Raw genomic sequence first — 56372 nt, forward strand, 5'->3', positions numbered from 1 at the left:
TATTGACGAACAGCAGCATCAGGCCGCAGGCGGTGATGAGCAGGACCTCGCCCAGCAGCAACCGGTTCAGCGGGTGTGGTCCGAGCGGGGAGAAGAAGCGATAGGCAAGCATCAGGCCGCAGGGCGCAGTCAGTAACAGTGCCAGGTAAGCCCCGGGCGTTTGCAGTGCATGCCAGTCCGGTAGCCAGGGGCCGGCGAGGTTCAGCAACAGCAGCAGGCTGAGCATCAACAGCCCTTCGCACGCCGCCAGCCAGAGGGCACTACGCGAGCGGGTGTAGGCGTAGCGGATGAGGTTGTGCAGGATCAACATGGCGATGCAGCCGAACAGCAGGCCATAGATCAGCGTCTGGGTCTGGTTGGCAGCCGCGATGATCGCCGATTGCAGGGTGATATAGGGGCGCAACTGGTGATCGGAGGCCAGTCGCAGGTAGACATCGAGGGGGTTGTCGCTTTGCGGCAAGGCCAGCATGAAGTCACTGCTGGGCAATGGTCGCTCGGATTGGGGTTGTTCGTTGCCCGTGCTGGATTGATCGATCAGCCTGTCGCCGTCCAGTACGTACATGTTGAACTGGCGCAGGTCAGGCGCGAACACTCGCAGCAACTGCTCGTGTTTGCCCGGTGCAAGCCTGAATCGCAGCCATAGCGCGCCATCGGGTTCGGCCGCGGTGATGCGGTCGAGTTCGATAGGGCTGAATTGATTGGTGTAGCGTGCGGAGCGGATGTCGCTCAGTTGCAGGTCGCCCTGTTCGTCGAGCAATACTGCCCAGCCACTGCCTTGCGCGGCCTGGGCCGGTAGCATGCAGAGCAAGGTCAGCAAAGTGACGGTCAAGCTTATGGCGATCCTGAGCCAGCGCACGGCGAAATCCCTTCGTTAGGTTGATGCCAGAATATAACGATGCGCGGCGCCGGAATAGCCAGGCAATAAACCGTGTTCATTGCCTGGCGCGGTGTTTACCTTATTCCTGATTTTCGCCACGCTCGCGGGCAATGGCGCGGTAGCCAATGTCCTTGCGGTAGAAACAACCTTCCCAGTCAATGGCTGCCGCCAGCTTGTAGGCCTGCTGCTGCGCCGCGTCGACGCTGGCACCCATGGCTGTGGCGCACAGTACACGACCACCGGCCGTCACGACCTGACCATCCTTGAGCGCAGTGCCGGCGTGGAAGATTTTACCTTCCAGTGCAGCCGCTGCATCCAGGCCATTGATGGCCACGCCTTTGGCGTAGTCACCAGGATAGCCGCCAGCGGCCAGGACGATGCCGACGCTTGGACGTGGATCCCATTGTGCTTCTACTTTATCCAGTGCCTGGGCCAGGGCGGCTTCGACCAGCAGCACCAGGCTCGACTGCAGACGCAGCATGACCGGTTGGGTCTCAGGGTCGCCGAAGCGGCAGTTGAACTCGATGACTTTTGGGTTGCCAGCCTTGTCGATCATCAGGCCGGCGTACAGGAAGCCAGTGTAGACGTTGCCTTCCTCGGCCATGCCGCGCACGGTCGGCCAGATCACCAGGTCCATGACACGTTTGTGCACGTCGGCGGTAACCACTGGCGCCGGGGAGTAAGCACCCATGCCGCCGGTGTTTGGACCGGTGTCGCCGTCGCCGACGCGTTTGTGGTCCTGGCTGGTGGCCATTGGCAGCACGTTCTTGCCGTCGACCATGACGATGAAGCTGGCTTCTTCGCCGTCCAGAAACTCTTCGATGACCACGCGCGAACCCGCGTCGCCAAAGGCATTGCCCGCCAGCATGTCGCGCACGGCGTCTTCGGCTTCGGCCAGGGTCATGGCAACGATCACGCCTTTACCGGCGGCCAGGCCGTCGGCCTTGATCACGATCGGTGCGCCTTTTTCACGCAGGTAAGCCAGGGCCGGCTCGATTTCGGTGAAGTTCTGGTAGTCGGCAGTCGGGATCTTGTGGCGAGCCAGGAAGTCCTTGGTGAAGGCTTTCGAGCCTTCCAGCTGCGCAGCGCCAGCGGTCGGACCGAAGCAATCCAGGCCGCGGCTGCGGAACAGGTCCACAACACCGGCAACCAGCGGCACTTCAGGGCCAACAATGGTCAGGGAAACGTTTTTCTCGGCAAAGTCTGCCAGTTGCTCAAGTGCCAGTACGTCGATGGCGACGTTCTCGCACTTGGCTTCGATGGCGGTACCGGCATTGCCCGGAGCCACGAAAACCTTCTGCACGCGCGGATCCTGAGCCACTTTCCAGGCCAGGGCGTGTTCACGGCCACCGCTGCCAATGATCAAAACATTCATTTCAAAAACCTCGGATGACGCAAATCTGGGAACTGTAGGAGCGAGCTTGCTCGCGATGGTGGTTAACGATAACGCGGGGTGTCTGAAACACTGTGGCGTCTAGTCGTTCTTCGCGAGCAAGCTCGCTCCTACAGGGGGAATGCTGTGCTGTCAGTGACGGAAGTGGCGCATGCCAGTGAACACCATGGCGATGCCGGCTTCATCAGCAGCAGCAATCACTTCGTTGTCACGCATCGAGCCGCCTGGCTGGATCACCGCAGTGATACCGACCTTGGCCGCGTTGTCGATGCCGTCGCGGAACGGGAAGAAAGCGTCGGATGCCATGACTGCACCTTGAACCTGCAAACCGGCATGTTCTGCCTTGATCGCAGCAATGCGCGCGGAGTTCACGCGGCTCATCTGGCCGGCGCCGACACCGATGGTCTGGCGATTCTTGGCGTAGACGATAGCGTTGGACTTCACGTACTTGGCGACTTTCCAGGCGAAGATCAGGTCATGGATTTCCTGTTCGGACGGTGCGCGCTTGGTGACCACTTTCAGGTCGTCGGCACCGATCATGCCGATGTCGCGGCTCTGTACCAGCAGGCCACCGTTGACACGCTTGTAGTCCCAGGCCGCCGCACGGTCAGCCGACCACTCGCCGCAGGCCAGCAGGCGTACGTTGGCTTTGGCGGCGACAATGGCGCGGGCTTCTTCGCTGACCGATGGAGCGATGATCACTTCGACGAACTGACGTTCGACGATGGCCTTGGCGGTCTCGGCGTCCAGCTCGCGGTTGAAGGCGATGATGCCGCCGAAGGCCGATTCGGTGTCGGTGGCGTAGGCCAGGTCGTAGGCCTTGCGGATGCCGCCTTCGGCGTCAGGGCTGACAGCCACGCCGCACGGGTTGGCGTGCTTGACGATCACGCAAGCCGGCTTGACGAAGCTCTTCACGCACTCCAGCGCGGCGTCGGTGTCGGCCACGTTGTTGTACGACAGTTCCTTGCCTTGCAGTTGGGTCGCGGTGGCGATGCCGACTTCGGCAGGCTTGGCTTCAACGTAGAACGCCGCGCTCTGGTGCGGGTTCTCGCCGTAGCGCATTTCCTGGGCCTTGATGAACTGGCTGTTGAAGGTGCGCGGGAATTCGCTGCGACCTTCTGTGCTGAGGGTGTCAGCAGCCTGGTTCACGGTGCCCATGTAGTTGGCGATCATGCCGTCGTAGGCGGCGGTGTGCTCGAAGGCCTTGAGCATCAGGTCGAAACGCTGAGCGTAGGTCAGGCCACCGGCCTTGAGGTTTTCCAGGACGCTGGCGTAGTCGCTGGCGTTGACCACGATGGCCACGTCTTTATGGTTCTTGGCAGCGGAACGGACCATGGTCGGGCCACCGATGTCGATGTTCTCGATGGCGGTCGGCAGATCGCAGCCTGGCTTGTTGATGGTGGCTTCGAACGGGTACAGGTTGACCGCTACCAGGTCGATCGGCTTGATGCCGTGCTCGTTCATGATGCCGTCGTCGATACCGCGACGACCGAGGATCCCGCCGTGGATTTTCGGGTGCAGGGTTTTCACCCGACCGTCCATCATTTCCGCGAAACCGGTGTAATCAGCGACTTCCACTGCGGCAACGCCGTTGTCCTGCAGCAGCTTGAACGTCCCGCCGGTGGAGAGGATCTCGACGCCCAGGGCTTCAAGCTCCTTGGCGAATTCGAGGATCCCGGTCTTGTCGGAAACGCTGATCAAGGCGCGGCGGATCGGCAGGCGGGTAGTCTGGTCGGTCATCTCAATTTCCATCAAAAGCAAAGGAAGTCAGCAAAAAAGGCGACCGGTTTTACGCGGGCGCCTTTCTGGTTTGATTGAATGCTTACAACAAATCGTACTGCTTGAGTTTCTTGCGCAGCGTGCCCCGGTTCAGTCCGAGCATCTCGCTGGCCTTGGTCTGGTTGCCCTTGACGTAGTTCATCACGCACTCGAGCAGGGGAGCCTCGACTTCGGAGAGCACCAGGTTGTACACATCCGTGACGGCAGCGCCCTCAAGGTGGGCGAAATAATTGTGCAGCGCCTTCTCGACACTCCCGCGAAGGGTCTGGCCTTCTTCGCTTGGCGTATTGAGGTGCTGTTTCAAATTTACGTTGTCGCTCACGGGTGTTGTTCCACTCACTAAAGTCTCGGTCATCATCGTCATGCGGCCACCCACTCTCCGTCCCCTGTCAGGCTCTTGTAACGCTCGGCGAAAAATGCCCGAACGTTGGCGCATTGTGTATCCGTACCATCCAAACGATTGAAGTGGGCGCGAAACTCCCTGGCGCCCGGCAGGGTTGCGAGATACCAGCCCACATGCTTTCGAGCAATGCGCACGCCCATGACATCGCCATAGAAGGCGTGCAGGGCAGCCAGATGCTCTAGCAGAATGCGTTCCACCTCGATCAGTTCCAGCGCCGGGAGCTTCTCGCCGGTACGCAGGTAATGGTCGATCTCGCGAAAAATCCATGGCCGCCCCTGGGCAGCCCGGCCAATCAACAATCCATCGGCACCGGTCGCGTCGAGCACGTACCGGGCTTTTTCCGGCGAATCGATATCGCCATTGGCGAAGACCGGGATCGACACCGCCTGCTTGATCGCGGCAATGGTGTCGTACTCGGCTTCACCGGTGTACAGGTCGGCACGGGTGCGGCCATGCACCGCCAGCGCCGTAATGCCTGCCTGCTCGGCGATCTTCGCCACCGTCAGGCCATTCTTGTTGTCCCGGTCCCAACCGGTCCGGATCTTCAGGGTAACCGGCACATCGACCGCAGCCACGACAGCCTGCAGGATCTCGGTTACCAGGGGTTCATCCTTCAACAGTGCGGAACCGGCAGCCTTGTTGCAGACTTTTTTGGCCGGACAGCCCATGTTGATATCAATAATCTGCGCGCCCATTTCAACGTTGGCACGGGCGGCGTCCGCCAGCATCTGCGCGTCCCCACCGGCGATCTGTACCGAGCGTGGCTCGGGATCACCTTCGTGGATCATGCGCATGCGTGACTTGCGGGTGTTCCACAGACTCATGTCGCTGGTGACCATTTCCGAGACTACTAGTCCCGCGCCCAAGCGCTTGCACAGCTGACGAAAGGGCTGGTCGGTGACACCCGCCATGGGGGCGAGGATCAAGCTGTTATGTAATGTGTATGGACCGATGCGTACCGCCGACATAGGACTTCCCTGTTGTGGGGCCGGATCATGAGAGTTCGAAAAAGGGTTGGCATGATACCCGCTCTCGATGACTGGATAAAGGCTGAATTGAACAAAATCTGAACAGTTAATCTGTTATTACCCGTGGTTTGGTTTGCCAAGGGGAGTCAGAAAGCCGACGTCAATCGGGGATCGATGAAGCGTTTCACTCTGGAGAGTGAAAGCTCAGACTGTAGTTCACAGCCTTGGCGCCGGGGTCGAGAATGTCCAGGGCGATGTGGATGGGCGTTTGCGGAGGCATTTCCGCCATGCCTTCGAGATCGCCATTGAGGTATTCACCGGGTTTGAAGCGGCGACTGGCGATCAGATGGCCATTGAGGTCGGCGAAGCGCAGTTCCAGCAGCGGGAAGGGCTGGGAGAAGGGCGCGCGGTTATAGATGATCGCATCGACCACCAGGGCGCCATTGAACTCGGGATGGCTGCGCACCACCAGGTTGCTGCTTTTGATTTTCGCGATGTCGACTTTGGAGGGCACGGTGCAGCCAATTTGTGGGCACAGTTGCTGGAACCACGGGCGATATTGATCCTGTCGCGCCAGTTCGTCGAAATGGTAGGCGATGTATTGGCCGGCGAGAGCGCCAGCGGCAATCAGCACCAACAGCAACCACAGCAGCCGTCGGCCCCAGGGCGAGCGACGTTTTTGCCAGTCCAGTTGCAGGGGGTCGTCGGTCAGGTCTTGCAGCACCTCGGCACGCACGCCCGGGTCGCTGCGTTCGCGCCGCTTGCGCAGTGGTTCGATCGAGGGCAGGTTGCCGTCGATTTCGTTCTCGTCGGTGGCTGACAGACGTTCGTGGTGCAGTGGCGCATCGAGAGGGTCATGCAAGCGCAACTGGGGTGGCTGCGGTTCGTCCTCGAGATCAACCGGTTCCAGAGACAGCGAAGGTTCGGTGCGAGAGGCTTTGCCCGGTTCGGCCGGCGGCTCTGGCGATTCAAGGCTGTCGAGCGGTTCGTCGATTTGCGCGCGATCGGCCGCCGATTCGCTGAACAGGCTGTCGGACCATTGCTCCTCGTCATCCTGCCCGATGCTGTCGCGACGGGCGCTCAGCGAGTCGTCGCGATGGCGACCGAGTTCGGTGGCCGGCTGGATTTCCCGCTGTTCGAGCCGGGCAAGTTCTTCGTCGAGGTCGAGGCTGTCCAGGTCCAACTCGGTCGCGCTCCATTGCTTTTGGCTGATGGCGCGCGGTTCTGTGAGCTCCGGCGTTTCGGCGATGACCGGCGCGACCGGCTCTTTGCCGGCCTGTTCCAACAGCTGTTTGGCGGCATTGAACACCTGCAGGCAGGAGCCGCAACGAACCACTCCGCGAGCCACGCTCAACTGAGCATGGCTGACACGGAAGCTGGTTTGGCAATGCGGGCACTGGGTGACGAAGCTATCGGTCATGCGGCGATCCGGATTATGCAGGCGGCCATTCTAGCGCCGACGGCCAGTGATGCGCACCCAGCCATCGCGATTGGCGATCGGGTCCAGATCGAAGTCCTTGGCATAGGCGGCAGCGACGTCGTCGCCCTGTTCGGCGAGGATGCCCGACAGCGCCAGGCGTCCGCCCGACTTGACCAGGCCGGACAGCTGCGGTGCCAGCGAGACCAGTGGGCCGGCGAGAATGTTGGCGACCAGCACGTCGGCCTGTACCGGCGGCAAATCTTCCGGCAGGTACAGCGGGAACAGGTGTTCGGCTATGTTATTGCGTCCAGCGTTGTCGCGGGAGGCTTCCAGTGCCTGCACGTCGATGTCTGTGCCCACGGCCTCTTTGGCGCCGAGCAACAGCGCGGCAATCGCCAGGATCCCCGAGCCGCAACCGAAGTCCAGCACGTTGCAGTCTTTCAGGTCCTGACCGTCGAGCCATTCCAGGCACAGCGCGGTGGTCGGGTGGGTGCCGGTGCCGAACGCCAGGCCTGGATCAAGCAGCAGGTTCACTGCGTCAGGCTCAGGGGCGGCGTGCCAGCTCGGCACGATCCACAGGCGCTGGCCGAAACGCATCGGCTGGAAACCGTCCATCCAGCTGCGTTCCCAGTCCTGATCTTCAATCACTTCGCTGTGGTGTTCAGGCAGCGGGCTGCCGGTCAGCAGCTCCAGGTGGGCCAGGACCGGGCCAGGCTCGGTGCCACCCTCGAACAGGGCCAGCAGGTGCGTGTGCGACCACAGTGGCGTGGTGTTGAGTTCCGGCTCGAAGATCGGCTGATCTTCGGCGTCCATGAAGGTCACCGACACGGCGCCCACTTCAAGGAAAGCGTCTTCATAGGTTTCGGCTTGTTCTGGGCTGATGGCGAGACGTACTTGCAGCCAAGGCATGGCGGGCACCTTTGAAAAATATTGATTGCAGCCTAGCGGGCTGCGAGAAGCACGCAAGTTTACGCGAGCGCGGGGCAGATGACGACACGCCAGGCGCCATTTCCACGCGCAGGCCTGTGTAGGAGCGAGCTTGCTCGCGAAGAATGCAAGGACGAGGCGTACAGTCTGAACGCACGCATTATCGTTGACCACCATCGCGAGCAAGCTCGCTCCTACAGGGGCTGAGGGAGCCTTCAGATACAACAAAGCCGCCCGAAGGCGGCTTTGTTGATGGGGTCGAAGCTTAGTGCTTTTCGCCAGCCAGCTTGTGCTCGAGGTAGTGAATGTTCACGCCCCCTTTGCAGAAGCCTTCATCGCGGGTCAGGTCGCGGTGCAGCGGGATGTTGGTCTTGATCCCGTCGACAACGATTTCGTCCAGCGCATTGCGCATGCGCGCCATGGCTTCGTCACGGGTTGCGCCGTAAGTGATCAGCTTGCCGATCAACGAATCGTAGTTCGGCGGAACGGCATAACCACTGTACAGGTGCGAATCGACGCGAACGCCGTTGCCGCCTGGGGCGTGGAAGTGCTTGACCGTGCCCGGGCTCGGCATGAAGGTTTTCGGGTCTTCGGCGTTGATCCGGCATTCCAGCGCGTGACCGCGGATGACCACGTCATCCTGGGTGAACGACAGCTTGTTGCCAGCGGCGATGCTGAGCATCTCCTTGACGATGTCGATACCGGTGACCATTTCCGAAACCGGGTGCTCTACCTGGACACGAGTGTTCATCTCGATGAAGTAGAAGCGACCGTTCTCGTACAGGAACTCGAAAGTACCTGCGCCACGGTAACCGATGTCGATGCACGCCTTGACGCAACGAGCCAGAACTTCCTGGCGGGCCTGTTCGTCGATGCCCGGTGCTGGCGCTTCTTCGAGAACCTTCTGGTGGCGACGTTGCAGCGAGCAGTCGCGGTCACCCAGATGGATGGCCTGGCCCTGGCCGTCGGACAGCACCTGGACTTCGACGTGACGCGGGTTGGTCAGGAATTTTTCCAGATAGACCATCGGGTTGCCGAACGCCGCGCCAGCTTCGGTGCGGGTCAGTTTGGCGAAGGAGATCAGGTCTTCTTCCTTGTGCACAACGCGCATGCCGCGACCACCGCCGCCGCCGGCGGCCTTGATGATCACCGGGTAACCGACTTCGCGACCAATGCGCAGAGCGGTTTCTTCGTCTTCCGGCAGCGGGCCGTCAGAACCCGGAACGGTCGGTACGCCGGCAGCGATCATGGCGTGCTTGGCCGATACCTTGTCGCCCATCAGGCGAATGGTTTCGGCTTTCGGGCCAATGAACGCGAAGCCGGATTTCTCGACCTGTTCGGCGAAGTCGGCGTTTTCCGCAAGGAAGCCGTAGCCAGGGTGAATGGCGGTGGCGCCAGTCACTTCGGCCGCGGCAATGATTGCCGGAATGTGCAGGTAGGAGTGGGCAGCCGATGCCGGACCGATGCAGACGGATTCGTCTGCCAGGCCCAGGTGCATCAGTTCCTTGTCAGCCTTGGAGTAAACGGCGACGGTCTTGATGCCCATCTCTTTGCAGGCGCGCAGGATCCGCAGGGCGATCTCACCGCGGTTGGCGATCAGAACTTTTTCCAACTTCGCAGTCATCAAAGGCTCTCCGCGGTTCAAACGATGGTGAACAGCGGTTGGTCGTACTCAACCGGCTGGCCGTCTTCGACGAGGATGGATTCGATCACACCGCTGGTTTCAGCTTCGATGTGGTTCATCATCTTCATGGCTTCAACGATGCACAGGGTGTCGCCTTTCTTCACGGTCTGGCCGACTTCTACGAAGGACGGCGAGGTTGGCGAAGATTTGCGATAGAAGGTACCGACCATCGGCGAACGGGCAACGGTGCCGTTCAGTGCTGGAGCGGCGGCAGCGGCAGGTGCAGCAGCGGCAACCGGAGCGGCGGCAGGCGCGGCAACCGGAGCAGGCATTGGAGCCGGCGCGTAGTACTGCTGAGCCGGGGTCTTGCTGTGACGGCTGATGCGTACGGACTCTTCGCCTTCCTTGATCTCGAGCTCGTCGATGCCGGACTCTTCCAGCAATTCGATCAGTTTCTTAACTTTACGGATATCCATGAATCATCAACTCCCAAGGGTCGGTCAGGGGCGTTTAACGCTTGTAGTTCAAGTCGTTGCCTGTGTTTCAAGCTGTTCTAGCGCGGCCTCCAGGGCCAGTCGGTAACCGCTGGCGCCAAGGCCGCAGATCACTCCCACCGCTACGTCGGAGAAGTAAGAGTGATGGCGGAAAGGTTCGCGTTTGTGCACGTTAGACAAATGCACTTCGATGAATGGGATGCTCACCGCCAGCAGCGCGTCACGTAATGCGACACTTGTATGTGTAAAAGCTGCCGGATTGATCAAAATGAAGTCCACGCCTTCGCTGCGGGCAGCGTGGATACGGTCGATCAATTCGTATTCGGCATTGCTTTGCAGGTACAGCAAATGGTGACCGGCTTCGCGGGCGCGGCGTTCCAGGTCCTGGTTGATCTGCGCCAGCGTCGTGGCGCCATAGGTGCCCGGTTCACGAGTGCCGAGCAGGTTCAGGTTGGGTCCGTGCAGAACGAGTAGCGTCGCCATCGGCGGTTCCTTTGTTATCTGTGTGCAATTGTCAGAACCCGGCGACTATGCCGCAAAGCCTTTGTGACTGTCCAGTTCTCTGCAATAGCCGGCACGATGACCGATGTTTGCGCGAAATATATGACCGCTTGATTAAATTTGGTCATTCGCCTTGGCAACACGTTCGGCGAAGTCTTTGGCGTTGATCTCGCCGATCACCCGCACATCGGCGCGTTCGACGCCGTCTTTGCCGAAAAACATCAGGGCAGGTGGACCGAACAGCTGGTAACGGTCGAGCAAGGCGCGTTGCTCGGCGTTGCTGGCGGTGATGTCGAAACGGATCAGCCGATAGCCCTTCAGGCGTTCGACGACGACCGGGTCGTCCAGTACCTCATGCTCGATGACTTTGCAGCTGATACACCAGTCGGCGTACCAGTCGAGCAGCAGCGCAGTGCCGGACGACCGGGCCTCGGCGAGCACGCGGTCCAGATCGGCGGGTGTGCTGACGGTTTGCCAGGCACTGGCCTTTTGCACAGACGGGTTGCCCTCGACGACGCGCGGCTGGCCAATCGGATTGAAAGGGTCGGTCTGGCCGCTGAACGCGCCGTACCAGCAGGCCAGGGCGTAAAACACCAGGAACATTCCGAGCAACTGCCCGAGTCGCTTGCGCGGCGGCTTGTAGACGAACTCCAGCGCACCCATGAACAAGCCAACGCCACCGGCCAGAAGGCCGATCAACAGCAGGGTGACCTGGCCCGGCAGCACACGGCTGAGCAGGCCTATCGCCAGTCCCAGCAACAGCACGCCAATCGCGTTTTTCACGTAGACCAGCCACGGACCGCTTTTCGGCAGCCAGGCTGCACCACCGGTGGCCACCAGCAACAGCGGTGCACCCATGCCGAGGCCGAGCATGAACAGTTTCAAGCCGCCGCCAAGCGCATCGCCACTGGCGCTGATGTACAGCAACGCACCGGCCAGCGGCGCGGAAACACAGGGTGAAACCAGCAAGCTGGAGACCACGCCCAACACCGCAGCGCCCCACAGGGACCCGCCTTCGGTGCGGCCGGCGATGCGGTCCAGGCGACTGCTGATGGCGTGCGGCAATTTCAGTTCGAAGACGCCGAACATCGCCAGCGCGAACAGTGCGAAAAACATCGCGAAAGGCACCAGCACCCAGGCCGATTGCAGCCGTGCCTGCAGATTCAGTTGGGCACCGAACAGGCCCATCAGCGCACCGAGCAGGGCGAAGCAGGCGGCCATCGGCAGCACATAGGCCAGTGACAGATTGAAACCGCGCCAGCCGCCGACCTGGCCGCGCAGCACCACACCGGAAAGGATCGGCAGCATGGGCAGCACGCAGGGCGTAAAAGTCAGGCCCAGGCCGGCGAGGAAAAACAACGCCAGTTCGCGCCAACTCCATGGATAAGCCGTCGTCGGAGCACCGCTGCCGTCGATGCTCAAACGCTCGGTTTCCGGCGGATAGCACAGGCCTTTGTCGGCGCAACCCTGATAGGTCACGGCCAGGGTGAAGGCGCGTTGGTCGGTGCGCGGCAACTCGACATCGAGAATGCCGTGGTAGACCTCGACATCACCGAAGTATTCATCGTGCTTTTTCTGGCCGTCGGGCAGTTTTGCCGCACCGAGGACAACATCGGCCGGATCGGCGCGAAACTGAAAACGGTGACGGTAGAGGTAATAACCTTCGGTGGCGACAAAGCGCAGCTTGATCGATTGCGGTGTGCTTTCTACCAGGCTCAACCGGAAGGCTTCGCGCACCGGCAGGAAGTCGGCACTGTTGTTGATCGAGCCCAAGGTGGAGCTGGGTCGGTTCTCCAGCAAGCCAGTGGCACTGGCCGGCAGGGCGAACACTAAAAACAGCAGGCAGAGCAAACGGCGCATGACGATCTCGCGTATCGGAATTGGGGGGATGATAGCGGACAGTCGCGGGGTGTGCAGGCACGCTTTTGTGGCGAGGGGGCTTGCCCCCGTTGGACCGCGTAGCGGGCCCAAAGCAAGCGACTTCGTATTACCTTTGTGACTGAGTAGTTTGGCACTGCGGTCGCTGCGCAACCGAACGGGGGCAAGCCCCCTCGCCACAAGAGCGTGTCAGACGCGGAATGCCTGAACGGCCGTATGCAGTCGCCCACCCAGCACCAGCAAATGTTCCCCTTGCTCGCGCCCTTCGCCGATACGCAGCAGGTTATCCCCACCCAACTGATGAATCCGCTCGCTGTGGTCGCGGATTTCACTGACCGCGCCGCTTTGCTGGGCGGTGACATCGGCGATGCGTACCGCCGTGTCGGAAATGGTCTGGATCGCCCCGACGATTTTATCCAGTGCGCCATCGGCGGCTTGGGCCTGGCTGGCCGTGGCTTCGGCGTGTTCGACCTGGGCGCGCATGCCTTCCACCGATTGCCGCGCGGCGGTCTGCAGCCCTGCTATCAGCGTCTGAATTTCTGCCGTGGCCCCGGCGGTACGTTGCGCCAGTGAGCGCACCTCTTCCGCCACCACCGCAAAGCCGCGTCCCATCTCCCCGGCCCTGGCGGCTTCAATGGCTGCGTTCAAGGCCAGCAGGTTGGTCTGGTCGGCAATCGAGCGGATCACCGTCAACACGCCGCCGATGGTCGCGGACTCTTCGGCCAGATGCTCGATCATTTGTGCATTGCTTTGCACTTCGTCCACCAGCGCATGCAGGCCGGTGAGGCTCAGGCCGATGACTTTCTGCCCGTGCTCCACCGCCAGGCCGGCGTGGCGACTGGCGTCGGCGGCCTGGCTGGCATCACCGGCGACTTGTTGAATGGTCGCTTCCAGTTCGCTGAGGGAGTCGCGGATCAGAGCCGTGTCGCCAGCCTGATGTTCGGCGCCGCTGTGCAAGTCGTTGCTCAGGTCGGCCAGGGTGCGGCTGCTGCCGGCCACCTGCTCGGCGTTGCGGCGAATGGTCCCCACCAAGTCCACCAGATACGCGCGCAAGCGGTTGAGCGAGGCTTCAATGTCGTGCAATTCGCGGTTGGTGTTGCCCAGCTGAATGTCGCGGCTGAAGTCGCCTTCGGCCCAGGTCGACAGGGCCGGGGCGAGGTTGGTCAGGGTTCGCGCCAGTTTGCGCTGCAGGGTGTCGATCAGCAGCGCGATCAACAGAATCAGACCGATCATCACGCCTTGCATCAGCCGCACTTCACTCTGGATCTGCCCGTGCTGGGCGCGCACCACCGGTTCCAGCCCGGCAATGGCCTGTTGCACGTCGGCGATTTTCAAGTGAGTCGCGCTGCTGAGGTCGGCGCGTTTCTGGATTTGATCGCGGGTGCGCGAGAGCTCCGCCGGGTAGCGAGTGAGCAGGCTGTTGAGCTCGCGCTTGAGGCCGACGCCGGCATCTTCGGCGACGGTTTTTTCCTTGTTCTCAAGGCCCATCATCGCGGCGAAATCATCGGTGTTCGATTCGCTGCTGGTGGTCACGCCCAGCAAGGGCAGGGCGTCGAGTTTCTCGGCCTGGGTGCGGATGTTTGCCACTTCGCGTTCGACGTCGGCGGCCAGTTCACTGCGGCCGCTGCTGACCAGTTTGTCCCGGGCCAGGGACAACTTGCCCAGGTGCTGCGATGCGATGAGCAGCGGCGTCAGGTAGGCCGCATTACCGCTGGCGTATTGGCTCAGTTGATCGAGACTGGCGCCCAATTCGCGCTCGGCCTGCAGCAGCAAGGCCTGTGGGTCGCCAGCGAGCTTGCCCGCGGCCAACAGGTCGGTTTTGCTGAATTCTTCAAGGGTCGACAGGCTCGGGCGCAAGGTCTCGGCCAGGACCGGTGGCAATTCGCCGAGTTCTTTTTGCAGGCTGGCGATGCTTTGGGTGGCACTGCTCAGGCGCAGTGCATCGCCGCTGCCAAGGTAATCCTCAATGCTGCGGGCGACTTCATTCTGAAATTGCTGCGACAGGCCCAGGTAGCGCTCCATTAATAGATAGGGACGCTCAAGGGCTTTCTGCGACCACCACAGCGTAGCGCCGAGGGCCACGCACACGGCCACCAGAAGAAGGGTATTGAGATTGGTCAGCAGCTTCAGGCGCATTACGGACTACCAATGGCAGAAATGGTAAGTGCCTGAAGTTATTGCGTTTCTGTTACAGGGTTATGACTGTATCGGTCGAATCCGATAAAAAAGTGGCACTTTGCTTTGACGTGCGTGCCGCTTGTACGCGATTGCGTCCGCCGCCCTTGGCGCGATACAGCGCTTCGTCGGCCAGGCTGGCCATCATCAGGCTGTCGGAGCTTTCGCATAACTCCACCACCCCGGCGCTGAAGGTGCACCACAGGTCCTGGGGTTGCGCGGGGTAGTGAATCTCGGCAAAACGCTGACGGATTTCATCGAGCACGTTATGGGCCGCTTCGATATCGGTGTCCGGCATGACGATGGCGAATTCCTCGCCACCGTAGCGACCGATGAAATCGGTTTTGCGCAGGCGCTGCTTGAGAAATAGCGCCAGGCTTTTGATCACCCGGTCGCCCATGGGGTGGCCGTGGCTGTCGTTGACCCGTTTGAAGTGGTCGATGTCGAGCATGGCAAAGCTCAGCGGCTTGTTTTCGCGACGGGCGCGGAACGAGCAGTCTTCGAGCAATTGCAGGATATGCGTGTGGTTGTACAACCCGGTGAGGCTGTCGCGAACCATTCGTGCCTTGAGGTTGCGAGCCCTGGCGGCGCGATTGCGCACGGTAGTGATCAGGTGCCGAGGCTTGATCGGTTTGGTCAGGAAGTCATCGCCGCCTTCGCTCATGGCGTCGAGCTGCTTGTCCAGGTCGTCTTCGGCCGACAGGTAAATGATCGGCACGCTGACATAGCGGTCGTTATGGCGGATTACCTTGGCCAGTTCCGTACCGGTGCAGGCCGGCATGTACATGTCGAGGATGATCAGGTCCGGCTGGAAATCTGCGAGTTCGGCCATGGCCTGGATCGGCTCGATCAACGTGCGGGTGACAATCCCGGCGCTGTTGAGCAGGCGCTCGGTGTGCAGGGCCTGGGCACGGGAGTCGTCGATGATCAGCACTTTATAAGGCTCGTACTGGGCAACGCAGGTCAGGACTTCGATTTTCTCCAGCAGGCTCGACGCTTCGAGGGTGCCGGTGAGGAACTCTTGGCCACCGGCACGCACGGCGGCGAGGCGGGTCGGGGTGTCGGTTTCGTGCAGGCTGAAGAACAGCAGCGGCAGTTGATGGTCGAGGCCTTCCTGGGCTTCGGCGGCCAGTTTCAGGCCGACGCCGGGGCCGCTGAAATCCACGTCCATGACAATCGCCGCCGGTAAACGCTCAACCATCGATGAGCGAAACGCGTCTACGCTGTCCAGGGACTGGGCGCTGAGCCCGAAGAATTCCAGTTGTTTGGCCAGGCGCTCGGCACGGTCGTGATCCTGCAGCACCACATAGATGGGCTTGCGCAGTGGCGGCAGGAAGGTTTGATCGAGTTGGTCGCCATGGCGCAGGCCGGTGCGTGACAGGCGCTGCATCAAACGATTGAGATCGGTGATCAGGCCGCTGCTCAGGCGTCCGCGATTGGCGTCGACCGCCTCCAGGGATTGACCGATGTGGCGCGCCAGTTGCGTGTGTTCCGGTTGTTCGAAACGCTCGGCGAAACGCAGCAGGCGCAGATTGGCCTCGCTCAGTTCCGAAAGGTCGGCTGTGGACCACTCACTGCGTTGCAGGCGCTGCCATATCTCAAGAATCTGACGAGCCTGATGAATTACCCGCTGGGCAAAGTGGTGCTTGAGGCGCTCGCGGCTGGGGTCTTCTGGCTCGGTCATATCCTGACTACTAGTTAGGGTGCACACTGAGGTCGACTGGTGGCTCTATGCTAGCACCACTTTTCAGTTACATGAGTGCTGTAGGTCAATAATCTGCAATGTGACCACATTCAGTTTGTGACCGTGCGGTCCGGTTTGGGCCTTTGAGGTCGCGGTGTGCAGAGGGCGAAGTGCTTTGATCAGGGCGCTTGACGGGTGTGGGGTGGCCATGGGACGTGACTGGCATTGGGCTGCTCCTGAGTTTCCTGTCAGTTGTGATCGGTCCGTTTTTTCAGGTTTCAGAGGGTCAGGGATTCCCTTAGGGCGCGCAATCCAAACCATTAGGTGGTTTTCGAGGGGCGCAGCATCGTCGTATGGGCGGGAACGCTTTTTATCCGCAAGCCCGGTAATTTTCCCCGTCGGTGCGATGGCGGGTGCCGGGCCAAGGCACGTTGTTGTATGGTTGTGGTCGAACCGTTGAACTCAAGAGATTGAAAGGATATCGCCATGCTGGACTGGAAGAACCGCACAGGCAGTGCGCCTGAACGCGCCGCTGAACCGAAGTCGGAGGCCCGCAGTTATCTGGGCGGTCTGTTGTTCAGCCGGGCGCTGGCCACTCTGCTGGGCATCTACCTGTTGGTGGCGAGTGTCCTGGGCTGGTACTGGAGCCAAGAGCCGGCGCTGTTCCCGGTCCAGCAGACCGCGCAACTGGCGGCCGAGAAAGAAGGCAAGCAGATGGTCGTTGGCTACACCACGGTGGAAACCCTCAAGACCGTCGCCGGCACCTTGCTGACCAAGCCGGGTGGCTACATTTCCAACGACCGGTTCCCGCCAGGCCTGTGGATGGACAACATGCCGAGCTGGGAATACGGCGTGCTGGTGCAGGTCCGCGACCTGAGCCGTGCACTGCGTAAAGACTTCGCCCGTTCACAGTCGCAGTCCGCTGAAGACGCTGACCTGGCCAAGGCTGAACCGCGCTTTAACTTCGACAACAAGAGCTGGGTGCTGCCGTCCAGTGAGTCCGAGTACCAGGAAGGCATCAATTCCCTGAGCCGCTATCAGACACGCCTGTCCGATCCGAACCAGAAGAGCGCGCTGTTCTATGCCCGCGCCGACAACCTGAACAACTGGCTGGGTGACGTCGGCACCCGACTGGGTTCGCTGTCGCAACGGCTGTCGGCCAGTGTGGGCCGGGTCAAGCTCAACACTGCGCTGAAGACCGAGGTGGTGACGCCGGGTGTGGCGCCACAGGTCGACGAAGAAATCGTTGAAACCCCATGGCTGCAGATCGACAACGTGTTCTACGAAGCTCGCGGCCAGGCCTGGGCTCTGTCGCATTTACTGCGCGCCATCGAAGTCGATTTCGCCGATGTGCTGGCCAAGAAGAACGCCACGGTCAGCGTGCGCCAGATCATTCGTGAGCTGGAAGCGTCGCAGGAGCCGGTGTGGAGCCCGATGATCCTCAACGGCAGTGGCTTCGGCGTGCTGGCCAACCACTCGCTGGTCATGGCCAACTACATTTCCCGGGCCAACGCTGCGGTGATCGATTTGCGTCAACTGCTCAATCAGGGCTGAGTTCATGGTCGATAACGCCAGGGAGGTCGCGCACCGTGCGGCTTCCGATGCCGAACAGATCGCCTGGGTCGACGAGCAGGACAACCTGCTCGGAGCCTTGGTCCGTTCCGATTTGCGCGAGCGTGGGCTGATCGGGCGCGGCACCTACATTATGTTGTTCAACTCGGCCGGCGAGCTTTGCGTGCATCGGCGCACGCTCAGCAAGGCGATCTATCCCGGTTACTGGGACGTTGCAGCAGGCGGTATGGTGCTCGCCACGGAAACGTATGCCGAATCGGCGGCTCGTGAACTGGAGGAAGAACTGGGTGTGAGTGGAGTGGAACTGACCGCCCATGACCACTTTTTCTTCGAGGACACCGGCAATCGCCTGTGGTGTTCGGCGTTCTCGGCGGTGTGGGATGGCCCGTTGACCCTGCAACCGGAAGAGGTGCTCGAAGCGCGCTTTATCCCCATCGATCAAGTCATGCTGGAAATCGGGCAAAAGCCTTACTGCCCGGACTCTCTGGCCGCGTTGAAGCGCTATTTGCGCGCACGCGGGACCGACGTCGCAAAACAGCTATAAATTGGCGCTGATTGGCTCTTAGCAATCGGCGTTTTTGCCGTTACACTGCGCGACCTTTTCAAACTGAGCCGGTATTGCTGGTTGTTGTAGGAGCGAGCCTGCTCGCGAAAAACGCATGGACGACGCGTGCAGCCTGATGCCGCGCGTTATCGTTGACGTCCATCGCTGGCAAGCCAGCTCCTACAGAAGACGTCATCGTTCGTAAGTCGTAGCGTTTCAGCAATGTTGTACCGTTTCAGTAGCGCTGCCCCTGCCTGAGTGGGGCTTCGCGGTCGATAGCCTTCCCAAGTGCTGCGACCAGTCTTTGTCCTCCGAAGAGGATTGCCGGTGGCCAAAAAAGCCGCATCCTTCGCCGCCCTGGGTGGCCTGGTATTTTCCACCGACGCAGGTCGTCATTGTCCGGAATGCAGTAAACCGGTGGACGCCTGCATCTGCAAACAGACCGTTATCCCTGCCGGCGACGGCATCGCGCGCGTGCGTCGCGAAAGCAAGGGCCGTGGCGGCAAGACGGTGACCACCATCACCGGCGTGCCATTGGCTGAAGACGCGCTCAAGGAACTGGCCACGACGTTGAAGAAACGCTGTGGGACCGGTGGGGCGCTGAAAGACGGTGTCATCGAAATCCAGGGCGATCATGTCGAGCTACTCTTGGCAGAACTGATCAAGCTCGGTTTCAAAGCGAAGAAGTCCGGCGGCTAGCAGCCTCTGTGAAAACCACCCTCGGCTTGATCCGGTCCTGATGGCATTCAGGCCTGGCGTCGTCCACATGGTTTTCACAGAGCCTGTTCATGACCGGTTTCTAAACTCACTGCGGTCGGCGGGGTCTATTGCCTCGTTGACGAACCGTCATTTTCATTCTTTAGACTGCGCCGGCCTGAACCCAGGCGACGCACTATGACTTCTTTATAGGGGACTTCGATGTCCGTACGACGCACACGCAAAGACGATGGCAGCCAATGGACAGTTGCGGACAGCCGCAGTGTTTACGGGATTCGCCATTGGGGGGCCGGGTATTTCGCGATCAATGACGCCGGTCGCGTCGAAGTTCGTCCGAACGGTCCGAGCAGCTCGCCTATCGACCTGTTCGAGCAAGTCGACCAGCTGCGCAAAAGTGGCCTGTCCTTGCCGTTGCTGGTCCGTTTCCCGGACATTCTGCAAGACCGCGTGCGTCAGCTGACCGGCGCATTCGACGCCAACATCGAACGCCTGGAATACCAGAGCAAGTACACCGCGCTGTATCCGATCAAGGTGAACCAGCAGGAAGCGGTGATCGAAAACATCATCGCCACCCAGAACGTCTCCATTGGTCTGGAAGCCGGCTCCAAGCCTGAGCTGCTGGCGGTGCTGGCACTGGCGCCGAAGGGCGGCACCATCGTCTGCAACGGTTACAAGGACCGCGAGTTCATCCGCCTGGCGCTGATGGGCCAGAAGCTCGGCCACAACGTGTTCATCGTGATCGAGAAAGAATCAGAAGTCGGTCTGGTGATCGAAGAAGCCGCCTCGCTCAAGGTCAAGCCTCAGGTCGGCCTGCGCGTGCGCCTGTCGTCCCTGGCCTCGAGCAAGTGGGCTGACACCGGCGGCGAAAAATCCAAGTTCGGCCTGTCGGCGGCGCAACTGCTGTCGGTGGTCGAGCGTTTCCGTGCTGCTGGTCTGGACCAGGGCATCCGCCTGCTGCACTTCCACATGGGTTCGCAGATCGCCAACCTGGCGGACTACCAGCACGGTTTCAAGGAAGCGATCCGTTACTACGGCGAATTGCGCAACCTCGGCCTGCCGGTGGACCACATCGACGTCGGCGGCGGTTTGGGCGTGGATTACGACGGTACGCACTCGCGTAACGCCAGTTCGATCAACTACGACATGGACGATTACGCCGGCGTCGTGGTCGGGATGCTCAAGGAATTCTGCGATGCGCAGAGCCTGCCGCACCCGAACATCTTCTCCGAAAGTGGCCGCTCCCTGACCGCGCACCACGCCATGCTGGTGATCCAGGTGACCGACGTCGAGAAACACAACGACGACGTGCCGCAGATCGAGAACAAGGAAGCGCTGCCGGAAACCGTGCAGTGGCTGGTGGACCTGCTGGGTCCGACTGACATCGAGATGGTCACCGAAACTTACTGGCGTGCCACGCACTACATGAGCGATGTCGCCGCCCAGTACGCCGACGGCAAGCTGACCCTGGCCGAAAAAGCCCTGGCCGAGCAATGCTACTTCGCCGTGTGCCGTCGCCTGCACAACTCGCTGAAGGCGCGCCAGCGTTCCCACCGTCAGGTGCTGGACGAACTCAACGACAAGCTGGCCGACAAGTACATCTGCAACTTCTCGGTGTTCCAGAGCTTGCCGGACACCTGGGCCATCGACCAGGTCCTGCCGATCATCCCGCTGCACCGCCTCGACGAAGAGCCGCTGCGTCGTGCGGTACTGCAGGACCTGACCTGTGACTCCGACGGCAAGATCAATCAGTACGTCGACGAGCAGAGCATCGAAACCAGTTTGCCGGTGCACGCGCTGAACGAAGGCGAAGACTACTTGCTGGGTGTGTTCCTGGTCGGTGCCTACCAGGAGATCCTTGGTGACATGCACAACCTGTTCGGTGACACCGACTCGGTGAACATCTACCAGAATGCCGACGGCAGTGTGTACCACGCCGGTATCGAAACCCACGACACCATCGAAGACATGCTGCGTTACGTGCACTTGTCGCCGGAGGAGTTGATGACTCACTACCGCGACAAGTGCGCCAATGCCCGCATCAGTGCATCCGAGCGCACGCAGTTCCTCGATGCCTTGCGTCTGGGGCTGACCCGTTCGTCTTACCTGTCTTCCTGAGGCAAGCGTCACGCTCATCAGGTTGTCTGAAAATTTTCCGTTTGCCGCGGAAATTTCAGATGACCTGGTGCGGCAATTCTCCTATTTCATACGAAGTTTCCCGCGTACTCGACCACCCGAAGCACTTGGTCTTCTTTTCGCGTAGGTTATTTCCTTATTTGTATTTCGGCACTCTACTCGGCCATGTCTCTCAGCGAGAATCCCCGACCGCCCCTCCTGTAGAGAAACGCCGATGTTCAATCCAGTCAGTGAACCGTCATTTCGTCTGGATGTTGCAGGTCTGCCCGACGCCTTTGAGGTCCTGGCCTTTACCGGTAGAGAAGCCATCAGTGAGCCGTTCGTGTTCGACCTGGAACTGCTGATCGATGACCCGGTGCTTGACCTTGCCAGTTTGCTGTACCGCCCGGCCTCGTTGCATTTCGGGCCAGCCGGAAGCCTCGTGCATGGACAATTGCTTGAACTCGTCCAGCGTGATCATGCCTCGGGCCCCCGACTCTGCCAGGTGCGCCTGGGGCCAAAGCTGGCTTGCCTGGCCCAGCGCTTCAGCCAACGAATATTCAGTGCCCGTTCAGTGCCGCAAATCCTTGATCAGGTGCTCAAGGAGCACGGTATTACCGGTAAAGATCGGCGCATGGAGCTGAGCGGCGACCACCCACCCCGGGATTTTTGCACGCAATATCGAGAGTCAGACCTGCAATTTCTCCAGCGGCTGTGCGCCCAGGAACGGCTTCACTACTACTTCGAACACCGGTCCCGCGGGCACTGCGTGGTGTTTGGGGATGATCAGCAGCATTTTCGAACCGGCGAACCGGCGGTATTGAGCAACGAGGGTGATCGGCCGGCGGTGCGGCAGCTTGAACGTCAGCGCTGCACTGTGACAGCGGCGCAGTGTGCCGACTGCCGGACAGACCTGGCGACGCTACGCAGTGGTCGGCTGATGCCGCTGTCTGGTCATCCGGTTGCCGATTGCAACCGACTCTGGCTGCTGACCCACGTTGAGCATTGGGGCAGCCAGGATTCGGCGACGCCCTACCACAATCAGGCCCGCGCCGTGCAATGGCCGGCATCCTTCGAGCCGCCCTGTGGGACGGTCAAACCACAGATGCATAGCCTGCAACGGGCGTGGGTCGTCGAGGTCGATGAACCGTGTCCCGACCCTGCCAGGCCGGTTCCGGTGCAGTTCGACTGGCTTTATCAGGGCGAAGGGGCGGCGCCCAGTCACTGTTGGCTGCCATTGGCCGGACCGTTGCAAGCCGAGACGTTCTCGCCTTTGCGCGAAGGAACCGAGCTGGTCGTGAGTTTTATCGAAGGCGATCCCGACCAGCCGCAGATCTCCGGGGTGCTGCATGCACCGGCACCGGTCGAGGTGACAGGGGTGACCGAGCCCCAGCCCCTCTGCACGAATGACGATGGCCTGGAGCAATGGTTACGGTCGGCGGAGCCATTACTGATGCTGTGCCTGCTGCCCGGTGGTGGCAGCTTCAACCATTGTGCACAGGCGTTGTGTACCTGTCGTCTGGCGACACAGCTAGGCCAGAGTTCTGGAGCATGATCGTCACGTGCACGCCAGAGGCACCCCCGCAGTGGCTGTTGCTGGATGTGCCGGGCATGCCGCAAGCGGGTGTCACGCTTCGGCAGATGTTTGTGCAGGCCCGGTGGTCCGGTTTGTTCGAAGGTACGGAGTGGCATGCGCTACATGAGCAGGGACCGGTCCTGGTCGATCTGCGCACCTGCCCGGCACTCGCCGATTTATGCATCGTCGACGGACAACGCTGGCCCGGATTGCTGATGGTCAGCGAGGCCAGCGCTTCGTCGTTGCTGGCGCATTTACGACGCATGCTCACGGTTACGCTGGGCCTGCACCGGGCCCTTTTGAGCTACTACAACCCGATCACCGCCAGCTATTTTTTCGATGCCTGCGATGCCGCTGAACTGAGCCGCTGGCTAGGGCCTATCCACCAGTTACGCTGGTTCGGCGGCAGTTGGGGCGACCGCGCGATGGGATGTGAGGGCTGGCAGCGCTTGTCCAACCCGGGGCTGGCGGTCAGACCGTTGGCAGTCGAGGAGAGCCTCAGTGTCGGGCAACAGGGAAAGCTGCAAACCTGCTTGCTCGAACAACATGCCTGGCGCTGGAGCCGATCCACTGGTGCCGATTTCTCCCGCCTGTGGGCCCATGTGCAGGAGGGACTGGCACTGGGTTTCAGTGAACGCCCGGTACTTGATGGCTGGATCTGTCTACGCTTGCAGTATCCCGACGCCGTGCCCGTGCAGCCATTGCCGGGCAGGACTCAACAGGAGCGCCTCGATAGCCTGCGTCACCTGTGGCAGAACGACCAACCCTGGCCGTGAGGTCGAAACAGTCCGTTCAGTGAGTGCTGCCAGCGAACCAGCCATCGTTACGGCGCAGGCGCCAGGCGATCACGCCGAGGGTCAGACTGCGCAGCAGCATGAACAACAAGAAGGTTATCCACAGGCCGTGGTTGCCCCAGCCTTGCAGTACCCAGCCGAAAGGCAGCACCAGCGCCACGGTCAGCAGCATGCCATTGCGCATTTCCCTGGCCCGGGTGGCGCCGATGAACAGGCCGTCGAGCAGGTAACTCCAGACGGCGATCAGCGGCAAGACGGCGAGGTAGGGAAGGTAGATGAACGCGGTGTCGCGCACACTTTGAATGTCGGTTTGCATCTCGATGAACAAGTGCCCGGCCAACAGAAACAGCGCGGCGAAACCCAGGCTCGCGAGCAACGACCAGCCGCCAGCCACCACCAATGAACGGCGCAGGGCATCACGATCGCGGGCGCCGAGGGCATGCCCGCACAAGGCTTCGACGGCGTGGGCCAGGCCATCCAGCGCGTGGGCGGTCAGCAGCAGGCCATTGAGCAAAAGCGCATTGGCCGCGACTGTGGCGTCGCCCAGCCGCGTGCCTTGCACCGTGATCAGGAAAAACACCGATTGCAGCGCCAGGCTGCGGATGAAGATGTCGCGGTTGACCGCCAGCAATGGCCGCCAACTCTGCCACAGTGCCAATGCCGCCCAGGCGATATGCCCGGGATAGGCGCGCAGCGCTTTGCGGGTCATCAGCAAGCCGATCAGAGCCCCCGTCCATTCGGCAATCACCGAGGCCCGGGCCGCACCGACCACGCCCCATTCCAGTCCGAGGACGAACCACAGGTTCAGGGCAATGTTGACCAGGTTGGTGCTCAGCAAGATCGCCAGCGGCGCCCGGGCGTTCTGGGTGCCGAGGAACCAGCCGACCAAGGCATAACTGGCCAGCGCTGCGGGGAGTCCGAACAGACGGGTGTGGAAAAACTCGCGGGTCAGTAGATCGAGCTCCGGCGACGGTTGCATGAAGTGCAACGCCACCCCACTCAACGGCACGCCCACCGCGCCCAAGACCAGGGCCAGGCCGATGGCGAGCAACAGGCCTTGCAACAGAATCTGCCGTAAGGCCGCGCCATCGCCACGCCCCGCCGCCTGGGCGGCGAACCCGGTGGAACCCATGCGCAGAAAACCCATGGCCCAGGCGAGGAAGGTATACAGGCTGGCCCCGACCGCGACGGCGCCGAGTTGATGGGCATGGGGCAGGTGGCCGATGACGGTGCTGTCGACCAGTGCCACCAGCGGTACGGAAATGTTCGAGAGAATCATCGGCGCGGCGAGCGCCCAGACCCGGCGATGGGTAGGGCGGTCGCGCCAGTCGGCGGTCAGGTTGGACATGCAGGCTCCTTGGGGGAGCGGGCATTGTAGCGACACATTTGAAATCTTCCGCGATCCATTGTGGTGTCAGTGAATGATCCAACTGAGCAACCAAAGCCCCAGCATCAACCAGATGATCCCCATGATGAACGACGCATTGAGAAAGGCGCGGATCGCCGACCACAGCAGTATCAGCCCGAGGATCAAGGTCACGATGCTGACGACCGAGGTATCCATGCCCAGTGCGCTGGACAAGCCTTCGACAAAGTTGCTGCTGGCGTTGCTCAACAGGTTGAACAGCCCGCTGAGGCCATCAACGATAAAACGGATGATCGAGCCGAGTACCTGGCCGAGCCATTCGGAAAAACCTTCTACCTGCATGGAGTGGCGTCCTGATTAAAGAGAATCGAGTCTTGGGCTGTCGATCGTACTGTCGAGTTCCCACAAGCATAGAGCGTTGCACTGCTCCCACAATAAACAACCCTAACCGCTCAATCATGTCACTTGCCTTCACCCGTCATCCCCCCGAAGCTATACGCCTTCAGGAGAGCCCGATGAACCTTGTTGAACTGACCGAACGCCTGCACGCCATTCGTGACCGCAATGACTGGCGGCAATTTCACAGCCCGAAAAACCTGGCCATGGCCGCGAGCGTGGAAATGTCCGAGCTGGTGGAGATTTTCCAGTGGCTGACCGAAGACCAGTCACGCCAGTTGCCTGCGGACAAACTCGCCCACGCCGGGCAGGAAGTCGGTGACATTGTGCTTTATCTGTTGCTGTTGTGCAGCGAGCTGGGCCTGGACATGGACGCAGTGGTGCGCAGCAAACTGGCGGACAGCGAACGGAGGTTCAGCTGATGAGCGACCGTCATTTCGATCAACTGGCGACCCGATTCGCCGAAAAAATCTACGGCGGTGCCAAAGGTGCGATCCGTCTGGCGGTGTTACAGGCCGATCTGGCCGAAACCTTGCCCGACCGTCCCCTGCGCGTGCTGGACATCGGCGCCGGCCTTGGTCACATGTCGCTGTGGCTGGCCCAGCGTGGCCATCAGGTGACCCTCGCCGAACCTGCCGAGCCCATGCTCGAAGGCGCCCGCCAGCGCTTTGCCGAAGCCGGGCAGAGCGCCACGTTCATTCAGGCACCCTGGCAGGCGCTGCTCGGCCAGCTCACCGAACCCTACGACCTGGTGCTGTGCCACGCCGTGCTGGAGTGGCTGGCCGAACCCCACGCCATCCTGCCGGTGCTGCATCAACTGACCAAGGCGGATGGCTGGCTGTCCCTGGCGTTCTACAACCGCGACGCGCTGATTTATCGCAACTTGCTCAAGGGCCATTTCCGCAAGATGCGCAAGAACGACATGGCTGGCGAAAAGCAGAGCCTGACCCCGCAGCAGCCCCTTGATCCGCGCGAACTGGCGGCGCAACTTGAAGGTATGTGGCAGGTCGAAACCCAGAGTGGCGTGCGGGTTTTTCACGATTACATGCCGGCGGAATTCCAGGCCCGCGCCGAACTGGTGGACCTGCTGGAAATGGAATTGGCCCACCGCCGTCATCCAGCCTTTGCCGGGCTTGGGCGTTACTTGCACTGGATCTGTCGGCCTGTCTGATCGGAGTTCGAAATGAAAAATCATTCAGGTGTACTGGTGTTCTGCCTGGGGCTGGCGGCCTGTCAGGCCAGCAACCCGTATGTCGCCACGTCCAATCCTTTGCCACCGGCGCCGCCCCAGGCCGCCAATACCTTTGACCGCAGTGCGTATCCGGCCCCGCCCCGTGACTACGCCAAGTACCGCAGTTGGGCATGGCTTGACGGGCACTTGCCTCCGGGCACGGTCTGGGCGGACTCGGCGCAGGTGGCCGAAGTGGTCAGCAATGCGCTGGATCAACGCGGCTTGCGCCCGTTGCACGACAATCGCCCGGCCGACGTGTTGGTCAGCGCCGACCTGCGCATGGAAACCCGTATTCGTCAGGTGCAGGACGATTATTACGGCGGCGGTTATGGCGGCTACAACGGCTACGGCCCAGGTTATGGTGGCTATGCCACGGTGCCGATCGTGCGGACGTATCAGGAACAGGTCCTGGTGGTGCAGGTGAACATGTTCGATGCCCACAGCGGTCAGCCCGTGTGGAGCGCCAGCGCGGAAACCGCTAGCGGCGGTAACGAGAGCAAACGCGCCGATGCACTTCGGGAGGCTGTGGAAAAGGCAATGTCGGCGTATCCTCCTGGTTAGCTATCTTGTAGATAAGAAGCATTCCGCAGGAGAACCATCATGTTCCGCCGTTTCGTTCTACTGGCCATGGCCGTGCTGCTCAGTGCCTGCGCCGCCAACCAGGTCAACCATGATTATGACGCCAGCCGCGATTTTGCTGCCTATCGCAGCTGGACCTGGAAAGAACCCGCCCTGCAATACCGTCCCGATGATCCACGGATCAAGAGCGACCTGACCGAACAGCGCATCCGTCAGGCGGTTGCCGATCAACTGGATCAGCGCGGTCTGCGCCCGGCCGCCGCAGGCGCCAAGGGCGATTTGAATGTGCAGACCTACCTGATTGTCGAAGAGCGGCAACAGCAGGTGACCACCAACTACGGTGGCGGTTGGGGTAATCCGTGGTATGGCTACTACGGCGCCCCCATGTATAACGAAACCCGCAGCGTCAGCTACAAAGTGGCGACCATCCAGATCGACCTGCTCGATGGCAAGGATGGCAAGCTGGTATGGCGCGGCAGTGACGAACAGATACTCAGCCGCACGCCGAACCCGACGGATCGTCGCGATGCCATCTGGGAAACGGTCACGCGGATATTGGCCAACTATCCACCGCACGCCTCCTAGAAACACCCCAGTCCTGTAACCTCTGTGCTCTCACAGGGGTTTTTGTGCTGGGCACTGGCAAGTTGCCAGCAGCCACCGCCACCCTTGTCTACACTGCTGGTCACCCATGGAGGTTGCGCCCGGCTGTGCGCCGGCAAAGGAGTGCGCCATGTCTCCCCGCCTGCAGTTTCGCGGCCCGGCCCGGCAACGGGGGGCGATTGGCCTGATGGCCGCGTTGACCCTGACCCTGGCGTTGGGGTTCATGCTGTTGGTGATCGATACCGGCAGGCTGTACCTGGAAAAACGTAGTTTGCAGCGCGTGGCCGACATGGCCGCGCTTGAAGCGGCGACAAGAGGTGGAGACTGTTCCGCCAGCTCAACCGCAAACACCTATGCCACGGCCAGCGCACAACGAAATGGTTTCGCGCTTCCCAGTACCGGGCGCGCACTGGCTGTGGCGTGCGGCGCGTTGACCCTTGATGCCAACAACCTTCGGGTATTCAGTGCAGACCCAAGCAAAAGCGAGGCTATTCGGGTTATCGCCAGCCATGTCGTGCAACAAAGTATTGCCGGTGGCATCGGCGCTTTGTTCGGCGGCGCACCGGCGGGTTCAACGATGACGCTGAACGCCACGGCGGTCGCTGCGCTGCCGCCCCCCCTGGCTTCATTGACGATCCGCAGTACGGCCCTGACGTTCGATGACAGCAAGGCGGCCATTACCAGTCTGCTTTTCGGGGGATTGCTGGGGGGGAACGTCACTGTCAGTGCGGCGGGTTGGAACGGTTTGGTCAACACCAACATCAGCCTGCTCGGCTACCTCAATCGGTTGAAAATTGACCTCGGCCTGACCGCCGCTGGCTACGATCAGGTGCTGGGCAATACAGTCAATGTCAGCCAGTTGACCCAGACCACCATCAACGTGCTGGACCCCAACGGCACACTTGGCGCAACCGCAACGATCGTCAGCCTGCAAGCACTGAAGGTGGCAGCGGGGACGACGTCCGTCGTGCTGGGGAATTTGTTGCATGTTGAAAGTGGCACCGACATCTCGGCCTTTGCCGTGAATCTGAAAGCGTTCGATCTGATCGAAGGGTTCGTGCAACTGGCCAACAAGAAGAACGCCCTGGTTGCGAGCTTGCCGATCGACATCGCAGGGCTGGCGCAAATCACTGCACGGGTGCAGGTGATGGAGCCGCCGCAACTGTCGGCCATCGGCAATCCGAAAAACGCGGCATTGGCCCCTTTGGGCCCCAACCGCATCTATGTACGCACGGCTCAGGTCAAGACACTGTTGTCGATCAACCTGCCCGTACTGGATGCCATCACGCCTCTGGTCAACGCCGTCATCAATCTCGTTGCACCGTTGACCAATACCCTGAATGCATTGCTGCATCTGAACCTGGTAGGCGTTGTCAACTCATTGACCTGCGCATTGCTCGTGCCATGTGACACCCCGGAAATCAAGCTGTTGCCACCACCGATACGGATCGACGTGGCGCTGGAAGCGGCCGGCGCCTGGAGCTATGTCACGGCTTACAGTTGTGTGAGTGCGACGAATAAAAGTCTGACGACCAACACCACGACCACGCTGATCGGATTGAAGATCGGGCAGATCAATCCTGCCGATGTGTTTGGCTCACCCACTGTTCCACCCAGCAACAACGTCAACCCTCTGAAGGTCATTGATATCGGCGTGCAGACCTGCCAACGGCTGCTGTTCTTGCCGCTAAGCTGTTACAACCACCAGCCCGGCGTTGGTGGTGGCATCGATATCATGGTCAACATCCCGATTGCTCAAAATGCCAACATGTCCCACGTCTATTCAGCGCCGGCAGCGGCCAATCTGCCGGAGATCAATCAGCCTCCGTTTTACTACGCCTTCACCACGACCAATATCGTCAACAGCCTGAGCACCACCGTCAGCAACCTTGGCGTCAATATGTACGGGCCGTCGGGCAGCATCGTGGGTGGCTTGGAGAGCATTTTGAGTGATGTCACTGCCGCGCTGGTCAATGCGATCAACACCGTACTCAGCCCATTGCTGGACACGCTGATCAACACGCTGCTGGCGAGCCTGGGGATCGACTTGAACAAAGTCGAGGTGGGTGCCAACCTCAGTTGTCACTCGGGACGCCCATCCCTGGTGATCTAGTCCGCCAGCACAATCGGCAGTTCAATGCAGAAGCGCGCGCCCTCGGTGGAGTTCCTGACGCTCAGTTTGCCGCCCATGTTCTCGACGATGCCGTAGCTTACCGACAGCCCAAGACCGGTGCCGACGCCGACCGGTTTGGTGGTGAAGAACGGCTCGAAAATCCGCTCCAGCAAACGTGGGTCGATACCGCCGCCGTTGTCTTCGACCCACAGGCGTACCGAGTGCGTATCCCGTTCGGCGTACAGCGAAATCCACGGCTTGAATCCGGGTTTTTTTTCGCGCTTGTCGAGCAGGGCATCCCGGGCATTGACCATCAGGTTGATCAGCACTTGTTCAAGCTGGTCGACGTAGCCGCGCACCTGCACGTCAAAACCGGTCTCGCTGATGCGCAGGTCGACGCCTTTGCCGCGCATGCCCTCGGACAACAGCGACAACGTGCCTTCGATGGCATGGGCGGGGTTGAACGGTTGCTGTTCGATTTCCGAGCGACGGCCGAACACCCGCATGTGGTCCACCACCCGTGCGGCGCGTTGCACTTGGGTATCGATGCGGGTGAGTTTGTCGATCAGGTAATCGACCTGCACGTCGTCATTGTTCAGTCGTTTGAGGACATTGACGATGGCCATGCGCATCACGTTCAACGGCTGGTTGATCTCATGGGCCAGGCCGGTGGCCATTTCACCGAGGGTGGCCATTTTCGCGCTTTGTGTGAGCTGCTGCTGCGAGCGCCGCACCTCGGTGTTGTCGCGCCCAACGGCCTGGATCTCGAGCAAGCGGCCCTGCTCATCGAATACCCCGCGATCGGACCAGACCCACCAGGCGTGTTCGCGGCCGGGCAGTTGCAGGTTGATCTCGGCGGTGCTGACCGGAAACTCGGGGCTCAACTGGTTCAGTCGTTGGGTGAACGCATCACGCTGTTCGGCGGACATCCAACTGCCCAGATTCACCCCCGGCAACTGCTCGGGCGCCAGTTCCAGATACGTGGCCAACGGTCGGTTGCCGAAGGTCAGGGTCAGGTCCGGCAGGTAGCGGCAGATCATCGCCGGCGAGTCTTCCACCAGAATCCGGTAGCGTTCTTCACTCTGCCTGACCTGTTCGGTGGCCAGGGTCGCGTCCGTGACGTCCAGCCACAGACCCACGGCCTCTACCGGCAAGCCGAGGTCGTCGCGCAACAACTTCGCTTCATCGAGCAACCAGTGATAGTCGCCGCGACTGTCGCGCAACCGATAGCGGGCGCGCACCGAGCCTTCACGCAGTAACTGCCGGGTGCGCTCGAAATACTGCGGGCGGTCGTCGGGATGCACCCGCTCCACCAGCGTTCCCGGTGCGCAGTCGGCCAGGGTCCAGCCGAGCAGCGGCAACAGGCTGTCGCTGAAGAACACCGGTTGCAACGCACCTTCGACATAGCGCTGTACGTAAATCACCGCCGGTGAGCTGGCGATCAGGTTGTCCAGGCGCGCGTGGGCGGCGGCGGCGCTCTGCTCCTGATTCTTGATGTCGCTGATGTCGAGCATGAAACCCACCAGACGGCGGTTTTTCCCTACGCCCAGCGCCTGACCCTGCAGGCGATACCAGACCGGTTCGAAGCCATCGTCGGGGCGATACAGGCGCACGCACAACAGCAGTGGCATGCCGGAGTCCTGCAAGTCTTGCAGGTGGATGCGCAGCGCTTCGCGGTCGGCGGGATAGACCTGATCGAGCCAGTCCTGCACGGATAAGCGTGACGTTTCAAGGTTCAGGGTCGTGGCCAGCGACGGAGCCAACTGCACCTCGTTGCTGTCGCTGAACACTTCCCACCAGCCAGTGCCGAGTAGCGCTTGCAGCGATTCCAGACGTTCCAATTGCAGATGATGCCGATGCTCGCGCAGGCGTTCGAGCAAGGGGCTGGCGAGCGCGGCGGTGATTTGCAGCCAATCGCGTTCAGTGACATCGGGGGCGCGTTGTGGCGCTGTGAAGAAACCACACAGCAACCAGGCGACCACTCCTTGCGCATCGTGATAGGGCACGGCGAAGCCATCGGTATTGCCGAAAGTGTCTTGCAGGCGCGGGTGTTCGCGCAGGGTCAGGTGCTGCGGTGCCGAGCCGCTCAAACTGTCCAGCCCCGTGCCCAGGCGTTGGCCGTTTCGCCACAGTTGCGGTGCATCCAGGGCTGCGTAGTGCTGGTGAATTTGCCAGCCCTGCTCCTGCTCATCGAGCAGGGCCAGGGCAATGCAGGGGACCTGAAAACGCTGGGCCAGGCTTTGCAGTTGTACGCCCAGCACCTCGGGCAGGCGCGTCAGGCTGCACAGGCGCAACTGTTCGGCGATTTGCATCGCCAGCACCTGGCATTGCTCGCGGTTGCGCGATTGCCGGCGTTCGAGCAACAAGTCGCCGATGTCGAGCATCTGCAGCAACCAGGCATCGGCCAAGGGTTGCACCCAACCGCGCAAATGCAGCGGTGGACCGTTGAGGCTGTAGAAGTCCAGGTCCAGGTTTTGTCCTCGCCAATCCGCCGGCGCACCCTCGATGACGAGGCTGCTGTGGGGCAACAGGAAGTCGAGCAGATGCGGTGCCTGCGCGCCGGGGCTTTGTTGGGCCAGCAGGTGCCGCAGCGGACCGCTCAGTTGAATGACACGCCCTACGGCATCGAGCTGCATCTGCAATCCGAAACTGTGCACCCGCAGTGCCTCTTGCGGCTCCGGCGGGGGCGGCGGATGGCGGTTGAGCAGGCGCCCGAAGAGTTTGTCGCCGGCACTCAAAATTGCAGGCTCGCGCTAGCCGTAAGGGTCGCCGGCAGATTTGGCACCTGACCGATGCCCGGCAGGTTCAGGAACGGGATGGCGGCTCTGATTTTATTGGTGGGGTAACTGATGCGGACTGTCAGCAACCCGCCCACGTAAGTGACGGTGGCGTCGGTGGCAGTATTGAAATTCAGGGCCGGCGGAATCCAGGCCGTTTGTGTGGTCAGTTCCGTTTTGGCGCGGGCGATCAGTGCGGCACCGTAACCGGGGGTGGCCGGATCCAGCGCCACGCTGCGGCGCACGGCTTCGGCGGTCGACTGGTTGAATGACTGCATCAACAACAGCGGCAGGCTGTAGCTGATGATGGCGTAGAACACACCGAAAAAAATGATGAATACCAGGGCGAATTCGATCGCGGCGGCGCCTTTTTGTTTATGGGGGAGGCTGGCTTTCATGAGTGCGTCTACCCTGACCAACACTGTGTAATGTCAGCATAGAATCATTCAGCCAAAACGGACGTTTTTTACCGAATGCAGAGCTTTGTCCTACTGATCTGGTTGGCGCTGTGTGCCGTGCAGGATGCCCGGCAACGGCACATTGCCAATGGCCTGACCCTGGGTGCCGGCGCCTTGGCCCTGGCCTGGTTGCTGTGGAGCGGCACGACCTGGCTGGGTGCCGAGGCGCAACAGGGCGGCTGGGCGTTTTTACTGGCCCTGGGCTTCACCCTACCGGGCTATTCGATGAAACGCCTGGGCGGTGGCGACGTGAAACTCATGGCCGCGCTGGGTCTTGCGACAGACGGTATGCACGTGCTCGGCACGTTCATTGGCGCCGGTTTGGCCAGTGTTTTCTGGGTGCTGCTGGCGCCAAGAGTCTGGCTTCATATGAGTCAAGGGCTTAGAACTCATCTTTTTTATATGGCGCCTGAAATGTCAAAGAAGCAGCCGTTTGCACCGTTCGTGTTGGCGGGGCTGATGCTGACATTGGCCTGGTTCCACTAGTCGGCCCTTTTATGTACAGAGCCTGAAACTACGTCTACTTTTCAGACAGCAGTCGTACAGCCGCTGGCTGTTGGTGAGGGGCGGGTCAACCTTTGGCCTGACAGGGAGTTGCACGTGAGCAAGTTTACTTCGGCAGTAAAAATCCTTGTGGTCGACGACGCGCCATTGATCGTTGAAGAGCTCTGCGAGTTTCTGGAGAGCAAAGGTTACTGTTGTGTTCCCTGCGAGTCGGGCCATCAGGCGATCGAGCGTTTCAACGAAGACCTCGACATCGGCCTGGTGCTGCTGGACTTGCACATGCCCGGCATGGATGGCCTTGAGCTGATGCAGGAGCTGCAACGGCTATCGGGCAAGCACCGGGCGTTCGAGGCGATCATGCTCACCGGGTGTGCCGACAAGCAGGACTTGATCAAGGCCCTGCGCGCTGGCGTTGCCGACTATTACCAGAAGCCGATCGATCTGTATGAGTTGCTCGAAGGTTTGCAGCGTCAGGAAGTGGCCTTGCAGGAGAAGCACAAGAACTTGCAGTTGGGGCATTTGAATCAGAAGCTGCAGTATTTGTCCGAGTCGATCGATGATCTGTACCAGGACCTGGACAAGGTTCGGCGCGGACCGCAAGCGAGTGACCGTGGTGTTGCCGAGGCTGATGCGGTGGAGATTCCGGCGATTTTCAATCAGCTGTCACCGCGGCAACTGGAGGTGGCGCAGTTGGTGGGCAAAGGGCAGACCAATTATCAGATTGCCTGTGAGTTGGGGATTTCCGAGAACACGGTGAAGTTGTATGTGTCGCAGGTGTTGCGGTTGACGCATATGCATAATCGGACGCAGTTGGCGCTGGCTTTGTCGCCCAGTGTTTCCGGGGGGCGGCAGCGGGTTACGGCGCACTGATTTTGTGTACATATCCGTTTCTGCGGTAACGGCCACTTATGGTTTCGCCCTTACGGCGAGTCACTTTTTTTACAAACGCCTAAAAAAAGTAACCAAAAAAACGCTCGCCCCTGGCGTCCGGCCCCTCGCCTAGGCTCGGCGTTCCTTCGCTCCGGTATTCATCCGGGGGCATTGCCCTCCGGTCGGCTTCGCTTCGACCTACATGCAATGAGTTCGACTGCGTCGAACGGCGCTGCGCGCCAATCCCCGGATAAACACCTCCTCTCAGCCTCCCGAGGGGGCGGGTGGATCAAGATCAAGAGCTGCAGGCGAGCTAACGCTCGGCCTGATGAGTGGTGAGGAGCATGGGTGTACGCAGCTCTGCCTTTGCTCTTCTGTAGGAGCGAGCTTGCTCGCGATGGCGGCCCGTCGGCCGACCAATTTCTTTCAGACACACCCAGCCCAACTGTGCGGGCTTGCTCGCGAAGGCGGCCTGCCAGCCGACCCATTTCTTTCAGATGCACCCGTCCCAACTGTAGGCGCGAGCTTGCTCGCGATGGCGTCCTTTCAGCCCACACATTCCTGTGTAGTTTCCTCAAATCCCTGGGAAATCTCCGACACGCTTTTCAGGTTGTCCATCGGAAGTGCCATCTCTAGCCTTTGTCGATCGCTGCAAAATCAGTGATCGGGTTTGGTCGCCCGGGTTTAGAATGGCGCACAGTGCCGCGCGAGCGGCATTTTTGTGCTCGCTTAATGGCGAGCCGTGCGTGGGAGGGCCTAGGCCCTGCCGGGTTTCCATTCCCTGGTCGACCAACCTGCGTACGGTTCGCCACCCTTCTGCTTGGTCGCAGTGGTGGGCGAACTCCAACTCTATGAATGGAGCTTCACCATGATCAAACCAACCCCAAATCCCCCCAGGCAACCGGTCACCCACAAACTCGGCACAATGTTCGTCATCGCCCCGGACATCGATACCGAGACTCTACGGGCCCACGCCTGTGAATCACTGGCGTCGGCGAGTGTGATGGCGAGTGATTTCGCGGGGTTTCTCCAGGGCTCGCAGCGCAATACGCTGCTGGGGATTGCGCAGGTGATCATGCTGGGCGAGCTGGCGGTGAATCGGGCGCTGGATAATCTCGATCCGCAGGACTAGTGGGCAAAGGCCCGAGTCAGGGCAGTGAAGCCCGGGCCGGCCAGGACGATCAATAGCGCCGGGAAGAGAAACAGCATCATCACCACGGACATCTTGGCGGACATCTTGGAGATGTATTCCTGCAAGCGCGTCAGGCGCCGGTCATCGAGCAGCTGTTTGAGCGCCAGCAAGGATTTCATCGCGCCACCCCCTTGGTGGATCAATTGTTGAAGGATCACGCAGGTGTCGGTGAACTCGTCTACCGAAAGCAGTCGGGTGCTTTTGTTCAGCTCTTCGCCCAGTTCCATGCCCGAGTCGACACGGGCCAGAACCAGGCGCAATTCATGGGTCAGGGCGGGCAGCAATTGTTTGCCCTCCTGACTCAGTACACGCAGCGATTGCTCCACCGCCATGCCCGATTCGAACAGGGTGCGCAGCAGCGCAATGAAGGTTGATGTCTCGGTGGCGAGCTGCTTTTGCCGATGCTGTGCGGCGGCGGCCAGCCAGCGTTTGGGTAGCAGATAGCCGAAGCTGGTGGCGAGCATCGGGGCGATCCAGTGGTTCTCCACATTCGGGTAGAACAGCCCCTGGATCAGCAGGCACAAGGTCAGTGCCAGCACCGGGGCACCCACCTGCAAGGCAGCAAACATCGAACGTTGGCGAACGCTGCGCCAGCCCAGGCGGTTGAGCAGGGTCTGGGTTTCGTTGTCCATTTTGACCGACTTTTGCCCCAGACGGCTGGCGCCCAGGGCGTGCAGCAGCTCGCTGAAGCGGCTATCGCCAGGCGCCTTGCCATCCAGTCGCTGGGCCACCTGGCGCGCTCGTCGGCGTTGCTCCAGCAAGGCGCTGATCAGCAACAGTGCAGCCCCGAACAGGAGCAGCGCGCTGATCAGCAAGAGCATCTTCATATTCATAGGCTACGCAACATGCGCCAAAGCGCCAGGCAACCGATCACCTGAAATCCGAAGGCACTCGCCAGCATGGTTTGCCCCGAGCTGTCGTGCCACATGGAAAGCAGGTAGATCGGATTGGTGAGTAGAAAGTAGCCAGCGACCGAGACCGGCAGCAGGGCCAGGACCGCGGCCGTGATGCGGGTTTCGCCGGTCATGGCCTTCAATTGGCGAGCCGCTTGCTCGCGTTCGCGGATCATCTTGATCAGATTTTCCAGCAGCTCACTGGCATTGCCGCCGTAACGGTGGTTGACCTTCAGGCCAAGTGCGAGCAGGCGCAGTTCATCTTTTTCGTACAACTCGGCGAAGTCCGACGCGGCGTCCGCCAGGCTGACCCCCAAATGCATATTGCGCTGAATCCGGCCCATGGCATTTTTCAGCGGATCTTCGGCGGCATCGATGGCGCCCAGTACAGCGTCGGCCAGGGTCCGCCCGGACTTCAGGCTGCGTACGGCATGGTCGAGCAGCATCGGCAGTTGTTCGATCATGCGGCTGAGGCGACGCTGATAACGCCAGCTGACGAACAGCCGTACTGCCGCCGGAGGCACCAGCAGCAACAGCAGTGCGCCGATCCAGCCACCCAAGGCAAACCCCAGTAGCACCCCGAGTATCCAGAACACCAGCCATTGGCCCAGGCGTTCCGTGGGGCGTCCGAGCCCGGCGCGCAGGAACGCCCGCTCAAGCCCTGTCCACGATGATTTGTGCACGACCCGCTGCGGTTGCCCCTGGCTCAGGCGTCCCAGAATCCGTTCGTTGCCGGTCTGGCGCAAACCGTTAAAGAGCAAGCGCAGCGACAGGCCGAGAAGGATCAGGCAAACGAGGATGAGCAGCGCCGGTTTGAGCATGTCGTGGCCTCAATACGCCGAGGGCGACAGCGCCGAGTCCCGGCGCAATTTGTCGCCAGCCGGGTTGAGCGCTTCGCGCAGGAAACCGAAACCGCTGTGGCGGTCGAAACGGAACAGCGTGTTGGTGACATACACGTCATCGCGAACACCGACGACTTCCACCACTTCGCTGACGCAACGGCGACCGTCAGGCATGCGTGTGAGCTGGATGACCACATCGAGCGCCGCGCAGATCATTTGCCGCAACGTGCGCTCGGCGATGCCGCGACCGGTCAAACCCACCAGGGTCTCCAGGCGCAGCAACGCATCCTGGGCGTTGTTGGCATGTACGGTGCTCATCGAGCCGTCGTGGCCGGTGTTCATGGCGGTCAATACATCGACCACTTCGACACCGCGAATTTCGCCGAGGATGATCCGGTCCGGGCGCATCCGCAGGGCGTTGCGAATCAGGTCGCTGGCTTTCACCTCGCCATGGCCTTCGGCATTCGGTGGACGGGTTTCCAGGCGCACGACGTGAGGGTGGCCCAGTTGCAGTTCGGCGACGTCTTCGATGGTGACCAGGCGTTCGTGAGGGCTGATCAACTGGCTGAGAATGTTCAGCAGCGTGGTCTTGCCGGTGCCGGTGCCGCCGCTGATGAGGATGTTGCAGCGTTTGCCCACGGCTTCCTGAATGAATTCATAGATCGCATGATCGATGGTTTGCATTGCCATGAGGTCGGAGCTTTTGAGCATGTCCTGGCGGAATTTTCGGATCGACAGGCACGGGCCATCTAGGGCAATCGGCGGGATGATGGCGTTGACCCGGCTGCCATCCGGCAGGCGCGCGTCGACCATCGGCGAGGACTCGTCGAGCCGCCGGCCTAGCGGCGCGAGAATCCGTTGCATGACACGCTCGACGTGGTGCGAATCGATGAAACGCAAGTCGCTCAGATGCAGCACACCTTCGCGTTCGACAAATACCCGGTGCGGGCCGTTGACCAGGATCTCGGTCACCGCGGTGTCGCGCAGCAGTACTTCCAGTGGGCCGAAACCGGTGAGCTCGTCGACGATTTCCTCGGCCAGACGCTCCATCTCATAGCGGGAAATCGCCAGGTGCAAACGGGCGATGTACTCGGCCACTTTGTCGATCACGAATTGCGACAGCACCTGCCGTGAACCTTCCAGCAGGTTTTTCCCCGACTCTTCGATGGCATCGATGATGTAGCGGTGTAGCACCAGTTTCAGGCCATCGTGGTCGGTATTGCCAACCGCGCCGCGCTGAGGTGAGCCAAAGAGTTTTTCACTGTTCATTGTGCGCCCCTCAAGCGGTTGAACCAGCCGGTCTTGGGTTTGGCCAGGCCTTCGGAGTGCTTGGCCAGGCGCTCGCCGAGGGTGCGCAGGCCCTGGGTGAGGCCTTCGCGTGGGGCCAGTTCGAATAAGGTCAGGCCCTGGTTCTTGGCGTTGAGCCGTACTTCCGGGCTGTAGGCGAGGGTGGCGATGATTTCCAGGCCGAACGTCTTGCCCAGGGTGTCGGAGTCCGGCGCGACGCTGCGCAGGTAGCGATCCACGAGCAATTTGGCGTGATCGAGCTTCATGCCTTTTTCGCGCCAAAGATTGAGCACCGAGAGGTTGCGGCGGCAGTCGAGTACATTTTGATCGGTGTACCACAGCAGTTTGTCGCAATGGCTGACGAAGGTACGCAACGCTTCGCTGTCCGGCTGCCCGGTGAGGTTCACCACGATGTGCTGGAAGTGTTGGCGCAGGGCGCTGAGGAGCATGTACAACTCGGCGGCGCTGGTGTGTTCCAGCGGTTCATCGCCACTGGCGTAGGCGAGGATGCGCAGCCCGGCTTCGCAACTGGTGAAGGCGCTGTCGATCAGCGTCGCGTCGAGGCGGCGCAAATGACGCAACGCGTCGCCGAAATGAAACGAACTCTCCAGACCGAGCAAAGCCAGGCTGTCACCGCGAGGTAAACCAAGGTCCAGCAGCAGCGTGTGCTGACCGCTTTTTTGCACCACTTGCGCCATGTGCGTGGCCAGCAACGCGCCGTCGGCGCTGCTCTGCACGCCGTACAGTACGGTCAGGCGACCCAGGTGCGTGTTTGGCGCGACGGCGGGGAGGCGTTTGCTCAGGCGCCGCACCAGCCCCGCGACTTCACTGGAGCGTGAACCATAGGCCACGAAATCCCTGGCCCCGGCACGCATCGCGTTCAATACCAGCTGGTTGTCCATGCCGTCGCCCAGCGCGACGATCGCCAGCATCGGTTTGGCTTCCAGCGCGCCTTCGATCAACGCGCTCTGGGCCACCACGTGGTCGCGGTCCAGGCCGATGAACACCAGACTGGCAAACGTCACGTCCACCAGTGCCAACAGTTCGTCGAGGCTGCCGCCACCGGCACTGACCACCTGACCCAAGGGCGCAAGCGCGCCTTGCAACCATTCCAGGTCAGTGCTGTTACGCGTAATCGCGAGGAAGGTTTGACTCAGGTTCTGGCTCATTGCGATAACCCGCTGTGGTGCTCGATTCAGGGTGTTTGTTGAGTGATTTCGTTGCCGCGAATGACTTCCACGCTGGTTTTGCGCGGCGTGGCGCCAGCACTGGCAACGGGTTTTGGCGGCGTAGTCATGGCCAGTTGGCTGAATTGCAGTAACTCGCGGTTGGCATTGGCCAGGTTGGCAGCAGAGGTGCTCTCGCCGGCCCAGTAGCGCGCCAGGCGTTTTTCATCGGCGCTGCGCACGGCCAGGCGCAACACGCCGGCCTGGGTCGCGAGCATCAGACGGCTCACCAGTTGTTCAGGAACGGCGAGCAGCACGGTGCGGGCGGTGGTGCGCGATTGCTCCTGTCTGAGCTTTTCATCGGCGCTACGTGCCGGGCTTGAAGGCTGGCCGTCGTTGGTCAAGCCCAACTGCTCGCCGACCCCGAGCACCCGCAAGGCCGGCACCACGAGTTGGGCCGTTGGCTGAGGATTGAGAGTGTCCATGCGCAGGAACAGCAGCACGTCGACGTAGTCACCGGGTGTCAGCTGTCCGCCGACGTTGACCACCTCGTCCACGGCGACCGCCAGGGCGCGCTCATCGGCGCGAATCATCCGCGACAGTTTGCTGCCCGCTTCGAAGCTTTCGTCGTTGAGCCAACTCCCGGCCGTGAGGGCGCGCCAAGGGGTACGGCCAATGGCCTGGTCGAGGCTGGTCAGGCTGCCGGCCGGGACGGTGCGCAGTTTTTCCAGGGTGACATCGGCGGCGGTGATCGGCGCAAATGGCGCGACATCGTTGACCAGCACGACCACGGGGTGGCGAGTAGGGTCATCAGCCGACACGGCCACCTGTGCGTTGGCGAGCGGCGCACCGACAGTGGATTGGGCAACGGATTCGGGGGCCGGTTGACGACTCAATGCGAGCCCCCAGTAACCGGTAATGATGGCGCCGACCAGAAACAATCCGGCGAGGCTCAGAGTGACACGGCTGTTCATGAAGGCTCTCCCTTTCCTGCTGCGCAAAACCCCGCCATATCTAACGAGACAACTTCGCAATCAGGCAGCTATGAACATGGAACTATTTCGCTATTTGACCGTAGCGCAGGTAAAGCGAAATGCCATTAGCGCGAGGGGAAATATCTAACGAAAGTGCAAAGTTGCGATGAAATGATCTGTTTTTTGACGTCAACGAAACGGTTAATACTTTCGTGTTAATGCGTATTTACAGTTGTTGGGGTGGAGAATGCCGACAATGCTGGTGCTGGCAATGGGGAATCATGTTGCGTCCGTGCAACACCCGTCGTCGTCCAGGAGAAATGTCATGTCTTTTTCCAAGCTTGTTGAGAAGGTCAAATCCGAAATCGCGTTTTACAAAGGGCTGGCCAAAGATACCGAGGGTGCGTCCGGTATTGAGTACGCGATCATTGCGGCCATGGTCGCGGTGGTGCTCGCCGGTTTCAGTGGAGGTGTCCAGAACGCCATCACGGCCACGTTCAACACGATTCAAGCGGCGCTGTGACCAGGAAGTCGGCAATTACTATTGCTTTACCGGGTTCCTAACGTCAGCGCTTCGTCCATAGCAGGTGTTACCTCATGAACGCTCTCGCACAGCCACGCCAACAGTTGCTTCTGGTGGATGACGAAGAGGACGCATTGCTTGAGCTGGGGGAGTTGCTGGAGGGGGAGGGGTTCAATTGTTTTACGGCCACTTCGGTCAAGCTCGCGCTGCAGCATCTGACCCGGCATCCCGATATCGCTTTGGTGATCACCGATTTGCGCATGCCGGAGGAGAGTGGCATGTCGTTGATCAAGCGTTTGCGCGAGCATACGTCGCGCCAGCATTTGCCGGTGATTGTGATGTCGGGGCATGCGGACATGGAGGATGTCAGTGACATGTTGCGCTTGCAGGTGCTGGATCTTTTTCGCAAGCCGATTTATCACGTGCGGTTGTTGGAGACGCTGAATAATCTGTTTCCGCAGCCGCAGGTCTATCTGGTTAAAGGTTGATTCGCTGATCCCCGGATTTACACCTGCGCTCAGCCCTGTACCTGTAGGAGCGAGCTTGCTCGCGATGGACGTCAACGATAACGCGTGCTGACTGATTGATCGGGTTATCCAGACGTTTTTCGCGAGCAAGCTCGCTCCTACAGGGAAACGCGTTCAATTTCGAATAGGTTGGCCTGCCAGCCAACCCAATTCTCACGGGTGTATCCAATCCCCTGTGGGAGCGAACTCCCTCGCCACAAATATCCGCCTTGTCAGGCTACCGGCTGCCAATGCCCGACCATGTGCTCCAGATCCCCGACACCCACCAGTTGAAAATCCCCGCTCACGCCCGGCGCACTGGCCAGCAACGTCACCTCGCTGGGCAACCGTACCGGTTTCTTGAACTGCACCGCGATCTCGACATTCGCCACTGGCAGATGCCCGGTCAGTGCCGCCAGCGTGCGTGCCTTGTTCCACAGACCATGGGCGATGGCGGTGGGGAAGCCGAAGAGTCGGGCGCTGGCCGCGCTGAGGTGGATCGGGTTGTAGTCGCCGGACACTTTGGCGTATTGCCGGCCGATGTCCGAGGGCGCTTTCCAGTGCTCGATTTCGCTCACGGCCAGGCTGCTTGTCAGGGGGGCTTCGGGCGGTTCACCCTCGAGTTTGATGCCGCGGCAGAGCATCCTGCTTTCTGCTTCCCACAGTGGTCCCAACTGATCGTCGAGGGTGGTCAGTAGATCGAATGTCGCGCCTTTGGCGTGGGGTTGCAGGTTCTGCACCTGCACACTGACTCGCACCCGGTTCACCCCGCCCATGGGGCGCAGTAAACGAATGCGATTGCTCAGGTGAATCAGGCCCAGCAGCGGGAACGGGAAGTCCCTGGCCGTGAGCAATTGCATCTGCAAGGCAAACCCGAGGATGTGTGGATAGGTCGGCGGCAGCAGGCCGTTGTCGGCAAAACCACAGACCCTGCGATAAGCCGCCAGGCGCTTGGGATCGACATCGACCCAGCACCGCAAACCCGAATCGGGCAAGGTGGTGCCGGTGATTTTGCGCCGTGTCGCGGCGCGGGCGTACAACCCCGGCAGGCTGGGTTCGCGGTTGAGTGTGTGCCAGTCGGTGATCATCCTTAAGCCCCCAGAACGCTTTGCCCGCATACGCGCAACGCTTGCCCGGTGAAGGCGCCTGTGCCTGGTTGCGCGAGCCAGGCCACGGATTCGGCGACGTCCTGTGGCAGGCCGCCCTGGCCAAGCGAACTCATGCGCCGTCCGGCTTCGCGCAGGCCGAAGGGAATGTGCGCGGTCATCTGCGTTTCGATGAATCCCGGCGCCACGGCGTTGATGCTGATGCCGCGCTCGGTGAGCAACGGCGCCCACGCCTGCGCCAGGCCAATGAGCCCGGCCTTGCTCGCCGCGTAATTGGTTTGCCCGCGATTGCCGGCAATGCCGCTGATGGACGCCAGCAGAATCACCCGGCCGTTGTCGTGCAGGGTGCCGCTGTCGAGCAGGGCTTTGGTCAGCACTTGAGGCGCATTGAGGTTGACTGCCAGCACCGCGTCCCAGAATTCCGGGGTCATGTTGGCCAGGGTTTTATCCCGGGTGATGCCGGCGTTGTGCACCAGGATGTCGAGGCCGTCGGGCAACTGTTCGATCAGCTGCGCAGCGGCGTCTTCGGCGCAGATGTCGAGGGTGATGCTGCGCCCGCCGAGGCGCGCGGCGAGGGCTTCGAGATCGGTTTTGGCCGGTGGAACGTCGAGCAGGATGACGTCAGCGCCGTCGCGGGCCAGGGTTTCGGCGATGGCGGCACCAATACCCCGTGCCGCGCCGGTAACCAGTGCCTTGCGCCCGGCGAGCGGGCGCGTCCAGTCGGTGACTGGCGTCGAACACGGGTTCAAGCGAACGACCTGCCCGGACACGAAGGCGCTTTTGGGTGAGAGGAAAAACCGCAGGGGGCCTTCCAGTTGCGCCTCGGCACCTTCGCTGACGTAGATCAATTGCAGGGTGCCACCGCTGCGCAACTCCTTGGCCAGCGAGCGGCTGAAACCTTCCAGGGCACGTTGCGCACTGGCGGCGAACGGGTCGCGCAAGGTTTGCGGGTCGCGTCCGAGAATCACCAGGTGCGCGCAGTGATCGAGGTTCTTCATCAGCGGCTGGAAAAACTCGCGCAGTTGCTTGAGCTGATCGGTGTGCAGCAGATCACTGGCATCGAACACCACGGCCTTGAGTTTCGGTCCATGGCCGGGAATCCAGGCCGTGGCCATTGAAGGCTCAGTGCCGTAGCTGTAGATCGCGTCGGTCAGGCGGTTGGCGAAAGCGCTGACGTGTTCGGCCAGTGGCCCGCCGCCGATCAGCAGCGCGCCCTCCACGGGCCGCAGCCGGCCCGCTTGCCAGCGCTCCAATCTGGTCGGCGCTGGCAACCCCAGGGCGCCCACCAGACGATGGCCGATGGACGAATTGGCGAAGTCGATATAGCGGTCAGACATGGAACGCGCTCCGAAAGCTGGGGTTCAAAGTGTGGACCACGAATGGCGATCAGTCGTTCGATACACGAGATAAGGCCTACGCTTGGTTACATTGTAGGAGCGAACTTGCTCGCGATGGTCGTGAACGATGACACGTATCGTCTCGAGAAATGCGTCGCCTTCCAACTCATCGCGAGCAAGCTCGCTCCTACAGGGGGCGGTTTTCGATTTGAATCATTCACCAGGAGCTCTTATGACCCAACTGCGCCGCGTCGCGATCATCGGCGGTAACCGGATTCCCTTCGCCCGCTCCAACGGCCCCTACGCCACGGCCAGTAACCAAGTGATGCTCACCGCCGCTCTCGAAGGCCTGATCGAACGTTACAACCTGCACGGCCAGCGCATTGGCGAAGTGGTCGCTGGGGCCGTGCTCAAAGTGTCGCGGGACATGAACCTCACACGCGAGTGCGTACTCGGTTCGCGACTGTCGCCTGCCACCCCGGCCTATGACATCCAGCAGGCGTGCGGCACCGGACTGGAGGCGGCGTTGCTGGTGGCGAACAAGATTGCCCTGGGTCAGATCGACTGCGGCATTGCCGGTGGCGTGGACACCACCTCGGATGCGCCGATCAGTGTCAGCGAAGGCTTGCGCAAAATTCTCCTGCAAGCCAACCGCGCCAAAACCACCGGCGACAAACTGAAAACGTTCCTGCAATTGCGCCCCAAACATTTGGTCCCCGAGTTTCCACGCAACGGCGAGCCGCGTACCGGGTTGTCCATGGGCCAGCACTGCGAGTTGATGGCTCAGACCTGGAACATCCCTCGCCAAGCGCAGGATCAACTGGCGCTTGAGAGCCATCAGAAACTGGCCGCGTCCTACGCCGAGGGCTGGCACAACGACCTGATGACACCGTTCCTGGGGCTCACCCGCGACAACAACCTGCGCCCGGATTCGACGCTGGAAAAGCTCGCCGCGCTCAAGCCGGCTTATGAGAAAAGCGCCAAGGGCACGCTGACCGCAGGCAACTCCACGCCACTGACCGATGGTGCGTCACTGGTGCTGCTGGGCAGCGAAGAGTGGGCCAAGGCACGCGGCTTGCCGATTCTGGCCTACTGGCGTGACGGCGAGGCGGCGGCGGTTGATTTCGTCAACGGTGCCGAAGGGTTGCTGATGGCGCCGGTCTACGCCGTGCCGCGTTTGCTCGCGCGCAATGGCCTGACCTTGCAGGACTTCGACTACTACGAAATCCACGAAGCCTTCGCTGCGCAAGTGCTGTGCACATTGAAGGCCTGGGAGGATGCGGAGTTTTGCAAAACCCGTCTCGGCCTCGACGCGCCGTTAGGCTCGATCGACCGCAGCAAGCTCAACGTCAAGGGCAGTTCACTGGCGGCAGGGCATCCGTTTGCCGCCACGGGTGGGCGCATTGTCGTCAACCTGGCGAAGTTGCTGGATGCGGCGGGCAAGGGGCGGGGACTGATTTCGATTTGCGCGGCGGGCGGGCAGGGTGTGACTGCAATCATCGAGCGCTAGGCAAAAACAACTGTGGGAGCGAGCCTAATTCTATGCTTGGGGGTTCCCCCCAAACATAGAATCTCCCACAGGCTCAGGGGGTATGGCGATTAATCAGGTACGAAACCTGCGCACCAACCCGTCCAGCTCATTCGACAACCCGGCCAGGCTCTGGGAGTCCAGGCGCGCCGAGTTGGCCAGCTCCGCCACCAACTGCGCATCGCCGTGGATCTGGCTGATGTGCCGGTTGATGTCTTCGGCCACTTGATGCTGCTGTTCCGCCGCGGTTGCGATCTGGGTGTTCATGTCGCGGATCACGTCCACCGACTCGCGAATCTGCCCGAAGCTGTTGCGCGCCTCGCCGATGCGCGTCACCGATTGCTGGGACACTTCCAGGCTGGCGTGCATTTGTTGGGTCACCTGGCTGGTGCGTTTGGCCAGATTGCCCAGCAGCCCGTCGATTTCCGCCGTGGAGTCGGCCGTGCGCTTGGCCAGGGCTCGTACTTCGTCGGCCACCACGGCAAAACCGCGACCTTGTTCACCGGCCCGGGCCGCTTCGATCGCGGCGTTCAGCGCCAGCAGGTTGGTTTGTTCGGCGATCGAACGGATGGTCCCGAGGATCGACTGAATGTCGTTGCTGTCGCGTTCAAGTTGTTGCATCGACTGGGCCGACTGTTCGATTTCCTGGCTCAGGCGATCCACGCTGTTCACCGCCGCATCGATCTGCTGCTGGCCTTCGCGCGCCTGGCGCTGGCCACTGTCGGCGGATTCCGCTGCCTGGCTGCAAGACCGCGCGACTTCGTTGGCGGTGGCGACCATTTCGTGGAACGCCGTGGACACCATGTCCACCGCTTCACGCTGGCGTCCGGCGGCTTCGGCCATGTCGCTGGAAACCTGGGTCGAACTCTTGGATGTGGCGAGGATCTTGCCCGCCGCACCGCCGATGCTCTGGATCAGGTTGCGAATCGCGGTCAGGAACTGGTTGAACCAGTTGGCCAGTTGCGCGGTTTCGTCGCTGCCACGGATTTGCAGGTTCTGGGTCAGGTCGCCTTCGCCTTGGGCGATGCCTTCCAGGCCGCTGGCCACGCTGCGGATCGGACGCACGATGAGGCTGGCAAAACTGGCGCCAACGATGGCGAAGATGACCGCCAGTACGGCGGCGATGATGGCGATCAACCAGGTCAACTGGGTCGCGGAGCTCATCACGTCGTCCTGTTTGATCAGTCCGATGAAAGTCCAGCCCAGTTGCTCCGACGGCCAGACGTTGGCCATGTAGTGCTCGCCGTTCAGCTCCACTTCCACCAGGCCCTTGCCGGCCTTGGCCAATTGCGCGTAGCCGTCGCCAAGGCTATTCAATGGTTTGAAGTTGTGTTCCGGTTGTTTCGGGTCCACCAGGACCATGCCGGTGTTTTCCAGCAGCATCAGGTAGCCGGTTTCACCAAGCTTGATCTGTTTAACGATTTCGGTGAGCTGCTTGAGCGTCACGTCGATGCTGACCACGCCGCCGTTGGTGCCCAACTTGTTGTCGATGGTGCGCACGGTGCTGACGTAGGTCGCATCGTCCTGTGCCCAGTAGTAGGCCTCGGTGCGGAACGGCTTGCCCGGCTTGGCCTGGGCCGCCTTGTACCAGGGGCGCTGGCGCGGGTCGTAATTGTTCAGTTTCGGATCATCCGGCCACGACACGTAGCCGCCCGCTGCCGTGCCGAGGATGGCATAGGCGTAGGCCGGGTGGCTGTTGCCCAGGTCCTGGAGCAGAGTGAAGACTTTTTTGTCTGCCTCGCCCTGAGGGACGCTCTCGGCGTTGGCGGCCATGTAAGTCTTGAGGCTGTCGTCGGAGTTTCGGATCAGCGGTTGCTTGGCCAGGTAATCGACGTTCTGGCTGATGCCGTCAAAGAACAATTGCATGGCGTTGCTGACCTGACGAATCTCGCGGGCACTGCCGTCGACGAATTCGTCCCTGGCATCACTGCGCAGGTTCAGCACAACGAGGGTGGCGACCAGCACCACGGGCAGGCAGGCGATGATTGCAAACGCCCAGGTCAACTTCTGTTTGATGTTCATCCGCGCTCCAGATTTTCTTGTAGGCCCACGCAGTGCAGATGACTCGCGGTTTATTGGCAGCCGTAAACGTTCTTGGTCAACCCCGGTCCTTGAGTGCAGCATCGCTTTTGTTGTGGCAGCGATTGTCGGACAAATCACTTTGTCACTAAGGACTTCGGCTGTTGTTGGAGGAAATTGAGGCCTTTTGGGAAAAATCCTACGGAAGGTACGAGTTGTGGTGTCAGCTTCTGTCGCAATTGCCCTCAATGCCCTTGCACAACAAGTGACGCAGGCTCGGCTATGATCTGGAACGACCCGTGCGGTCGTCGGTTTTACCTGATGAAATCGGCACATTGTGTGCTTCTGCAATGTTCATAAGTCGGCAACCCCTCCCCCCCGTGAGTGGATTGCCGTATAACGAATGACTTTCGCGTGTTTGGTAATAAAGGACCCACAATAAAAGCTGATGAAGACTCCAAAACGCATTGAACCCCTGATCGAGGACGGTCTGGTCGACGAGGTGCTGCGCCCACTCATGAGTGGTAAAGAAGCAGCTGTTTATGTGGTGCGCTGCGGCAACGAGTTACGTTGCGCGAAGGTCTACAAGGAGGCTAACAAACGCAGTTTCCGTCAGGCGGCCGAGTATCAGGAAGGCCGCAAGGTGCGCAATAGCCGTCAGGCCCGCGCAATGGCCAAGGGCTCCAAATTTGGCCGCAAGGAAACCGAAGACGCCTGGCAGAACGCCGAAGTGGCGGCGCTGTTCCGTCTGGCCAATGCCGGTGTACGGGTGCCCAAGCCGTTCGACTTCCTCGAAGGCGTGCTGCTCATGGAGCTGGTGGCCGACGAGTACGGTGATGCCGCTCCGCGCCTGAACGATGTGGTGCTGGAGCCGGATCAGGCCCGCGAGTATCACGCGTATCTGATTTCCCAGATCGTGCTGATGCTGTGCACCGGTCTGGTGCACGGCGACCTGTCCGAGTTCAACGTGCTGCTGACGCCGACCGGCCCGGTGATCATCGACCTGCCGCAAGCGGTGGATGCCGCGGGCAACAACCACGCATTCAGCATGCTGGAGCGCGATGTGGGCAACATGGCGTCCTACTTCGGGCGGTTTGCCCCGGAGTTGAAGCAGACCAAGTACGCCAAGGAAATGTGGGCCTTGTACGAGGCCGGCACCTTGCACCCGGCCAGTGTCCTGACCGGCGAGTTCGCCGACACGGAAGAGCTGGCTGACGTGGGCGGGATCATGCGCGAAATCGAGGCCGCGCGCCTGGATGAAGAGCGCAAGCAAGCCGTACGCGCGGCGGACGATGCTCCGCCAGGCAAGACCGAAGAACCGCCTCCACCCTGGATGCAGTGATCGGCTAAAGAAAAACCCGGCTTCGGCCGGGTTTTTTGTGGGTTGCAGATTCAATACCTGTGTCGACTGTTAGTCCGCCTTCGCGGGCAAGCCCGCTCCCACAGGGATTTGTGCATGTGTGCAGAATTTGTGATCGGCCGCAAACATTGAGGGAGCGGCGGTGCGGCGATCCGACTTGCCCGCGATGGCGTCGGTACAGCCGGCTTCAATGCATCAGGCTTGAGCCGGTTCAGCACAACACCCCGACTCCAGATTCTTCAGAATCGGGCAGTCCGGCCGATGATCGCCCTGACAGTGCTCGACCAGATCCTGCAAGGTATCGCGCAATTGCCCCAGCTCGCGGATCTTCTGGTTCAACTCATCGATATGCTGACGGGCCAGGGCTTTAACATCGGCGCTGGCGCGCTGGCGGTCTTGCCAGAGCGCTAGTAACTTGCCGACTTCTTCCAGGGAAAACCCCAGGTCCCGCGAGCGCTTGATGAAGGCCAGGGTGTGCAGGTCGTCATCGCCATACACCCGGTAACCGCTGTCGGTGCGATGGGCGGCCTTGAGCAGGCCGATGGATTCGTAATAACGGATCATCTTTGCGCTCAGGCCGCTGTGGCGGGCCGCTTGGCCGATGTTCATCGGTTGTCCTCCAGGTCCTTGGGTTTCCAGGTTTTCAACAGAAGTGCATTGCTCACAACGCTGACGCTCGACAATGCCATGGCTGCACCGGCCAGCACTGGATTGAGGAAGCCGAACGCCGCCAGCGGAATGCCGATCAGGTTGTAGACGAAGGCCCAGAACAGGTTCTGCCGAATCTTGGCGTAGGTCTTGCGGCTGATCTCCAGCGCGGCTGGCACCAGTCGCGGATCGCCGCGCATCAGGGTGATGCCGGCCGCGTGCATGGCGACGTCGGTGCCGCCGCCCATGGCAATGCCGATGTCGGCGGCGGCCAGTGCCGGGGCATCGTTGATACCGTCGCCGACCATTGCCACCACGCCAGTTTCCTTCAGTGCGGCGACGGTGGCGGCCTTGTCTGCCGGTAGCACTTCGGCATGCACATCCTGGATGCCCAGCGCCTCGGCGACCACCTTGGCGCTGCCGCGATTGTCGCCGGTCAGCAGGTGGCTGCTGATGTTCCGTGCACTCAGTTGTTGCACCGCTTGCAGCGCGCCGGGCTTGAGGGTGTCACCGAAGGCGAACAGACCCAGCACTTGTGGTTCGGGGGACTGTTCGATCAACCAGGACAAAGTCCGGCCTTCTTTTTCCCACGCGATCGCCGAGTCGGCCAACGGCCCGGCGTTCAAGCCGCTGTCCTCCAGCAGACGACGGTTGCCCAGCGCCAGGCGACGCCCTTCGAGGCTGCCAGCGATGCCGCGGCCGGTCAGGGACTGGCTGTCACTGACATCGGCGACCTTCAAATGGCGTTCGGCACAGGCATCCAGAACAGCCTTGGCGAGCGGGTGCTCACTGCCGCGTTGCAGGGCGCCGGCCAATTGCAGCAGGCTCGCCTCATTACCGTCGATGGCACTCAGATGAGCAATGCGCGGGGCGCCGGAGGTCAGGGTGCCGGTCTTGTCGAACACCACTGCGCTGACTTCATGGGCCCGCTCCAGTGCCTCGGCATCCTTGATCAGAATCCCGTAGCGTGCTGCCACGCCGGTGCCGGCCATGATCGCGGTGGGTGTGGCCAGACCCAGTGCACAAGGGCAGGCAATCACCAGCACCGCCACCGCATTGATCAGTGCCGTTTCCATCGGCGCGCCATACAGCCACCAGCCGATCAGGGTCGCCAGGGCAATCAGCAGCACGGTGGGCACGAACACCTGGCTGACTTTATCCACCAGTTTCTGGATCGGCGCTTTCGCGGCCTGGGCGTCTTCCACCAGACGGATGATCCGCGCCAGCACGGTTTCCGCACCAAGGGCCCGGGTACGCACCAGCAACCGGCCTTCACCGTTGATCGCGCCGCCGGTGACTTTGTCACCGGGCTGCTTAGGCACCGGCAGGCTCTCGCCACTGATCAGGGCTTCGTCGGCTTGGCTTTGGCCTTCGATCACTTCACCGTCCACCGGAAAGCGTTCGCCGGGTTTGACCATCACCAGATCATCGAGGCGCAGGGCGCTGATGGCGACGTCTTGCTCGTGGCCATCGATCACCCGGATCGCCCGTTCCGGGCGCAAGGCTTCGAGGGCGCGGATGGCGCTGGCGGTCTGGCGCTTGGCGCGGCTTTCCAGGTACTTGCCCAGTAGCACCAAGGCGATCACTACCGCCGAGGCTTCGAAATACAGATGCGGCATGCGCCCGGCGGCAGTGGCCCATTCGTACAGGCTCAAGCCATAACCGGCGCTGGTGCCCAGGGCCACCAGCAAATCCATGTTGCCGGCTCCGGCGCGCACGGCTTTCCACGCGGCGACGTAAAACCGTGCGCCGAAGATGAATTGCACCGGCGTGGCCAGGGCGAATTGCGCCCAGGCCGGGAGCATCCAGTGCACGCCGAAGGGTTGCAGCAGCATCGGCAGCACCAGCGGCAAGGCGAGGGCGATGGCCATGATCAAGGCCAGGCGTTCGCGATGCAGGCGCTGTTGCTGATTGTCGGTTGTCGGGTGTTCGGCTTCCCGGACGCTGGCGGCGTATCCAGCCTTGGTCACGGCCGCGATCAAGGTTTGCGGATCAATCTGGCCGAGCAGTTCAAGGTGGGCGCGTTCGTTAGCCAGGTTGACGCTGACGCTTTTCACCCCCGGCACCTTGGCCAGCGCGCGCTCGACACGACCGACGCAGGAGGCGCAGGTCATGCCGTCGATGCTCAATTCCAGGCTCTGTTGCGGCACGCTGTAGCCGGCCTTGGCCACGGCATCCATCAAGGCCGGCAGGCTGTCGCTGGGTGCCTGGACCCGTGCCTGTTCAGTGGTAAGGTTGACACTGACGGCACTGGCGCCAATGACTTTGCTCAAGGCGCGCTCGACGCGCCCGGCGCAACTGGCGCAGGTCATGCCGGCAATCGGCAGGTCGAACGTGGTGGATTCGGACATCGGTCGCACTCCCTGTAGTAGATAACCACAGGATCAACCTTGCCATGTTGGCAAGGTCAAGTGCCATGTTTCAGATCAAGCAACCGATCAGTAGCCCAGACCGGCGCGCTTGAGGTACATCCCTTCCTGCGTCATCGCGATCCGGTACTTGAGCACATCCCCGGCCTTGAGCTGGATGTCCTGCGACCCCGGCGCGAGCATGCCAGGATTGCAACCCGGCACTTGGCCCGGAAGCAATTTAAGGCGCAGCGAGACGATGCCGGGCGGCAGGTTGAACGAGGTGCTCTGTTCCTGAAACAACCGCGCCGCCAGTTGATCCTGGATGTACACACCGATTTCGCAACTGGTCGCGACTTCCAGGCGCTCGCGGGAAATGATCAACACGCCATAATCCTGACCGGCGGCATTGACCGAAGGCACGGCGGCGAAAAGGCTGAGAAAGCCAAACAGGCTGAAAACTGACCAGCGCATGGTTGAGTCTCCTGGGTTCGAGTCGTAGATGGACGCAGCTTGGCCGAGCCCGGCGTCGATTGCCAGCCCGGCAGCTAACTTCAGAACTTGACCTTGCCACGGTGGCAAGCTCGAAACTGGACTCAACCCTCGGAAAAGGAGCTATCCCATGCAAGTGTTCAACGTTGAAGGCATGTCTTGTGGTCATTGCGTCAAGGCCATCACTCAGGCGGTGCAGGCCAAAGACCCGGCGGCCAGTGTGCGGGTCGACCTGGCGGCGAGGGAGGTTGGAGTCGAAAGTGCGCTGACCGCCCAGCAAGTGATCGAGGCGATCCGCGAGGAGGGTTACGGCGTCAAACTGGCCTGAGTTTGATAGTTAGCGAGCTACCGGAATGTTCAAGGCGTCCATGCACGGCTAGACTGTCGGCCTGCCGACTTCTGCCTCACTGGATGCCTGATGAACTTTCGTACCATTCTGATTCTTGGCGCCTTGAGCGCTTTCGGTCCGCTGGCGATCGATTTCTACCTGCCAGCCTTCCCGGCCATGGCCCAGGCTTTCGGGACGGATGAAAATCACGTTCAGATGACGTTGGCGGCTTACTTCCTCGGCTTGTCCATCGGCCAACTGCTTTATGGCCCGGTGGCGGATCGTTTCGGGCGACGTATTCCGTTGCTCACCGGTGTCGGCCTGTTCACCGTTGCCTCTGTGGCGTGCGCCTATGCGCCGAACCTGGAATGGCTGATCGGCGCGCGTTTCGTCCAGGCGTTGGGCGGTTGCGCGGGGATGGTGATTTCCCGGGCGGTGGTCAGCGACAAGTGTGATGCGGTGGGGTCGGCAAAAGTCTTTTCGCAGTTGATGCTGGTGATGGGGCTTGCCCCTATCCTTGCGCCGTTGCTGGGCGGGTTGTTGGTCAACACGACAGGCTGGCAGTCGATCTTCCTGGCCTTGACCGGTTTCAGTGCGCTGGCGGGGCTGGCGGTTGCGACGGGATTGCCGGAAAGCATGCCGGCCAACATGCCGCGTCAACCGCTGTCGGGTGCGCTGCGTCAGTACGGGCGGTTGCTGGCCGACCCGGTGTTCCTCGGCCATGCCTTGACCGGCGGCATCGCCATCGCCGGGATGTTTGCCTACATCGCCGGTTCACCGTTCATCATTATCAAGCTCTACGGTGTTCCGGCCGAGCATTTCGGCTGGCTGTTCGGTGCCAATGCGGCGGGCTTCATTCTGGTGGCGCAGGTCAATGCGCGGTTACTGGCCAAGCGTGGCCCGACGTTCTTGCTGGCGCGCGCGGTGTGGGTTTATCTGGCCGCCGGTTTGACCCTGCTCGCTGTGAGCTCTCTGCACCCGGCACAACTGTGGCCGCTGCTGATTCCCTTGTTCATCTGTATTGCCAGCCTCGGTTGCATCACTCCCAACGCCGCGGCCTGCGCGATGAACGGGCAGGGTGCGCGGGCCGGCAGCGCTTCGGCGCTACTCGGTTGCCTGCAATTCAGCGTGGCTTCCGGTGCCTCTGCGCTGGTGGGCGTGCTGCACGACGGCAGCGCCGTGCCGATGGCCATGGTCATCAGCCTGTGTGGAATTCTGGTGGTGAGCGCAGCGATGCTCACCCGGCGTTTGCAAAATGCCCGGGCGCTGGCGCAAGCCCAGGTTTGAAGCCGGAGTTAGCCGGCAGCGCGCTGCGGGTGGAGGGCGGGAATTTGGTGAGGGGCCTGGATACGGGCTTCGAGGGTGCGCGTGAAAGCGCGAGCTTCTGCTTCGCTGCGAAACGTCACGGCATGCTGGTCAAGGCGGACTTGCCACTGGGACTTTGCCAGTTCTTTTATCAGGATCTTCATAGCTGAACTCCTTTTGTAAAAGATGTCTTGTAAAAGATGTCTCGTTATAGACGTTACGTAAAAGACAGCCTCGCAAGAGATTCGATTGTAGTCCTGAATACGAGCACGATTGTGACAAGGGTCAACTGTCGGACTGACGGTTTGTAACTAAAAAAAACACGGTTTTTCGATGGCGTTCACACGGGCTGTCGGCGACCGGGACGTCCCGGCCGCCGACGGAAAACATGAAAGCAGCGATGGCTCTTTCAGCGTTTCAGAACCCTTCCAGCACGATCTTGCCCTTGGCCTTGCCGCTTTCCAGCAGGGCGTGGGCACGGCGCAGATTGGCTGCGTTGATCGTGCCGAAGTGTTCGCCCACCGTGGTTTTCAGCGTCCCGGCGTCGATCAGCCCGGCGACGCGATTGAGCAGGTTGTGCTGCTCGATCATGTCCGCGGTTTCAAAAAGCGAGCGGGTGTACATGAACTCCCAGTGCAGTGACAGGCTCTTGCGCTTGAGCTTGGTCACGTCCAGTGACTTGGGGTCATCAATCAGCGCCAGCTTGCCTTGCGGGGCCAATGCCTCGACCAGTTGGTCCAGGTGCTGGTCGGTCTGGGTCAGGCTGGCGACGTGGGTGACCTGATCCACACCGGCATGCTTGAGTGCTTCGCTCAGTGGCTGGCCGTGGTCGATCACCAGATCGGCACCCAGTTCCTTCACCCAGCTTTGGGTTTGTGCACGCGAAGCGCTGCCAATGACTTGGAGACCGGTGAGCTGTTTGGCCAGTTGCGTGAGAATCGAACCCACGCCACCTGCCGCGCCGACGATCAACAGGCTCTGGCCTTCATCGGTTTTGCTTTCACGTACTTGCAGGCGTTCGAACAACAGTTCCCACGCCGTGATCGCGGTGAGGGGCAGGGCCGCAGCTTCGGCGAAACCCAGGGTCTTTGGCATGTTGCCAACGATGCGCTCGTCCACCACATGCAACTCGCTGTTGCCGCCGGCACGTGCGATGGAGCCGGCGTAAAACACCTTGTCGCCGACCTTGAACAGCGTCACCTCACTGCCCACCGCCTTGACCACACCGGCCACGTCCCAACCCAGCACTTTGGCCGCGCCGCCTTCGGGCTGGACGTTCTGGCGCACTTTGGTATCCACCGGGTTGACCGAGATGGCTTTGACTTCCACCAGCAAGTCGCGTGGGCCGGCAACCGGTTCCGGCAGTTCGATGTCTTGCAGGGCGTTGTCGTCACTGATCGGCAACGAAGCGTAGTAGGCAATGGCTTTCATGGGTGACTCCGGAACACGAGTAAAGGAGAGATTCGATGGGGGGATGATTGGCTATTTCTCCTGAAGATAAAACCGGCTAAAAGAGCAGTCTCTTTCAATATTTTTTTGATAATCGGTGCTCTGATGCTGCGTTTCGATGACTTGCAGTTGTTTGTCCGGGCGGCGGACCTGGGCAGTCTCTCGGCCGCCGCGCGAGGGATGGACATGTCGGCGGCGGTGGCCAGTGCGGCGCTCAAGCGCATCGAACAGCAACTCGGCGCCCGTCTGTTGGCCCGTTCGACCCGTAGCTTGCGCCTGACCGTCGAAGGCGAGGGCTTTCTCGAGTACGCCCGTGCGGCCCTGAGTAATCTCGACGAAGGCCGGCGATTGCTGGCCAGTGGTCAGGACCAGGTCAGCGGGGTTCTGCAACTGTCGGCGCCATCGGACTTTGGCCGCAATCTGTTGCTGCCCTGGCTTGACGAGTTTCAGCGCGAGCATCCGAAACTGACCGTGCGCCTACTGCTGGGGGACCGCATCGCCGACCTGTTTCGCCAACCGGTAGACGTTGCCCTGCGCTATGGCGAGCCGGAGGACTCCAGCCTGGTGGCGCTGCCCATCGTCCCGCAGAACCGCCGGGTGTTGTGCGCCGCACCCGGCTATCTGGCTCGCCATGGCGAACCTCGGCATCTGGAGCAACTGGCACAGCACAATTGCCTTTTGTACATGCTAGGCAGCAGGGTCCACGATCACTGGAGTTTTCAAGACGGCAAACG

51 protein-coding genes and 1 pseudogene (2 of these 52 running past the window's edge) are annotated in these 56372 nt (G+C 61.1%); 21 read left to right on the forward strand and 31 right to left on the reverse strand.

What is annotated here, in order from left to right:
- From B0D71_RS25550 to gcbA, 13 genes are all read right to left on the reverse strand, one after another.
- Window positions 1-856 carry the beginning of a hybrid sensor histidine kinase/response regulator gene (locus tag B0D71_RS25550; protein WP_103397185.1) on the reverse strand. It extends 1919 nt beyond the left edge of the window, so 856 of the gene's 2775 nt are visible here — the first part of the coding sequence; the start codon lies at window positions 854-856; its stop codon lies beyond the left edge, outside the window.
- Window positions 857-956: 100 nt separating this feature from the next.
- Complete coding sequence (purD, locus tag B0D71_RS25555; RefSeq protein ID WP_103397186.1) at window positions 957-2252, reverse strand: phosphoribosylamine--glycine ligase; 1296 nt, start codon at window positions 2250-2252, stop codon at window positions 957-959.
- 150 nt (window positions 2253-2402) lie between these two features.
- Window positions 2403-4010 carry a bifunctional phosphoribosylaminoimidazolecarboxamide formyltransferase/IMP cyclohydrolase gene (gene purH, locus B0D71_RS25560; protein WP_103397187.1) on the reverse strand — a complete coding sequence of 536 codons (1608 nt, stop codon included), beginning with the start codon at window positions 4008-4010 and terminating at the stop codon, window positions 2403-2405.
- A gap of 82 nt (window positions 4011-4092) precedes the next feature.
- Entirely contained in the window at window positions 4093-4413 is a 321-nt protein-coding gene (gene fis / locus B0D71_RS25565) for a DNA-binding transcriptional regulator Fis (protein ID WP_015093301.1), read from the reverse strand.
- Entirely contained in the window at window positions 4410-5420 is a 1011-nt protein-coding gene (dusB, locus tag B0D71_RS25570) for a tRNA dihydrouridine synthase DusB (protein WP_103397188.1), read from the reverse strand. Before dusB ends, fis begins: the two co-directional genes overlap by 4 nt.
- Window positions 5421-5604: 184 nt before the next feature.
- On the reverse strand, window positions 5605-6840 hold the full coding sequence (locus B0D71_RS25575; protein ID WP_103397189.1) for a DUF3426 domain-containing protein: 1236 nt from the start codon (window positions 6838-6840) through the stop codon (window positions 5605-5607).
- 30 nt (window positions 6841-6870) lie between these two features.
- Window positions 6871-7749: a 50S ribosomal protein L11 methyltransferase gene (gene prmA / locus B0D71_RS25580; protein WP_103397190.1), complete on the reverse strand. Its 879-nt coding sequence runs from the start codon at window positions 7747-7749 to the stop codon at window positions 6871-6873.
- A 283-nt stretch (window positions 7750-8032) separates the two neighbouring features.
- Window positions 8033-9391, reverse strand: a complete 1359-nt coding sequence (accC, locus tag B0D71_RS25585) for an acetyl-CoA carboxylase biotin carboxylase subunit (protein WP_103397191.1) — start codon at window positions 9389-9391, stop codon at window positions 8033-8035.
- A gap of 17 nt (window positions 9392-9408) precedes the next feature.
- Window positions 9409-9867 carry an acetyl-CoA carboxylase biotin carboxyl carrier protein gene (gene accB / locus B0D71_RS25590; protein ID WP_103397192.1) on the reverse strand — a complete coding sequence of 153 codons (459 nt, stop codon included), beginning with the start codon at window positions 9865-9867 and terminating at the stop codon, window positions 9409-9411.
- Between the two features lie 48 nt (window positions 9868-9915).
- On the reverse strand, window positions 9916-10368 hold the full coding sequence (aroQ, locus tag B0D71_RS25595; protein ID WP_103397193.1) for a type II 3-dehydroquinate dehydratase: 453 nt from the start codon (window positions 10366-10368) through the stop codon (window positions 9916-9918).
- A 132-nt stretch (window positions 10369-10500) separates the two neighbouring features.
- Complete coding sequence (locus tag B0D71_RS25600) at window positions 10501-12246, reverse strand: protein-disulfide reductase DsbD (protein ID WP_103397194.1); 1746 nt, start codon at window positions 12244-12246, stop codon at window positions 10501-10503.
- 207 nt (window positions 12247-12453) lie between these two features.
- Window positions 12454-14400, reverse strand: a complete 1947-nt coding sequence (locus tag B0D71_RS25605) for a methyl-accepting chemotaxis protein (RefSeq protein WP_103397195.1) — start codon at window positions 14398-14400, stop codon at window positions 12454-12456.
- A gap of 52 nt (window positions 14401-14452) precedes the next feature.
- A complete protein-coding gene (gcbA, locus tag B0D71_RS25610) occupies window positions 14453-16123 on the reverse strand; it encodes a diguanylate cyclase GcbA (RefSeq protein ID WP_103397196.1) in 1671 nt (556 codons plus the stop codon).
- Between the two features lie 486 nt (window positions 16124-16609).
- Here gcbA and B0D71_RS25615 point away from each other — a divergent pair, with 486 nt between their 5' ends.
- From B0D71_RS25615 to B0D71_RS25640, 6 genes are all read left to right on the forward strand, one after another.
- On the forward strand, window positions 16610-17677 hold the full coding sequence (locus B0D71_RS25615; protein WP_103397197.1) for a DUF2333 family protein: 1068 nt from the start codon (window positions 16610-16612) through the stop codon (window positions 17675-17677).
- Between the two features lie 4 nt (window positions 17678-17681).
- Window positions 17682-18239, forward strand: a complete 558-nt coding sequence (locus B0D71_RS25620; protein ID WP_103397198.1) for an NUDIX hydrolase — start codon at window positions 17682-17684, stop codon at window positions 18237-18239.
- Window positions 18240-18566: 327 nt separating this feature from the next.
- Window positions 18567-18938 carry a translation initiation factor Sui1 gene (locus B0D71_RS25625; RefSeq protein WP_007991289.1) on the forward strand — a complete coding sequence of 124 codons (372 nt, stop codon included), beginning with the start codon at window positions 18567-18569 and terminating at the stop codon, window positions 18936-18938.
- A gap of 219 nt (window positions 18939-19157) precedes the next feature.
- On the forward strand, window positions 19158-21071 hold the full coding sequence (gene speA, locus B0D71_RS25630; protein ID WP_103397199.1) for an arginine decarboxylase: 1914 nt from the start codon (window positions 19158-19160) through the stop codon (window positions 21069-21071).
- A 232-nt stretch (window positions 21072-21303) separates the two neighbouring features.
- On the forward strand, window positions 21304-22623 hold the full coding sequence (locus B0D71_RS25635; protein ID WP_103397200.1) for a type VI secretion system Vgr family protein: 1320 nt from the start codon (window positions 21304-21306) through the stop codon (window positions 22621-22623).
- A complete protein-coding gene (locus B0D71_RS25640) occupies window positions 22620-23420 on the forward strand; it encodes a DUF4123 domain-containing protein (protein ID WP_103397201.1) in 801 nt (266 codons plus the stop codon). The genes B0D71_RS25635 and B0D71_RS25640 overlap by 4 nt, the downstream gene beginning before the upstream one ends.
- Before the next feature lie 16 nt (window positions 23421-23436).
- Here B0D71_RS25640 and B0D71_RS25645 read toward each other — a convergent pair whose 3' ends face one another.
- Window positions 23437-24786: an MATE family efflux transporter gene (locus B0D71_RS25645; RefSeq protein WP_103397202.1), complete on the reverse strand. Its 1350-nt coding sequence runs from the start codon at window positions 24784-24786 to the stop codon at window positions 23437-23439.
- Between the two features lie 66 nt (window positions 24787-24852).
- Window positions 24853-25146, reverse strand: a complete 294-nt coding sequence (locus B0D71_RS25650; RefSeq protein ID WP_103397203.1) for a hypothetical protein — start codon at window positions 25144-25146, stop codon at window positions 24853-24855.
- 173 nt (window positions 25147-25319) lie between these two features.
- On the opposite strand from B0D71_RS25650, the gene B0D71_RS25655 reads away from it, so the two are divergent.
- From B0D71_RS25655 to B0D71_RS25675, 5 genes are all read left to right on the forward strand, one after another.
- Entirely contained in the window at window positions 25320-25622 is a 303-nt protein-coding gene (locus B0D71_RS25655) for a MazG-like family protein (RefSeq protein WP_085727452.1), read from the forward strand.
- Entirely contained in the window at window positions 25622-26371 is a 750-nt protein-coding gene (locus tag B0D71_RS25660; protein ID WP_103397204.1) for a methyltransferase domain-containing protein, read from the forward strand. The genes B0D71_RS25655 and B0D71_RS25660 overlap by 1 nt, the downstream gene beginning before the upstream one ends.
- Window positions 26372-26383: 12 nt before the next feature.
- Complete coding sequence (locus B0D71_RS25665; RefSeq protein ID WP_103397205.1) at window positions 26384-26992, forward strand: DUF4136 domain-containing protein; 609 nt, start codon at window positions 26384-26386, stop codon at window positions 26990-26992.
- Window positions 26993-27031: 39 nt separating this feature from the next.
- Window positions 27032-27595, forward strand: coding sequence for a DUF4136 domain-containing protein (locus tag B0D71_RS25670; RefSeq protein WP_103397206.1), 564 nt, complete (start codon window positions 27032-27034; stop codon window positions 27593-27595).
- Between the two features lie 148 nt (window positions 27596-27743).
- Entirely contained in the window at window positions 27744-29726 is a 1983-nt protein-coding gene (locus tag B0D71_RS25675; protein ID WP_103397207.1) for a pilus assembly protein TadG-related protein, read from the forward strand.
- Here the strand turns inward: B0D71_RS25675 and B0D71_RS25680 are convergent.
- Together B0D71_RS25680 and B0D71_RS25685 are read right to left on the reverse strand one after the other, a co-directional pair.
- Entirely contained in the window at window positions 29723-32464 is a 2742-nt protein-coding gene (locus B0D71_RS25680; protein ID WP_103397208.1) for a PAS domain-containing sensor histidine kinase, read from the reverse strand. The genes B0D71_RS25675 and B0D71_RS25680 overlap by 4 nt on opposite strands.
- Window positions 32461-32901, reverse strand: coding sequence for a TadE/TadG family type IV pilus assembly protein (locus B0D71_RS25685; RefSeq protein WP_103397209.1), 441 nt, complete (start codon window positions 32899-32901; stop codon window positions 32461-32463). Before B0D71_RS25685 ends, B0D71_RS25680 begins: the two co-directional genes overlap by 4 nt.
- Window positions 32902-32976: 75 nt before the next feature.
- Here B0D71_RS25685 and B0D71_RS25690 point away from each other — a divergent pair, with 75 nt between their 5' ends.
- From B0D71_RS25690 to B0D71_RS25705, 3 genes are all read left to right on the forward strand, one after another.
- Entirely contained in the window at window positions 32977-33447 is a 471-nt protein-coding gene (locus B0D71_RS25690) for a prepilin peptidase (RefSeq protein WP_103397210.1), read from the forward strand.
- A gap of 114 nt (window positions 33448-33561) precedes the next feature.
- Window positions 33562-34335: a response regulator transcription factor gene (locus B0D71_RS25695; protein ID WP_103397211.1), complete on the forward strand. Its 774-nt coding sequence runs from the start codon at window positions 33562-33564 to the stop codon at window positions 34333-34335.
- 868 nt (window positions 34336-35203) lie between these two features.
- Window positions 35204-35467 (forward strand): DUF6124 family protein, encoded by a 264-nt coding sequence (locus tag B0D71_RS25705; RefSeq protein WP_103397212.1) that lies wholly within the window; start codon window positions 35204-35206, stop codon window positions 35465-35467.
- On the opposite strand, the gene B0D71_RS25710 is transcribed toward B0D71_RS25705, so the two are convergent.
- From B0D71_RS25710 to cpaB, 5 genes are read right to left on the reverse strand one after another with little or no spacing between them, the layout of a single operon-like run.
- On the reverse strand, window positions 35464-36354 hold the full coding sequence (locus B0D71_RS25710; protein ID WP_103397213.1) for a type II secretion system F family protein: 891 nt from the start codon (window positions 36352-36354) through the stop codon (window positions 35464-35466). The two genes, B0D71_RS25705 and B0D71_RS25710, sit on opposite strands and share 4 nt — an antisense overlap.
- 2 nt (window positions 36355-36356) lie before the next feature.
- Complete coding sequence (locus B0D71_RS25715) at window positions 36357-37241, reverse strand: type II secretion system F family protein (protein ID WP_103397214.1); 885 nt, start codon at window positions 37239-37241, stop codon at window positions 36357-36359.
- Window positions 37242-37250: 9 nt separating this feature from the next.
- Complete coding sequence (locus B0D71_RS25720) at window positions 37251-38531, reverse strand: TadA family conjugal transfer-associated ATPase (protein ID WP_103397215.1); 1281 nt, start codon at window positions 38529-38531, stop codon at window positions 37251-37253.
- Window positions 38528-39718, reverse strand: coding sequence for a CpaE/TadZ family protein (locus B0D71_RS25725; protein ID WP_103397216.1), 1191 nt, complete (start codon window positions 39716-39718; stop codon window positions 38528-38530). Before B0D71_RS25725 ends, B0D71_RS25720 begins: the two co-directional genes overlap by 4 nt.
- Window positions 39719-39744: 26 nt before the next feature.
- Window positions 39745-40689, reverse strand: a complete 945-nt coding sequence (gene cpaB, locus B0D71_RS25730) for a Flp pilus assembly protein CpaB (protein ID WP_103397217.1) — start codon at window positions 40687-40689, stop codon at window positions 39745-39747.
- A gap of 325 nt (window positions 40690-41014) precedes the next feature.
- Here cpaB and B0D71_RS25735 point away from each other — a divergent pair, with 325 nt between their 5' ends.
- Both B0D71_RS25735 and B0D71_RS25740 read left to right on the forward strand, forming a co-directional pair.
- The gene (locus B0D71_RS25735) at window positions 41015-41212 is read left to right on the forward strand and encodes a Flp family type IVb pilin (protein ID WP_103397218.1); all 198 of its coding nucleotides are present in this window, start codon (window positions 41015-41017) and stop codon (window positions 41210-41212) included.
- Window positions 41213-41286: 74 nt separating this feature from the next.
- Window positions 41287-41700, forward strand: coding sequence for a response regulator (locus B0D71_RS25740; RefSeq protein WP_103397219.1), 414 nt, complete (start codon window positions 41287-41289; stop codon window positions 41698-41700).
- Between the two features lie 251 nt (window positions 41701-41951).
- On the opposite strand, the gene B0D71_RS25745 is transcribed toward B0D71_RS25740, so the two are convergent.
- Together B0D71_RS25745 and B0D71_RS25750 are read right to left on the reverse strand one after the other, a co-directional pair.
- Window positions 41952-42806 (reverse strand): MaoC family dehydratase, encoded by an 855-nt coding sequence (locus B0D71_RS25745; RefSeq protein ID WP_103397220.1) that lies wholly within the window; start codon window positions 42804-42806, stop codon window positions 41952-41954.
- A 2-nt stretch (window positions 42807-42808) separates the two neighbouring features.
- Entirely contained in the window at window positions 42809-44161 is a 1353-nt protein-coding gene (locus tag B0D71_RS25750; protein WP_103397221.1) for a 3-oxoacyl-ACP reductase, read from the reverse strand.
- Window positions 44162-44393: 232 nt separating this feature from the next.
- Here B0D71_RS25750 and B0D71_RS25760 point away from each other — a divergent pair, with 232 nt between their 5' ends.
- Complete coding sequence (locus B0D71_RS25760; RefSeq protein WP_103397223.1) at window positions 44394-45671, forward strand: acetyl-CoA C-acetyltransferase; 1278 nt, start codon at window positions 44394-44396, stop codon at window positions 45669-45671.
- Window positions 45672-45764: 93 nt separating this feature from the next.
- Here B0D71_RS25760 and B0D71_RS32455 read toward each other — a convergent pair whose 3' ends face one another.
- Window positions 45765-46532, reverse strand: coding sequence for a methyl-accepting chemotaxis protein (locus B0D71_RS32455; protein ID WP_371319548.1), 768 nt, complete (start codon window positions 46530-46532; stop codon window positions 45765-45767).
- Window positions 46533-46622: 90 nt separating this feature from the next.
- Window positions 46623-48044, reverse strand: a pseudogene (locus B0D71_RS32460) (cache domain-containing protein); the annotation flags it as partial.
- Between the two features lie 112 nt (window positions 48045-48156).
- On the opposite strand from B0D71_RS32460, the gene B0D71_RS25770 reads away from it, so the two are divergent.
- Window positions 48157-49050, forward strand: a complete 894-nt coding sequence (locus tag B0D71_RS25770) for a PA4780 family RIO1-like protein kinase (protein WP_103397225.1) — start codon at window positions 48157-48159, stop codon at window positions 49048-49050.
- A gap of 213 nt (window positions 49051-49263) precedes the next feature.
- On the opposite strand, the gene cueR is transcribed toward B0D71_RS25770, so the two are convergent.
- The 3 genes from cueR to B0D71_RS25785 form a co-directional block, all read right to left on the reverse strand.
- Window positions 49264-49677, reverse strand: coding sequence for a Cu(I)-responsive transcriptional regulator (gene cueR / locus B0D71_RS25775; RefSeq protein ID WP_103397226.1), 414 nt, complete (start codon window positions 49675-49677; stop codon window positions 49264-49266).
- Window positions 49674-52067: a heavy metal translocating P-type ATPase gene (locus tag B0D71_RS25780; RefSeq protein ID WP_103397227.1), complete on the reverse strand. Its 2394-nt coding sequence runs from the start codon at window positions 52065-52067 to the stop codon at window positions 49674-49676. Before B0D71_RS25780 ends, cueR begins: the two co-directional genes overlap by 4 nt.
- A gap of 87 nt (window positions 52068-52154) precedes the next feature.
- A complete protein-coding gene (locus B0D71_RS25785) occupies window positions 52155-52538 on the reverse strand; it encodes a hypothetical protein (RefSeq protein ID WP_008050348.1) in 384 nt (127 codons plus the stop codon).
- Between the two features lie 148 nt (window positions 52539-52686).
- Here B0D71_RS25785 and B0D71_RS25790 point away from each other — a divergent pair, with 148 nt between their 5' ends.
- Window positions 52687-52884, forward strand: a complete 198-nt coding sequence (locus tag B0D71_RS25790) for a cation transporter (protein ID WP_103397228.1) — start codon at window positions 52687-52689, stop codon at window positions 52882-52884.
- Between the two features lie 90 nt (window positions 52885-52974).
- Window positions 52975-54171 carry a multidrug effflux MFS transporter gene (locus B0D71_RS25795; RefSeq protein ID WP_103397229.1) on the forward strand — a complete coding sequence of 399 codons (1197 nt, stop codon included), beginning with the start codon at window positions 52975-52977 and terminating at the stop codon, window positions 54169-54171.
- 8 nt (window positions 54172-54179) lie between these two features.
- On the opposite strand, the gene B0D71_RS31510 is transcribed toward B0D71_RS25795, so the two are convergent.
- Window positions 54180-54353 carry a hypothetical protein gene (locus B0D71_RS31510; protein WP_165798749.1) on the reverse strand — a complete coding sequence of 58 codons (174 nt, stop codon included), beginning with the start codon at window positions 54351-54353 and terminating at the stop codon, window positions 54180-54182.
- A gap of 253 nt (window positions 54354-54606) precedes the next feature.
- Window positions 54607-55620, reverse strand: coding sequence for a zinc-binding alcohol dehydrogenase family protein (locus B0D71_RS25800; protein WP_103397230.1), 1014 nt, complete (start codon window positions 55618-55620; stop codon window positions 54607-54609).
- A 123-nt stretch (window positions 55621-55743) separates the two neighbouring features.
- Between B0D71_RS25800 and B0D71_RS25805 the strand changes: the two genes are divergently transcribed.
- Window positions 55744-56372 carry the 5' portion of a LysR family transcriptional regulator gene (locus tag B0D71_RS25805; RefSeq protein WP_103397231.1) on the forward strand. Its footprint extends 301 nt past the window's final position, so 629 of the gene's 930 nt are visible here — the first part of the coding sequence; it begins with the start codon at window positions 55744-55746; its stop codon lies off the right edge, out of view.

The sequence above is a fragment of the Pseudomonas laurylsulfativorans genome (assembly GCF_002906155.1).
GTDB classification, from domain to species: Bacteria; Pseudomonadota; Gammaproteobacteria; order Pseudomonadales; family Pseudomonadaceae; genus Aquipseudomonas; species Aquipseudomonas laurylsulfativorans.

What these genes read in the sequence shown, in the direction of transcription:
- purD (WP_103397186.1), bottom strand. Translation starts at nt 2,252, where the DNA reads ATGAATGTTTTGATCATTGGCAGCGGTGGCCGTGAACACGCCCTGGCC.
- purH (WP_103397187.1), bottom strand. Translation starts at nt 4,010, where the DNA reads ATGACCGACCAGACTACCCGCCTGCCGATCCGCCGCGCCTTGATCAGC.
- fis (WP_015093301.1), bottom strand. Translation starts at nt 4,413, where the DNA reads ATGACGATGATGACCGAGACTTTAGTGAGTGGAACAACACCCGTGAGC.
- dusB (WP_103397188.1), bottom strand. Translation starts at nt 5,420, where the DNA reads ATGTCGGCGGTACGCATCGGTCCATACACATTACATAACAGCTTGATC.
- B0D71_RS25575 (WP_103397189.1), bottom strand. Translation starts at nt 6,840, where the DNA reads ATGACCGATAGCTTCGTCACCCAGTGCCCGCATTGCCAAACCAGCTTC.
- prmA (WP_103397190.1), bottom strand. Translation starts at nt 7,749, where the DNA reads ATGCCTTGGCTGCAAGTACGTCTCGCCATCAGCCCAGAACAAGCCGAA.
- accC (WP_103397191.1), bottom strand. Translation starts at nt 9,391, where the DNA reads ATGACTGCGAAGTTGGAAAAAGTTCTGATCGCCAACCGCGGTGAGATC.
- accB (WP_103397192.1), bottom strand. Translation starts at nt 9,867, where the DNA reads ATGGATATCCGTAAAGTTAAGAAACTGATCGAATTGCTGGAAGAGTCC.
- aroQ (WP_103397193.1), bottom strand. Translation starts at nt 10,368, where the DNA reads ATGGCGACGCTACTCGTTCTGCACGGACCCAACCTGAACCTGCTCGGC.
- B0D71_RS25600 (WP_103397194.1), bottom strand. Translation starts at nt 12,246, where the DNA reads ATGCGCCGTTTGCTCTGCCTGCTGTTTTTAGTGTTCGCCCTGCCGGCC.
- B0D71_RS25605 (WP_103397195.1), bottom strand. Translation starts at nt 14,400, where the DNA reads ATGCGCCTGAAGCTGCTGACCAATCTCAATACCCTTCTTCTGGTGGCC.
- gcbA (WP_103397196.1), bottom strand. Translation starts at nt 16,123, where the DNA reads ATGACCGAGCCAGAAGACCCCAGCCGCGAGCGCCTCAAGCACCACTTT.
- B0D71_RS25615 (WP_103397197.1), top strand. Translation starts at nt 16,610, where the DNA reads ATGCTGGACTGGAAGAACCGCACAGGCAGTGCGCCTGAACGCGCCGCT.
- B0D71_RS25620 (WP_103397198.1), top strand. Translation starts at nt 17,682, where the DNA reads ATGGTCGATAACGCCAGGGAGGTCGCGCACCGTGCGGCTTCCGATGCC.
- speA (WP_103397199.1), top strand. Translation starts at nt 19,158, where the DNA reads ATGTCCGTACGACGCACACGCAAAGACGATGGCAGCCAATGGACAGTT.
- B0D71_RS25635 (WP_103397200.1), top strand. Translation starts at nt 21,304, where the DNA reads ATGTTCAATCCAGTCAGTGAACCGTCATTTCGTCTGGATGTTGCAGGT.
- B0D71_RS25640 (WP_103397201.1), top strand. Translation starts at nt 22,620, where the DNA reads ATGATCGTCACGTGCACGCCAGAGGCACCCCCGCAGTGGCTGTTGCTG.
- B0D71_RS25645 (WP_103397202.1), bottom strand. Translation starts at nt 24,786, where the DNA reads ATGTCCAACCTGACCGCCGACTGGCGCGACCGCCCTACCCATCGCCGG.
- B0D71_RS25650 (WP_103397203.1), bottom strand. Translation starts at nt 25,146, where the DNA reads ATGCAGGTAGAAGGTTTTTCCGAATGGCTCGGCCAGGTACTCGGCTCG.
- B0D71_RS25655 (WP_085727452.1), top strand. Translation starts at nt 25,320, where the DNA reads ATGAACCTTGTTGAACTGACCGAACGCCTGCACGCCATTCGTGACCGC.
- B0D71_RS25660 (WP_103397204.1), top strand. Translation starts at nt 25,622, where the DNA reads ATGAGCGACCGTCATTTCGATCAACTGGCGACCCGATTCGCCGAAAAA.
- B0D71_RS25665 (WP_103397205.1), top strand. Translation starts at nt 26,384, where the DNA reads ATGAAAAATCATTCAGGTGTACTGGTGTTCTGCCTGGGGCTGGCGGCC.
- B0D71_RS25670 (WP_103397206.1), top strand. Translation starts at nt 27,032, where the DNA reads ATGTTCCGCCGTTTCGTTCTACTGGCCATGGCCGTGCTGCTCAGTGCC.
- B0D71_RS25675 (WP_103397207.1), top strand. Translation starts at nt 27,744, where the DNA reads ATGTCTCCCCGCCTGCAGTTTCGCGGCCCGGCCCGGCAACGGGGGGCG.
- B0D71_RS25685 (WP_103397209.1), bottom strand. Translation starts at nt 32,901, where the DNA reads ATGAAAGCCAGCCTCCCCCATAAACAAAAAGGCGCCGCCGCGATCGAA.
- B0D71_RS25690 (WP_103397210.1), top strand. Translation starts at nt 32,977, where the DNA reads ATGCAGAGCTTTGTCCTACTGATCTGGTTGGCGCTGTGTGCCGTGCAG.
- B0D71_RS25705 (WP_103397212.1), top strand. Translation starts at nt 35,204, where the DNA reads ATGATCAAACCAACCCCAAATCCCCCCAGGCAACCGGTCACCCACAAA.
- B0D71_RS25710 (WP_103397213.1), bottom strand. Translation starts at nt 36,354, where the DNA reads ATGAAGATGCTCTTGCTGATCAGCGCGCTGCTCCTGTTCGGGGCTGCA.
- B0D71_RS25715 (WP_103397214.1), bottom strand. Translation starts at nt 37,241, where the DNA reads ATGCTCAAACCGGCGCTGCTCATCCTCGTTTGCCTGATCCTTCTCGGC.
- B0D71_RS25720 (WP_103397215.1), bottom strand. Translation starts at nt 38,531, where the DNA reads ATGAACAGTGAAAAACTCTTTGGCTCACCTCAGCGCGGCGCGGTTGGC.
- B0D71_RS25725 (WP_103397216.1), bottom strand. Translation starts at nt 39,718, where the DNA reads ATGAGCCAGAACCTGAGTCAAACCTTCCTCGCGATTACGCGTAACAGC.
- cpaB (WP_103397217.1), bottom strand. Translation starts at nt 40,689, where the DNA reads ATGAACAGCCGTGTCACTCTGAGCCTCGCCGGATTGTTTCTGGTCGGC.
- B0D71_RS25735 (WP_103397218.1), top strand. Translation starts at nt 41,015, where the DNA reads ATGTCTTTTTCCAAGCTTGTTGAGAAGGTCAAATCCGAAATCGCGTTT.
- B0D71_RS25740 (WP_103397219.1), top strand. Translation starts at nt 41,287, where the DNA reads ATGAACGCTCTCGCACAGCCACGCCAACAGTTGCTTCTGGTGGATGAC.
- B0D71_RS25745 (WP_103397220.1), bottom strand. Translation starts at nt 42,806, where the DNA reads ATGATCACCGACTGGCACACACTCAACCGCGAACCCAGCCTGCCGGGG.
- B0D71_RS25750 (WP_103397221.1), bottom strand. Translation starts at nt 44,161, where the DNA reads ATGTCTGACCGCTATATCGACTTCGCCAATTCGTCCATCGGCCATCGT.
- B0D71_RS25760 (WP_103397223.1), top strand. Translation starts at nt 44,394, where the DNA reads ATGACCCAACTGCGCCGCGTCGCGATCATCGGCGGTAACCGGATTCCC.
- B0D71_RS32455 (WP_371319548.1), bottom strand. Translation starts at nt 46,532, where the DNA reads ATGGCCGAAGCCGCCGGACGCCAGCGTGAAGCGGTGGACATGGTGTCC.
- B0D71_RS25770 (WP_103397225.1), top strand. Translation starts at nt 48,157, where the DNA reads ATGAAGACTCCAAAACGCATTGAACCCCTGATCGAGGACGGTCTGGTC.
- cueR (WP_103397226.1), bottom strand. Translation starts at nt 49,677, where the DNA reads ATGAACATCGGCCAAGCGGCCCGCCACAGCGGCCTGAGCGCAAAGATG.
- B0D71_RS25780 (WP_103397227.1), bottom strand. Translation starts at nt 52,067, where the DNA reads ATGTCCGAATCCACCACGTTCGACCTGCCGATTGCCGGCATGACCTGC.
- B0D71_RS25785 (WP_008050348.1), bottom strand. Translation starts at nt 52,538, where the DNA reads ATGCGCTGGTCAGTTTTCAGCCTGTTTGGCTTTCTCAGCCTTTTCGCC.
- B0D71_RS25790 (WP_103397228.1), top strand. Translation starts at nt 52,687, where the DNA reads ATGCAAGTGTTCAACGTTGAAGGCATGTCTTGTGGTCATTGCGTCAAG.
- B0D71_RS25795 (WP_103397229.1), top strand. Translation starts at nt 52,975, where the DNA reads ATGAACTTTCGTACCATTCTGATTCTTGGCGCCTTGAGCGCTTTCGGT.
- B0D71_RS31510 (WP_165798749.1), bottom strand. Translation starts at nt 54,353, where the DNA reads ATGAAGATCCTGATAAAAGAACTGGCAAAGTCCCAGTGGCAAGTCCGC.
- B0D71_RS25800 (WP_103397230.1), bottom strand. Translation starts at nt 55,620, where the DNA reads ATGAAAGCCATTGCCTACTACGCTTCGTTGCCGATCAGTGACGACAAC.